Genomic DNA, 42659 nt, shown 5'->3' with positions numbered 1-42659 from the left:
TATCCAAACGCGTCAGCTTCGCCGACAACTGGATCAAAACATTCCTCCCGGATATTCAAAAGTTATGCTGACCACTCAAGCGTTCTGGTGTGCGAACGAGACGCTATGGGTCTCGTCAACGCCGCGGGACTGACCCCGCGGCGTTCACGAGAACGGAGTTCTCGTGCAGCCCATCAGAAATCTCTGATTTCTGAGGACGGCGTTCTTACACCGACTCACCGAGAAACACGATCTCGACGACTCATACGGTTTACTGTCAGTCATCACCGGCGAAACCGCAGACTGGTCGCGGTTTCGCCGGTAAATCGTTACAGCAATCCGTATCAGAGTTTCTCGTCGATGCTGGCGGCTATCTGACTGCCCTCGCGCGTCACGAATTGAGCGGTCAGCTCAACGACACCGACCGAAACTACGTCGAAAAGTGGTTTCAAACTGTCTCAATGCCGATCGACTGCTTTCACTCCTTCTGGCGGGGCAGTCCTGCCAGTGCAAGACGCTGGCTCAGACGCTTCAGACACCACTATAACCACGATCGACCGAACCAAGCGCTCAATGGCCGAACACCAGCTGAGGAGGTGCTGAACTACTTGACTTCGCACGTTAGACGAACATGCCTTCGATCTGGTGCATTAGCTCGTCGGTACTACGGTTTGGGCTGTTGAGTGCCCAGGACAGGAGGTTTTCAACACTTTCGCGGAAGGATCGCTTGATATCGTTACGCAGCGAGGTTGCTCGTTCGAGAATCGTTCCAAGGGCGCTGTGTGCAGTACCGAGCTTGAGGAGGCTGTAGGCCAGCATCAGCAGGTGCCAGTGGCGACTGGCACCTGCGGCATGCCGGAGCTCGCAGTCTCCAAAACCGAGATCCTGCTTGGTGTCCCTGAAGAACGTCTCCACACGCCATCGCATCGCGTACAACGCGATGAGATGGCTCGCTGGCGCGTCGATTTTGTTCGAGACGATGTACTTCACGCTCAGTTCGTCATCCTCGTCGCTAGCTTTTTTCGTCGTAATCAGGAGTTTCACCTCACCAAGACGGCTCACGTCGCGTTTTTGCGTCCAGATGTGGTAGGTTTCGCCGTCGATCGTCCGTGGAACGGTGTCGATGCGCTCGGCCAGCGCATCGACCCGGATTCGTTCACCACCGTACAAGACACGTGCGTCGCTTTTGACGGCTGAAAACCACTCTTTGCCGTAGGTTTCGAGGTGAGTGACGAACTCCTGGGAACAGTAGCTCATGTCGAAGAGATAGGTGTCCCGGCGGACACCTATCTCGATGAGTTCGTCGACGAGTTCAATAGCCAACTCAACCCGCCGCTGTGCGTCCTTTTCGTAGAGACGAAAGCCGAGTGGATAGGTGGTTTTCTCGTCGGCGTAGAGTGCATAAACCAGATTCTGGCCCCAGATATAGCCACGAATCGTGTGGTCGTAGAATTTTCCGGCGTTCGGGATATTCTCGCCGGTTTTGTGCGTGAAGGTGTCGTCAATGATGACGACACCGTCACTGCTCCACTTCGTGTCGTTCATCTGTTGGAGAAGCGCGAGACGTTCTTTGTTGAGCTGGTCTTCGTCCCAGTTATACTCGGTGAGGAACTTGTTCAGGGCGCGCTCACTTTTGGCCGGTAGAACGTAGTTCGAAATCCCTTGGACGGTCTTGTTGCTGGCCGCAACAAGACCTGTGACGTAGGTCTTAGCGTGGTGTTTCTGCCTCGTCGAGAAACACTCCAACTGGTCGATTGGCTCAGTACATGACAGGAACGACGTAACGGGGAACATCAGCGTTCAACGCTGTCTCTACGCGCTCTATCAGCATAAGGTGCGAAGTCAAGGAACTAGACAGTGCCCGATTGGATCGCTCTTCAACAGAGCAAAAAAGGTGGGCGTGACTACCTGCCGGGGTTCGATGAGGGTCTCCCGACACGCTAAATCCAGCGTAGTCAACTAAATGGTCCTTCACTTCCGAACCCCATCACGTGCGATGCGAACCCACGAAACGGCACTATCCGAACGTGTGCGGGACGACTCTCAAGGCCGTCCCGACTCGAGGAAGTTGTATGGGAAACGTCAACGATAGCGTGGTGGAACTCGAGGGAACGGTCGTCGACCTCGCCGACGTGATCGAGTACCAGTCGGACTCGATCGTGAGCAAAACGCTGGTGGACGAGTCGTCCACGACGGTAACCGCGTTCGCCCTCGACGAGGGACAACGGATCAGCGAACACGCCGCCCCCCACACCGCACTGGTCCAGGTTCTCGAGGGGACCGGTTCGATCACGATCGACGGAGACGAACACGAACTACAGCGCGGCGAATCCATATTCATGCCCGCGAACGTTCCGCACGCGGTCGATGCACCGGCACAGTTTACGATGCTGTTGACGATGATCCGGTGAGCCGTACGGACTGTTCCCTCGAGAGGGCGGTGCAATCTTCCATCCCCGATTGCACCGGCGACCGCGAGATATCCCGATCGGCGGCGACAAAGCCCCGCGGCGCTTTCGATTCGGATCGCGTTCGGACTCGCTCGAGAAACTATTTACGACCCGACGGAAACGTGACGGACATGTACGATTTCGTCGTCGTCGGCGTCGGTCCTGCCGGGGCACGGTTCTCCAGGCGGGCCGCCGAGAACGGCTACGACGTGCTGGCACTCGAGAAGGGAGAGATCGGCACGCCGCTTGCCTGTTCGGGCCACGTCAGCACCGATATCTGGAACTTCACCGGCCCAGGAGCACGTTCGGAGCTGTTCCAGAACGAGGTCTACGGCGCACGATTTCACGTCGGTGGCCCCCACAGCGATGCCTACCCCTTCTACAAACGCGAGGTCGCCTCGAACGTCATCGACCGCGTCGGGCTGGATCGTCACCTCGCGGACCTGGCTCGCGAGGCAGGTGCGGACGTCCTCGAGGGCCACACCGTTACCGACGTCACGGAGCGACCCGACCGCGTCGAGGTCGTCGCGAACGGCCCCGACGGCACCGAAACGTTCGAAGCGAAAATGTTGGCCGGCTGTGACGGCCCTCGATCGCGGGTCCGAAACGAACTCGGGCTCTCACAGCCGGAGGAGTTGCTCCACGGCGTGCTCGCCTTTTCGAAAGAGGACGATCACGACGACTTCGTCGACGTCCACCTCACCGCGCCGACGTTCTTCGCGTGGCGCATCCCACGGGGCGAGGAAGGCGTCGAGTACGGACTCGCCGCGCCGCCGGGCGTCCAGGTCACCAAACATTTCGAGGAACTGATCGACGGCTACGAGATCGACGTCTCCCACCGGTGTTCGGGTGCGATTCCCATCGGCGCACCCGACCGGGTGACGAGTAGACGGGCGTTCCTGATCGGCGACGCGGCCGCCCAGACCAAACCGTTCACCGGCGGCGGCATCCTCTACGGCATGACCAGCGCGGACCACGCCGCTCGCGAAATCGATCCTGATCGACCCGCGACGCTCGCGGCGTACGAAGACGCCTGGCGCGATGACCTGGCCCGAGAGATGAAACTCGGACATCTGATCCGTCGGGCGTACTCGTTGCCGGAACCGCTCCAGCACGTCGGTCTCTCCGCTGCCGCCGGCGAAATCGGCGTACACATGGATCGACCGACCTCGCTCGTCTCGGTCGACCACGTCAAGGCGTTGCTCTCGCGGCTCTGATCGCTGGCTGTGGCCGAATCGGCCTCGAGATCGGCGGTCGTGCTCGCGACGACGGCCGAGACTCGATCGATACCGCGACTCGAGGGAGAATAACCGGCAAGCGACAGAGAGAAGGGAGCGGTGACGGAACGGTCCGACGATGGACCGTCGGAATCCGGCCGTGATCGACGTCGTCGGGAGGTTCCTCGAGCGACTGGGAGTCATCGACGCCGAGCGCTTTCGCCGGACGGCGGACCTCGCCTGGCCCCGGATCGTCACCGGATTCGCGATCATGTCCAAGCAGACGGCGGACCTGGCGATGGTCGGAATCGCCGTCGGGACGGCGGGAACTGCGGGGATGGCGTTTGCGCTCGCCTACTGGGAGATCGTCGCGATGATCGGGCTGGGGCTTGCAGGCGGGACGGTCAGTCTCGTCTCGCAGAACTACGGCGGTGAGGAGAGCGAGCGCGCGTCGCTGGTGGTCGGGCAGAGCGTTCTCCTGGTGTTCGTGTTGGCGACGCCGATGATGGCCGCGTTCGTCGTTCTCGCCGGACCGATGATCGGCCTGTTCGACCCGAGTTCCGAGCCACTCGCTCACGGTCGTACCTACCTCGTCTTCGTCGCGCCAGCGATCGGCTTCGAGATGCTCAATCTGATCGCCAGTCGCACCTACACCGCCGTCGGCGACACGTTCACCGAGATGGTCGCTCGAGCCAGCGGCGCCGTCCTCAACATCGTCTTGAGCGCCGTCCTCATCTTCGGATTCGAGATGGGCGTCGCAGGGGCGGCGATCGGTACCACCGTCTCGACCGGCGTCGTAACGGTGGTCCTCGGCTGGGGAATGGTCGGCCGATCGTACGGCAGCCTCGGCATGGAACCGAGTCCCGTCCCGATCACGCGCGCCGCAGTCGGGTTCGAACCGGCTATCGTCCGCCAGATCGTCGAGATTTCGGCCCCGGAGATCGGCCGCCGTCTCGCTCAGGGGATCATCGTCTTCCCGCTTCTGTGGATCGCAGCCACGTTCGGTCCGGTGATCGTCACGGCGATCGAGGTCGGCCGCCGGATCAGGAGCCTGCTCAACAGCGTCAACTGGGGGCTCGGACTCGCCTCGAGTTCGCTCGTCGGTCAGCGACTCGGTGCCGGCGAGGAAGACGAGGCCGGCGCCTACGGCCGGGCGATCATCCGGCTCTCGATCGTGATCTACGTCGGGCTCGCCCTCCTGGTCGTCGCCTTCGCGGAGCCGATCGCGAGCCTGTTCGTCGAAACGCCGGCGGAGGCCGCTCAGGCCGGCACCTTCGTGGCTGTCGGCGCGATCAGTGCGATCGGATTGGGTATCGACGGCGCCGCGGCGGGGGCTCTCCTCGGCGCGGGCGACACCCGGTTGCCGTTCGTCGCCTCGCTTATCGGCCGCTACCTGTTCGCGTTGCCGGTCGCGGCGCTCGGGCTCGTGACGCCGCTCGGGATCGTCGCACTCTATCTGGCGCTCTTGCTCGAGACGTACGTGCCCGGTGGGATCAACTACTGGCTGTTCCGGCGCGGGCGCTGGAAGGAAGTGAGTCGACGATATCGACCCTCCGGCGAACCGAGCTGAACGTTGGGGACGGTTCTGTACGACGAGCGGGTCGATGTTGGGGATGCTCGAACCGACGCCCCGGCAGTTGCGAGACAGTATCGTCGACAGAGCTCACGGATTCGCCCCCAGTATCCCGCAGGCGATCGCCTCGGGGTCGTCGATCTCGGACGCGCGCTCGGTGAGGTGGTCGACGTTCGTCCGCGAGAGGACGAAGACGAGGTCACTCGGCGCGGCTCCGTCGTTCTCGGCGACCTCGAGCAGCGTCGACAGCGAGTCGGGATCGACCGACTCGAGCGAGCGGATCGTCACGCGCTCGGTGTCGGAGCCGGCGGCGTCGCACGACTGCGTGTGAATCCGCGAGGCGAGTTCCACGAAGTCGGTACTCGAGTCCATACCGCCGCTGGGTCAGCAGCGTCCTTCAGCGTGTTGACGGCCAGTTCCGGGAGCCCAGGCCGGACGCGATACTGGATGGGAGGCGGGCGCTTACAGGAATAGCCGGAAGTAGTAGGGGCTGACGAACGCTTCCACGACCGCCGCGATGGCGAGTAGGATACCGATCCCGACGAGCACCCAGAACGCCCGCTCTAAGGCGTCGGCGAACGTCGGCCGGTCGATCCGCCCGCGGGAGGCGCGCCAGGTGACGAGGCCGATCCAGACGCCGAGCGCGCTCGCGACGAAGATCGCCGGAATCTCGACGACGCCGTGTGGAATCACGAACGCGAGCAACGTGAGGGGGTCGGCCTCGAGCTGGCCGACGATCCCCATGTAGACGCCGTTGAACAGCAACGAGGCGATCGCCGGGATCGCGAAGACGACACCGCTGAAGGCCGTCGTGATCGCGACGAACCAGTTGTTGCCGAACAGCTCGAGTGCGAACGCCGGCGGGATGATCCCCTCGAGTCGGGCGAGGATCGACGCCTCGACGGCACCCTCGTATGGCGCGGCGGCGATCCAGCCGACCGCGAACGAGGCGAGACCGAGGACGACGACGGCCGCGTGGATGCCCGGCGTCTCCCGGACGAACGTCGTCATCTCGCGCCAGCCCCGCCGGAGGCCGTCACGGAACTGCCGGCGGACCGACCGCTCCGGCATCGCCGGCGGCGCGAGTCGATCGCGGTACCGGGCGTAGAGGGCGGTCTTCAGCAGGCCGAGTGCTGGGAGTAGTGCCACCGTGATGACGACCGTGGTCAACACGAAAATTTCGACGAGGACGAGGATACTCGAGACGGTCGATACCGCGAGCAACGAGCCGACGGAGATGACGTAGTAGAAGGCGGCACCGATCGGCCGCGAGCGGACGAACCCGACGGTGTTCGAGAGCGACTCGAAGACGCCGGCGTCGTCGACGACGACGGCGACCGGTGCGAACGCGAACACCGCCCGGATCGCCGCGAGGACAACCACCAGGACGAGCGCCACGAGGAACCCGACGAGGACGCCGATTATCGGCGACAGGACCCCAACTGCGAGGGCGGCGAGGGCGGCGACGCTGCCGACCACGGCCGCCGCCACCATCCACAGCAGGAACTCGAGGACGAACAACGCGAGAAACCGGAGCCAGTACCGGCGGACGCCGGCGATCCCTGCGACGATCCCCCGCTCGTCCCGGAGTCGGGCGTGACAGGTCGCCAGCTGGCCCGCCGAGGCGATCGCGTACAGGATCACCCCGACGAGTAGGCTCACGAGCGCCGTCACGACGACGAGCGCACCCACCACGAGGACGGCTTCCGGTGTCACGAACGGTTCGAGCGCAGAGACGAGTTCCTCGGCCCACGCCTCGAGTTCCTCCTCGCTCGCGTCGGGGTCCGGCGGAGCGGCGTCGACCTCCGCCAGCGCCTCGGGAAGCCCCTCGAGGTGGCCGGCCATCTCGAGGTAGAGATAACCGACGACGACGGCGACGAAGGGAACGACGCGAACGATGGCGGGGACGGCGGCCCCGAGGAAGTAGAACGGAAGGAGATCCCCGGGTCGGTTACGGAAGACGGAAACGACGGCGGAGACGGAATCTGACAGCGACATAGATCGTCGTACGACACACTGTCAGATAAACGAACCTGTCCGGGAGTCGAACACGGCCCTCGATACGGGTCTCGTGATCTCGTTCATCCGCCGCCGGCCACCAGCCCTACCGACGCGGAGAGCGCTCGGTGGTCGGCCGACCGTCGCACGGTGGGTCCTCCCGTTTTCGACCGCCTCGAGGAATAAATCGAGACGCCGTGATACGGTTTACTGTCCGTCAGGTCCGGCACATCCGCCACCCGTGCGCCGGTCCGTCCGGGACGGCAATCCGTATGAGGGCAGCGGTAGGCGATCCGTTGTCGGCAACGGTCTGGTTGTGGGATACGGCGTCCGGAGGTAGTACTAACGCGTACTGAAATAGAGAGAGAGGGCACAGACTGCGAGAACGCCTTCGGCAGCTTTCGTAATCACTGCGATCGGATTTAGACTTCCCTGCATATAGAAGGCCTCCACGCCCCATCCTTGCACAGGGAAAAGCGCCAGAATCGTCACGACAGCGTAGATGGCGGCAACAATGAACAACCACGGTTGCCAATATCGCGTGACGTATAGGATCGTTCCGCCAATGAATCCAACTCCGTTCAAAACGAAGAGGATAGCTAATACCACACTCATTTCGATAGCGTTCGTTGATGCAATCAGGTGGAGAACCCCTGTTATGAGTGCCATGAGGATGGCAACGTACCCGATCGGGTTTGATGGACGTTCGAAGAGTGTTCCGGACGCTGTTGTACGCTGGGCACACATACCCACAATATTGTATAATGGCCTGAAAAAGTATTCTGGTGTGAACGTTGAAACAGGGTAGCTCGGGGTTCGACCGCTGGTTGGCTGATCCGTGTGGGTCGGATCTGATACGGATCGCAATGAGTCGGCACTAGTGCTTTGGCAAGCCTGCACTGATAGGCGAAATCATGCGGTTGGTGTCGATTTCGCTCATCAGTCGATGCTTGGGAGGGGGTTAGCCGATCACAAAGCGGCGGGCGATCTCGAGGTGGCGGCGACAGTATACCTTAGTCGCTCGCGCCCGTACCGACGGTTATGGTTACTACCCTCTCCGCGGACCGACTCGCGCAACTCCAGGACGAGGACGCCGAGTTTACCCTCGTCGACACCCGCCCGGCGGACAGCTTCGAGTCCTGGCACATCTCGGGAGCGATCCACTTTCCGTTCGGTCCCGAAGAGGATATCGACAGTCGACTCGAGGAGTTCGAGGAGACGATCGGTGGCACGGAACGCGTCATCACGACCTGTGCGAAAGGCATCTCCTCGGGCAACCTCGCGACGCAACTCGAGTCGGCGACGAGGAGCTACGACGTTCAGGCTCTCGACGGCGGGATGAAAGAGTGGAGCGGCGTCTACGACCGGGTCGAACTCGACGTCGGGACGGACCTGACCGTCGTCCAGGTCCAGCGTCGAGCGAAAGGGTGTCTCGGGTACGTCATCGGCTGCGAGAAAACGGGCGATGCCGTCGTCGTCGATCCGACCGCCGACGTCGACGAGTACGTGATCGCCGCCGAGGAGGCGGGGATCTCGGTCGTGGGCGTGATCGACACCCACGTCCACGCCGACCACGTTTCCGGCGGTCGCGAGCTTGCCGACCGGCTCGAGGTGCCCTACTACTTAGGCGAACGTGCGACCGAACGCGGCGTCGACGTCGAGTATATGCCGCTCGAGCGCAACGAGGTGCTTTCGGTCGGCACTCGCGAACTCAAGGCGTTGCCCGCTCCGGGACACACGAGCGAGATGATCAACCTGCTGGTGGACGACCGGGCGCTGTTGACCGCTGACACCTTACACGCCGATTCGACCGGCCGGACGGAACTCGAGTTCAGCGAAGACGACGGGGAACGCGGTGCACGGATGCTCTACGAGACCCTCCACCGAACCGTGCTGACACAGCCTGAGGGGATCATCGTCCTCCCGGGCCACGTCACGGTCACCTCCGACGGCGAGTTCGGACACGGCGCCCCTGGCAAGCCCATCACGACGACCGTCGGCGCGGCGCGAATGGGGATCGATCTCCTGGCTCTCGAGGAAGAGGCGTTCGTCGACCGGATGGCCGACGCCGGAGAGAAGCCGTCGAACTACGAGACGATCATCGACCACAACCGTGGGACGCTCGAGTTACCCCCCGAGGATCGGGTCGAACTCGAACTGGGGCCGAACAACTGCTCGGCCTGAACGGACCGATACCAGCGGGATCCCAGTGACGCGGTGACGGGTTCGAAGGTCGGAGACCGATCCGACCGACCGTAAACTCGGCGTCGTCGCACGAAAACGTCGAAAACCCCAGAAGTGGGTTCGCGATCGCAGCCGTTATTCGACCTGAAGGTCGCCGACCATGGTCGTCTCGTGTGGCTCACACACGTACTGGGCCATCTCGGCGCTGGCTTCGAACTCGAGGATCTGGTCGTCGGGCTCGTCGTCGTCGGTTTCGTCGGTCTGGAGGTCGTCGACGACGTCGTCGCCGTCGTCGCGAATCTCGATGTTGTGGAACGCGCCGTCGCCTTCGGTCCAACCGATGGTGTACTCGCCGCCTTCCTCTAAGACGAGCGTCGGGTTCTGTTCGCTCTCGATCGACGAGGGCTCGAGACCCTCCCAGCCGGCGGTCTGACCGTCGAATCGGATGTCGGTGCCGGGATCGATCGCGATGCCGTCGACTCCGTCGTCGCCGTTGCCGTTACCGTTGCCGTTGCCGTCGTCGCTACACCCTGCGACGAGGGCGGTCGCTGCTGCCGCACCGGTGAGCTTCAACGTGGTCCGCCGTGAAATTGGGTTCTCTCGTGTCATCAGACAGTCGTTGGAGATGAGCACATAAAAATTGACACCCTCTCTCCGTCCGTAGTCATGCGATTACATACCAAGAATTTTCGACGTATCTGTCGGGATAAACACGTACCCCAGTACGGTTACATTACTCGGAGTGACCGACCCTGTCGCTGTCGGTGATCGATCCACTCGTGCCGATCGAAAGACGGAGGAAGACGGGTGCCGCGACGATCGCGATCGCGATTTCGAGGCCCCCGACGACCAGGAAGGCGAGATCGTAGCCGAACGATCCGGCGACGGTCGCGCCGACGAGGAAGCCGCCGAGAAAGCCGAGGCTGCCGGCGAGGTTGAAGCCAGCCATCGCCAGGCCGCGTTCGTCCTCGGCGGCGAGGTCGGTGACGAGCGCCATCGTCGTCGGCGAGACCAGCGCGCCGAGGACGCCGATGGAGACCATCGCGACGGCTGCGACGGCGACGGACGGAGCCGCGCCGACAGCGAGGATTCCGAGGCCGTAACAGAGCGAACCGACGACGATCGGAACCGCGCGGCCGATCCGATCCGAGAGCGCGCCCATCGGATACTGCAACAGCGCGAACGGCGCGAAAAAACACGCGAGCAGGAGTCCCGTCGCGCCCGCGGTGAGGCCGAACGTCTCCTGGAAGTAGAGCGTGCCGACGAGCGCGAAGAAGCCGGCGGTCATCCGATCGACGAACCCGAACGCGTAGGGAACCGAGAGCGTCGGCCGCCGTCGAACGCCCTCGAGGAGCGCGCGGGCGGTCCGTCGTGTGGTGGGCGCTCGGTCCTCGACGAGCGAAACCGCGGCGCCGACGCCGACCAGCAGAGTCGCCGCGACGACCAGCGGGGCAACCGGATCGAGTTCGGTTAGCTGGCCGCCGATCGGCGCGCCGAGGGCTGCACCGAGACCGATCGCGATTCCCGCAGCGCCCATGTTCCGTCCGTGTCCTCCCTCGAGGTCCATCAGCATGGTCATCGTCAGCGAGAGCGCACCGATCGTGGTCGCGCCCTGAAAGACCCGCACGATGAGTACGCCCTCGAACGGGATCGACCCTAGGGCCGGAACGACGGCGAGAGCCGCGTACCCCGCCGCACCGGCGATCGCGCCCACGACGATCAGCGGGGTTCGACGGCCGGTGACGTCGCTGACCACGCCCCAGACGCCGACGAACGCGACGTAGGCGGCGAACTCGGCCACCAGAAACCACATGCTGGCGTCGAGTGGCGTCGCGGCGAAAGGCGAACTCGTCGCGTCCGCACCCAGGGTTTCGACGAGCGTCGCGATGCCGGGATAAAGCAACAGCTGTGAGAACATCACCGCGAAGACGACGGCGGCGAGGACGATTCGGTCGCGATCGCTCGATCGCACGGTCGCGGATAGGAACCGACCGACTATGAAAGCGTCCGTCTCGCTTCGTGGTGTGTCGACGGGCACTCGAGGCTGCGTCGGCGGTGACAGGGGGAGACGCGAGGATGTCGACACGGTCGGTGATCGGTGCCGTGCACCGTCGAGGTCGCCATTAGAGTGTGAACTGGTGACACGGCCAGCGGATTTTGCCGTTACTGAGACGCATATGAACGTGGGGCAGTATGCATACTAAACATGAGCGACGACGGGAGCGACGGCGATCCGGACTGTCCCGGGCACGGACTCGGGACACGAAGCGTACACGCAGGACAGCGGCCCGATCCGGAGACGGGGGCGATGGCACCGGCGATCCACCAGACCACCTCCTACGTGTTCGAAGACGCAGACACCGCCGCGTCCCGCTACGCGTTAGAGGACGACGGCTACATCTACTCGCGGATCGCGAACCCGACCGTGACGACGCTTGAGGATCGCCTCGCCGCCCTCGAGGGCGGTGCGGGCGCGGTCGCGACGGGTAGCGGGATGGCCGCCCTCGACTCCGCGACGCTCGTCCTCGCCGAGGCCGGCGACACCGTGGTCTGTTCGACGGACACCTACGGCGGGACGAGCACCTACTTCTCGAAGACGGCCTCCCGGCGGAACATCGAGACGACGTTCGTCCCGACGCTCGAGTACGACGCCTACGAGGACGCGATCGACGAGGATACCGCGTTCGTCCACGTCGAGACGATCGGTAACCCCTCGCTCGTCACGCCGGATTTCGAACGCCTCTCCGAGATCGCCCACGAGAACGGCGTTCCGCTCGTCGTCGACAACACGTTCGCGACGCCCGCACTCTGTCGACCGCTGGAACACGGCGCCGACGTCGTCTGGGAGTCGACGACGAAGTGGCTCCACGGCTCCGGGACCACCGTTGGCGGCGTCCTCGTCGACGGCGGGACGTTCCCCTGGGGCGAGCACGGCTACGACGAAGTCGCCGGACAGAACCACGCCTATCACGACGTCGACTTCTCGCGTGACTTTCCCGACGCGCCCTTCGCCGCGACCGTCCGCTACCGCTCGCTCCGGAGTCTGGGCAACCAGCAGTCACCCTTCGACGCCTGGCAGACCCTGCAGGGGCTCGAGTCGCTTCCGTTGCGGGTCGAGAAACACTGCGAGAACGCCGCCATCGTCGCCGACTACCTCGCCGACCACGACGACGTCGCCTGGGTCACCTACCCAGGTCTCGACTCCCATACGACCCACGACAACGCCTCGCAGTATCTCGCCGATTACGGCGGCATGGTCGCGTTCGGCCTCGACGGAGGGTACGAAGCCGGCAAGCGCTTCTGTGAGAACGTCGACCTCGCCCAGTTCCTCGCGAACATCGGCGACGCGAAGACGCTCGTCATCCACCCGGCGAGTACGACCCACGGCCAACTCTCCCCCGAAGAACAGGAGGAGGCGGGCGTGACGCGCGATCTGGTCCGGATGTCCGTCGGCATCGAAGACCCCGCAGACATCCTCGCGGACCTCGAGTACGCGATCGAAACCGCAACACGGGAGACCACGGAGGGCCAGGTCGACACATGACGACGAAAGACACGATCGACCTCGGCGAGTTTCGGTTCGAGTCCGGGGAGTCGATCCCCTCGCTCGAGGTGGCCTACGAGACCTACGGCGAGTTCGACGGGACGAACGCCGTTCTGGTCTGTCACGCCCTGACCGGCAGCGCCCACGTGGCGCGCCGACCCGACGCGGGCGACGAGACCGCCGGTCAGGCACGGGCCTGGTGGGGTGACGTCGTCGGGCCCGGGAAGGCCATCGACACTACCGAGTACTACGTCGTCTGTGCGAACGTTCCGGGTTCGTGTTACGGTACGACTGGCCCGGCGAGTACGAACCCGGAAACAGGCGACCCGTACGGGACCGATTTCCCGCCTGTGACGGTCGGAGACTGGACCCAGGCACAGCGCGAACTGCTCGATGCGCTCGGCGTCGGTCGGCTCCACGCAGTCGTCGGCGGGAGCGTCGGCGGGATGAACGTCTTAGACTGGTTGCGCCGCTATCCCGACGACGTCGACCGCGCCGCGGCGGTCGCGGCGGCCGCACGCCTCGATGCGCAGTGTCTCGCGCTGGATACGGTCGCGCGCCGTGCCATCACCGCGGATCCGAACTGGAACGAGGGCCACTACTACGACGGACCGAAGCCCGAGGAGGGACTCGCACGCGCGAGACAGATCGGCCACATCATGTACCTCTCGAAGGCGTCGATGGCACGGAAGTTCGGCCGCCGCTCGGCAGGTCGTGAGACGGTCCGCGAGAGCCCGCCCGATCCCGCCGCCGCCTTTTTCCCGTACCGCGAGGTCGAGTCGTACCTCGACTACCAGGCCGACAAGTTCACCGACCGCTTCGACGCGAACAGCTACCTCTACCTGACCCGCGCGATGGACGATTTCGACCTCGCTGCTGGTTACGAATCCGATGCCGACGCCCTCGCGGCCTTCGAGGGCGAACTGCTCGCCGTCTCCTTTACCGGCGACTGGCACTTCACCGTCGAGCAGTCCGAGGCGCTCGCCGACGCCTGTCGCACCGCTGGCGTCGACGTCGCCCACCACGTCGTCGAATCCGACCACGGCCACGACGCCTTCCTCGTCGAACCCGAGAAGGTCGGCCCGCCGCTTTCGGACCTCCTCGAGACCGGTCTCGAGGGCCGATCGATCACCGACACCGACGACGAATCCGACGACGAAGACGAGTTCGCTCCGGTTCACTCGAGTCTCTTCTCCGATTGAGTTTAGGCGTACACGAGTCCGATTCCGATACCGTTCGCGAAGAAAACGTGACGGCGAAACCGTGCGTTCGCGCCCACCTCCCGCTTGCGCCTACTGATCGTCCGGCTTGCGAGCCACGAGCGTGACTCGGGGTTCGCCGTCGACGCGGTACTCGGCGTAGTACAGCACCCTCAGATCGGTAGACACCGACAGGAGCTCGTTCGACGCGAACCGGTGGCGATCGCCCGGTCCAGTTCTGTCGGTCGACTCGAGGTAGTGTTCGTAAAAGAGGAACCCGCCCGGAGCGAGCGCCGACAGTATCGAAGAAAGACGCTCGCGGGCGTCGTAGAAGCTGATCGTCACGACGTCGTATACTGCCTCGGGAAAGGCGTAGCTGTCGACGTCGGCCAGAATCCACTCGACGGCGGCGGGCCGCGAGACGGCGTGCTCGCGTGCACGCTCGAGTTGCGACCTCGAGACGTCGATTGCGTCGACGCGCCAACCGGCGTCGGCGAGGGCGATCGCGTTCCGGCCCAGACCGGTCGCGACGTCGAGTGCACGGCCATCCGAGCGCCCCTCGAGAACCGTCCGCAAAAGCGGCGAGGGCTCGTGGTCCGTCCCCGCGACGGGAACGGGGCCGTCAGCACCGTCTACGCCCGGAGTGAGGTCACTCGAGTTGGACTCGTCCCGGATCGAGTTTGGAGGGGACCCAGCATCGGGGGAATTCGACTCGGAGCCCGTTTTGGCTGACTCGCGGTCTGCTCGAGGGTGATCCTCGGTCACGGTTCGTTCCGACGTGAACCGAGTACAAAGAGAGACACCCCGAGAGATTCGGTATCGGGGCGACGGCACGACGGGAGTGGATCAGCGGTTCGTTACCGGGTCAGCGGCTGGTTGAACCCACGCTCGCGTTCGCGGACGGTCTCCCAGGTCAGTTCACACTCACAGGAGACCTGCTCGAACACCGACGGATCCTGCCGGAGATCGAAGTCCTTGATTGCCTTCTGGACGAGGTCGTCGCACTCGCCGCAGTTGTGTGGCCCGCGGTCGGAGCCGTGGCCGACGGGATCGGAGACGACGATGGCGTCGACGTCGGCCGTTTTTTCGAGGACGTGGGCGACCGACCAAAGCCACGGCGGCCGGTAGCCGCTCGAAAAGTAGAGTTCGTCGACCATCGTGTAGCGCTGGACGTTACAGGGGTTCATCGAGACGGTGTGACAGCCGGAGACGTCCGCACAGCGTTCGATCGAGTCGATCATGTCCTCGATGGCTTCCGACTCCGTGAGGAAGGGCGGTTTCATCAGGAGATAAGCCTTGACGCCAGCGTCAGCCCCCTCTGCCGCCGCGTCGTCGGCGGCCGCCGCCTCGGCGCAGGCGTCCTCGAAGTCGGCGAAGTCGAAGTACTTGTTCACGCAGTCGTGACGCACCCGATCCGTGGCCGTCTCGAGGCCGATGGCGACGTCGGTGTCGATCCCGTACTGGGTGAACTCGCCGATCTTCTCGCGGTCGACGAAATCGGGCAGTGACTCGAGGACGATACGCTCGCGGTCGGCGAACGTCTCGGCGATCGCTTTGCGGGTTTCGGCGCCAACCTCGCGTTCGTCGAAGAAGGAGCCGGAGGTGTAGATCTTGATCAACTCGGCGGGTTCGTCCCCATTCTCGGCCTCGTGTGCGAGACAGACGTCGATCTGGTCCATCAGGGCGTCGTGGGAGACGGAACCGCCGTCGACGCTTTCCGCGACGTAGCCACACATCGTACAGCCGCCGGCGCGGGCCCACCGACAGCCGCCCGTGTTCAATATGATCGTCAGGCTCTGTTTGACGCCGTCGGGCGTGTTGTCCTCGTCGAGCCAGACGCGAGTCGGTTCGTGTGGATCGTAGCTCGCCTCCTTGCGCGATCGAATCTCGCGCATCACCTGGTTGTGGGCGTCCATGCCCTTGCCCTGCTCGTAGACGTCGGGCGTGGGTTTACTCATTGGCGGGAAAAGCGGGCCGACGCGTAAAGCGGCTTCGTCTGTCGCCGTCCTCCCGCGGTCGATCCGGGCGTGACCACCACCATAGGCGACCTCGAGACACGCCGGGATCGACTCCGCTGGTGGGAACGGAGACGCGGACCGAGAGAACGGTGCCGGTTACAGTCGCATCTCTCGGGTCTCGACGGCCGAGCACGACGGACAGACGAACTGGTACCGAACCCGACTCCCCGTCGTCGTAACGCGCCATCCGCCGTCGGTGTCCCGGAATCCACACTGACGACACTCGAGTTCGGAATCTTCGAGCTTCTGTCGGAGGCGTTCGAACGGTGTGTGACTCAGTGACATATATAACGATATACCATGAACGATTATAAGCGTCGTGGGTACCGGTTCGAGAGCCGAACTGTCGGCCGGATCACCATGGTTCTTTGCGGATCGCCGCGTATCTGTAGGCATGGACGACGTCGAGTCAGCGAACGGTAGCAGGGGTGACGGTGGACCGACGAGAGCCGTACTCGAGCGGATCGTCGATCCGGTCGTCGCCATCGTCGACGGGACGGTCACGTACGCCAATCGGGCAGCGCGTGAGGCGTTCGAAATTTCCGACGACAACCCCGGGGCGACGGCGCTCGAGGGCTGGGATCGACTCGCGGAGGCGGTCGAGGAGACGGCAGCCGGAACGGCGAGACACGTCGATCTCGAGGGGAGGTGGACCGGGGCGCGGATACACCGGGGTACTGACGGGGTAACGATCACGTTCGAATCAGACGGGGAGCGCGAACAGGAGGACGACGATCGGGCCCTCAAGGAGCGTGCGATCGCTGAGGCCCCGGTCGGAGCCGTCATCTCGGATCCAGACCGAGCAGACAACCCACTGATTTACGTCAACGAGACCTTCGAGCGTGTCACCGGCTACAACTTCGACGACATCGTCGGCCAGAACTGCCGGTTCCTGCAAGGGGAAGAGACCGACGAAGATGCAATCGACGAGTTGCGCGCCGGAATCGAGGAACGACGCCCCGTCACCGTCGAGTTGAAAAATTATCGCGCAGACGGCACCGAGTTCTGGAACGAGGTGACGGTCGCTCCCCTTCGGAACGATCGTGGAGAACTCACGCACTTCGTCGGCTTCCAGAACGACGTGACGGCGCGCAAGCAGGCCGAACTCGAACTCGAGCGCCGAACCGAGGAACTGGAGTACGTCCTCGACCGGATCGAGGGACTCGTCCAGGACGTCACCGCAGCCGTGACCGGTTCGACCACCCGGTCCGAACTCGAGGCGGAGGTCTGTGAGCGAATCGTCGCGGAAGCCGCCTACGACGGTGCCTGGATCGGCGAACGGAACCCGACGATGGGCGGCGTCGACGTCCGTGCGAGTGCGGGCGAGACGTCCACTCACGATCGAGTGACCGCCGACCGCTCGGCACCGGAAGCGATGGCGACCGAGAGCGTCTCCGTCGAGACGGTCGACGGGCACACCCACGCGACGTTCTCGCTGTCGTACAACGAGATCGAGTACGGCGTCATAACCGTTCGGATGGCCGAGGACCGACCCGTCGACGACCGCGAGACGGTAATTCTCTCCGCGCTCGCCCGCACGCTGGCGAGCGGGATCAACGCCCGCGAGACCAGCCGGATCCTCGAGACCGACGCCATCGTCGCGGTCGAACTCGAACTCGTCGACGACGCGATCGCACCGATCGCGGTCTCCACCGAAGCCGACTGTCGCCTCGAGTATCGTCGGTCCACCCACCGGGGGGACGGGACGGCTTCCCTGTTTACCGTCACCGGTGCCGACGCCGACGACATCCGACGTGCCGCCGAGAGCCTCGACGACGTCGACTGTCGAATCGTCGTCGACCGGGACGACGAGTGTCTCGTCGAATTCGTCGGCGAGGACGACCCCGTCACTCGACTGTCGGACCGTGGTGCCCGCGTCCGGTCGATCGAATGTCGGGACGGTCGCGCCGGGTTCGAACTCGAGGTTCCCCAATCGGGGAACGTCCGGTCGGTCGTCGAGGCGCTCGAGGATCGCTACGATGGAACGAGCGTTCTCTCGGTTCGCCAGCGCGAGATCGGCGATACCCGCCAGGAGTTCGTCGAACGACTCGAGGACAACCTCACCGACCGCCAGTTCGCGGTCTTACGCCGAGCCTACCTCGGTGGATACTTCGAGTGGCCTCGCCCCGTCACCGGCGAGGAACTCGCCCAATCGATGGACGTCTCGCGGCCAACGTTTCACGAGCACCTTCGAACGGCCGAGCAGAAGCTCTGCCAGGCGGTGTTCGACGAGCAGTCGGGACAGTACTGACTGTTGTCGTTTCGCACTGATGATCGCTCGAGGAGGTTCAACGATCTCCGGAACAACGCGACAACGATCCGCATGACTCTCCTCGAGTCTGACCTGTAGTCCGAGGTTAGAACCGCAAACTGGCCCAGACGGTCGCCGGCGTTTATGTACACCGTCGTGATAGCCGGAGGTATGCTCGAGTTCGCAACGCCACTCCAGATCGGAGAGGGTGGATTTCTGTACTGGGCGATCGTCTTCTTCGTGCTCGCGATCATCGCCGCGGCCGTCGGTGCTCGAGGTGTCGCCGGGATTTCGATGGAGATTGCTCGCATCTTCGTGTTGATCTTCATCATCCTGGCAATCGTTGCTCTGTTGCTCTAACCGAGTCCACGATCGAAATCGAGGACGCAATTTTTGCGACGGCGGGATTTCGGGACTATCGCCTTCGAGAGAACGTCAAACGGGCTTCTCGGAAAATCCGCTCGGCAGACCCGTAACCACGAGTGGTTACGAGTGGTTGGGAACGGTTAACAGGCTGGCCGCCTAATCTAAAGACTAGCGGTTTACCATGACAGAACTCGGCGGATTCCAAGACAGGGTCGCCCGCATCGACCTCTCGACGGAGTCGATCAGCTACGAGCCGATCGACGACGAGGACGCGAAGAAATATATTGGTGCGCGCGGCCTGGGAGTAAAGTACGTCTTCGAGCAGGGCCCGGACGTCGATCCGCTCGAGCCGGAGAACCTGCTCGCGTTCATGAACGGCCCCCTTTCGGGGACACAGGTGACGATGAGCGGGCGGATCGCCGTCTGTACGAAGTCTCCACTGACGGGAACGGTCACCGACAGCCACCACGGCGGCTGGTCCGGTGCCCGGTTGAAGTGGGCCGGCTTCGACGGCCTGCTGTTCGAGGGTGAGGCCGACGAGCCCGTCTACGCCTACATCGAGGACGGCGAGGTCGAACTCCGGGACGCCTCCCATCTCTGGGGCGAGGGTGTCCACGAGACCCGCGAACGACTCGAGGAGGAAGTCGACGGCTCCTACGGCAAGAACCTCTCGCTGATGGCGATCGGACCGGGCGGCGAGAACGAGGTCCGATACGCGTGTATCATCAACGAGGACGACCGGGCCTCCGGCCGCGGCGGCACGGGCTGTGTGATGGGGTCGAAAAACCTCAAGGCCGTCGTCGTCAAGTCGAACACGAAGATGCCCCAGCCGGCGGATTCGGAGACGTTCCGCGAGGGCCACCAGCAGGCGATGCAGGCGATCCAGGAATCAGACGTCACCGCGCCCAACGAGGGCGGCCTCTCCCAGTTCGGCACGAACGTCCTGATGAACATCGGCGAGGAGATGTCCGGCCTCCCGACCCGCAACGGAAAGTACACCTCGACGCGGGATGCCCGCGAGGACGGATTCGCAGACGAGGAGTTCGACGCCGAGAAGGTAAGCGGCGAGAACGTTCGCGAGAACATCCTCGTCGACGAGCCGACCTGTCACTCCTGTCCGGTCGCCTGCAAGAAAGAAGTCGAGGTCCAGGCGATGCACAAAGGCGAGGAGATGAACGTCCGGATGGAGTCCTACGAGTACGAGTCGGCGTACGCGCTCGGACCGAACTCCGGTAACACCGAGCGCGACGACGTCGCCATCATGATCGACCGCTGTAACGACATGGGCGTCGACACGATCGAGACGGGGAACATGATGGCGATGGCGATGGAGATGACCGAGGAGGGCAAACTCGACGACATCGGTGGGCTCGACTGGGGCGATACCGAAACCATGATCGACATGATCGAGCGGATCGCCCACCGCGAGAACGACCTCGCGGACTTGCTAGCCGAGGGGCCACGCCGCGTGTCCGAAGCGCGCGACGCACACGACAACTCCCTGGCCGTCAAGGGTCAGACGATTGCGGCGTACGACCCGCGTTGCATGAAGGGGATGGGAATCGGCTACGCCACGTCAAATCGCGGGGCCTGCCACCTGCGCGGGTACACGCCTGCCGCCGAAATTCTCGGCATCCCCGAGAAGGTCGATCCCTACGAGTGGGAGGGGAAAGGCGAACTGACTGCGGCGTTCCAGGATCTCCACGCCATCTCCGACAGCTTCGACATCTGCAAGTTCAACGCCTTCGCCGAGGGCATCGAGGAGTACGTCCTCCAGTACAACGGGATGACCGGACTCGACGTCACCGAAGAGGAACTCCTCGAGGCCGGCGAACGCGTCTACAACCTCGAACGCTACTACAACAACCTCGCCGGCTTCGACGGCTCCGACGACTCCCTACCCGCACGCTTCCTCGAGGACGGCATCCGTGGACAGGGTGCGAGCGAGGGCGAGTACTGCGAACTCGAGGAGATGAAAGAAGAGTACTACGACCACCGCGGCTGGGTCGACGGCGTCGTCCCCGACGAGAAACTCGAGGAACTCGAGATCGAGATCGGACCGGGAACGGGCGTCAGCGGCGACGGCGGCGGAGCGGCCGCAGCGAGCGACGACTGATCCACACGCACTCGAGTCGCGTCGGATCGAACGTGGGTCGTCCGCGTTCGACCGGTCCGTACCTCGAGACCGGCCGAGTTCACTAGTACCCTCGTTTTTGTTCGTCGATACGGATTCAGTGGCGTTCGTGGGACGACGCTTTACGACAGCCGCCAACTCCCTCCGTACGACAATCGGCCAGCCGTTCCGCCCTTCGATATATTAATATAACAATGACCATATCTGATCATATGGGGTTGGCAAAACAGTGGAAAGGCGTCAACGGCTATATGATCAAGAAGCCGAGCACGTTCTTCTCGGCGTACGACGAGAACCACGGGATCGGCTACCCGCTGCAGTTCCTGCTCGTCACGTTCGCGGTCGCGATGGCACCCGTTTTGCTTATCGGGGTTTTGCTCAACATCACGTCGCCGACGGATGCGGCCCTGGTCGGTGCGATCGTCGTCGTTCTGGGGCTGGTGATGTGGATCGGCGTCGTCCTCGAGGCAGTCCTCGCACACGCGGTCGCCTCGCTGTTCGGCGCGAGCGGACTCACGTATACGCTCGAGGCGTACGCGTTTCCATCGCTCGTCCGATACGGGTTCTGGTGGTTCCCGCTCGTCAACATCGTCCTCGCGTTTTACGGCCTCTACCTGCAGATCAAGGCCCTCTCTGCGTTTCACGACATATCGACGGGGAAAGCCACGATCGCCGCGTTGGTCGTCCCCGTCATTGTGTTTCCGATCCTCGCTGTCGGCCTCCTTTTGATTCTCCCGATACTCCTCGCGTTCGTGATGGACATCGGTGGAACAGCCCCTTGAGCGCTCGGTGGAACGGCTCCCCGAGGTTGGATCGGCCGGTGAATCGATCGCCCTGGACGCCCCTGCCCTCGATTTTCCGCCACTCGCTTCGTCGAAGACGCCCGTCGGAACGTCCAAGGCGACGGACATATGCTGCCGTCCTGCGTACCGCCGCCTATGATGGCCACGACCCACGTCTTCGTGGGCCTTCTCGTCGCCGCGGCCGTCGCAGTCGTCGAACCCGCATTCGCACTCGAGGCGGGAGTCGCCGCGATTCTCGGGGGGCTCTTTCCGGACCTCGACGTGGCCGCGTCCCACCGGAAGACGCTCCACTTTCCGGTCTACTATGCGGCACTCGTCGTTCCCGCGGTGGCGCTGGCGCTCGCTGCTCCGTCCGGGGTGACGGTCGCGGTCGCCGTCTTCCTCCTCGCAGCGGCCGCCCACTCCGTCTCGGACGCCCTCGGCGGCGGCCACGAGTTACGCCCCTGGGAGGGTGAGTCCCCTCGAGCCGTCTACAGCCACTACCACGATCGGTGGCTCGAGCCCCGCCGGTGGATCGGCTACGACGGCTCGCCGGGCGATCTCGCACTGGCGTCGGTGCTCGCGCTCCCGGCGCTTTTCGTCTTCGACGGGTTCGTCCGAACGGTCGTCGTCGGAATGCTCGTCGTCTCGATCGGCTACGCACTTGCGCGAAAGGCCGTCGCCGCGAATGCCGAGCGGCTGGTCGAGTGATACGAATTGCTGTCACGATCTACCGGCGAACCCGCAGACTGGTCGCGGGTTCGGCGGTACCGACTGACAGTAAACCGTATGAAAAGGGTTGTACCGGCCTCCGGCGGACGATCTATTTGTACTTTCGAAATCCCATATCGCGGGCCATCTCCCTGAACGACTGCCGACTCAGCCAGATGTCGTACTTTCCGACCAGTCCGTCCTCCCGACCAGTCACGCGGCAGACGTGGGTGTGACCAGTCCGTTCGGCGTCCGCGCCGGATTCCTCGTCGGTCGTCGCCTCGTCGTCCCCGCCAGTCGGCTCGTCCGGCGGGCTCACCGCCGATCACCGCCCGACTCGAGACCGCGTTCGTTCCGTACTTGAGTGGTGCACATCGACTCCGACGACGACCTCCGGACGGAAATGTGTTACTAAACCCTCGGCGAGTATTATTAAAACGGGTTTTCGTCGCCGGCGTTACTGCTCAGACCGTTTGGTTGCATTTCCCACTCGACACCTAACTCTTCGGCACGGTCGAGGATCGGCCCTGCAGATCCTCGAAACTCCACCTGTCGTATGCACTCATCGATGTCTTCTCGTGGCCCCTCCAATCGGATGAGAGTGTCTGTGTTCAGCCATTCAACAGCCATACGATATGTTCGAATTGATAGGACTTAATCTACTCGGTTACGCCGGCCGTGGCTATCACTGTCGTCTCCCGATGGAGCGACCGCTCCGAGACTCGCCGTGTGGTCGACCGCGGGTGAACCGTCTCGAGCGAACCGATCGGTCGCACTGTCCGAGGCGACTTCGGTACTCGTGGCGACCCGAGCGAATCGCGTGTTCGACGAGGATCTCCGCATCCATCTCTGGTAAAGTTTATTATTATGCGTATCTGAATTAATAACACCGAATGTCATCCAACGATCCACGCGAACGCTGGAACGAGCGGTATCGCGACGCCGACCCACCGACCGAACCAACGCCGCTGGTCGAGCAGTATCGGGACCGACTCGAGGGGGAAACCGCCCTCGACGTGGCGACGGGCGGCGGGCGAAACGCCATCGCGCTGGCCGAAGACGGGTTCGCAGTCGAGGCGATCGACATCGCCGAGGCGGGCCTCGAGGTCGCTCGTGAACGGGCCGCCGAGCGAGGTGTCGACGTCACGTTCGTTCGCGCGGACGCCGAGACGCGCTCGTTCGGCGTCGACCGGTACGACGTGATCTCGGTGTCTCACTACTACAGCCTCGAGACGCTCGCGAAGCTGACGCGGGCGCTTTCCCCCGGCGGGACGTTACTGTACGAACACGACCTCAGGGTGCCCGGCGACGAGACGGACCGGTTCGGATTCTACCCGAACGATCTCCTGCGATCGTGTCTCGACCTCCGTATCGTCCACTACGAGGAACCGTTTCGGGTGACCGACGAGGAAAGCGGGGTGCGATTAGTCGCTCGAGCTCCGACGGCCGTCGATGGCGGGCCGACCGACTCGAGGACGTGATTCATACGAATTGTTGTCCCGCCGTCCCGACGCACCCGTCCCGAGGTTGGGTCTGTACCGACGCTGATGGATAGTACCCCGTCTACCCGTCCGGTGTTCGAACCCGCTCACGGCGCTGTCGAGAGTCGACTGAAGCTGATTCGTCGTCCGGTGTTCTAACCCGGACTCGAGTACGCCCTTGTCATATTATCTCCTTCTACTTCTTTAGCAATATTTATTAATAGTTGGGCCGATTTTCATATTGTGAACGGAGAACGACTCTCGAGACGACAGTCCCTGTCAGCTATCACTACGGCGGGAATCGGTGCCGTCGCAGGATGTGTGGGTGGAACCGAAGAATCGGACGAAACGGACGACGCGGACGGAAGCCACGGAGGCGACGAACACAGCGACGAACCGGTTGCCGAGACCGAGTCCGCCGTCGACACGCCCTACGAAGTCTGCATGGACCCGATGGGGTGTCAGGAGTTCGACGCCGTGCCCGAGACGTGGGTCACGAACGACGGCACCTACGCCGACATCGGCGTCGCCCTGGATGTCACCGACGGCCTCGAGGGGCTGGGCGAGCCCCACCGGTACTACACCGGCTACTACGACGAGTTGCCGGGCGTCTCCCTCGAGAAGGAGGACCTGCCGGAGCTTGCACCGGATCGGAGCGCGGACAGGGAGCTGTTCTACGAACTCGACGTCGACTTACACGTCATCGACCCGAAACGGATGGAACACACCTTCGGGCTCGACGAGGACGATGTCGAGGAGCTCGAAGAGAACGTCGCCCCGTTTTTCGCGAGCTACATGCGCCATCGCAACGACGAGTGGCAACAGGACTACGAGTACTACGACCTCTTCGAGGGGTTCGAGCGAATGGCCGCGGTGTTCAGGCGCCAGGAGCGTTTCGAGCAGTTTCGGGCGTTCTACGACGAGTTCCTCGCGGACATCCAATCTCGGATCCCCGAGGAGGGACCGGAAGTATTGATCGTCAGAGCGCTGGGCGACGAACCGGAGGAGTTCTTCCCGCGGTATATCGACGACGAGGCGAACTTCGTCAAACGCTGGCGTGACCTGAACGTCCGGGACAACCTCGAGGGGTCGGGAATTCCGGAGTGGGGAACCCGCCTGGATTACGAGACGCTTGCCGACCTCGATCCCGAGATCATCGTCGCCGAAGGCCAACACGACGACGACATCACGCTCGACGAGGAACGCTTCGAGAACGTTCTCGTCTCGTACATGCAGTCTCACCCGCTTGCGGACTCGATCACGGCCGTCCGCGAGGGACGTGTCTACCCCGGCGGGATCAACTACGAGGGGCCGATCACGCTCCTCTTCCAGACCGAGATAGCGGCGAAACAGGTGTATCCCGAGGAGTTCACCGAGGACGACCTTTTCGACCGCGAGGAGCTCGCCGCAATCATCACTGGCGACGCGTAGATGAGCGACAGCGTACACCCGAGTACAGAGCCAACCCCAGAGACCCCCGACGAGCGAACCAGCTGGATCGATCTCCCGCTCGTGAAACTCGTCGTCTCGAGTCTGCTCGTGACGATCGTCGCGGGGTTGATCCAGGTCTCGCTTGGCTCTTACAGCATGACAGTCGGCGAGGCCTGGTTCGCGCTGGTCGAGCCAGCAACGGGACAGGCCAAGCGGGTGCTCGCCGGCGAGATTACGCCGTGGACCGCCGTCACCGACTTCACGGAGAGTCTCGAGGCGACCGAGCAGATCGTCGTCTGGGACGTCAGGCTCCCGCGCGTACTCGTCGCGATCTTCGTCGGGATGAACCTCGCAATCTCGGGAGCGATCTTCCAGGCAGTCACGCGCAACGAACTCGCGAGTCCGTTCATCCTGGGAGTGTCCTCCGGGGCCGGCCTGGCAATCTTGCTGACGCTCGTGGCTTTCGCGAGTCTGGCCGTCTACTTGCCGCTGTTTGCCGCGGTCGGTGGGATGATTGCATTCCTACTCGTCTACGCCATCGCTTGGAAAGGCGGAACTTCGCCGGTTCGACTGGTGCTGGCTGGCGTCATCGTCGGCACGGTCTTCAGTTCGATCCAGACCGCGCTGTTTCTGTTCGCGCCCGATGTCGGCGTCGTCCAGAGCGCGATCCAGTGGACCACAGGATCGCTCGTCGGCGCAGACTGGGGGCAGGTACGGCTCGTCCTCCCGTGGACGGTCCTCGCGGTTGGCCTCTCGCTGGTCGCCTCGAGACAGTTGAACGTCCTCCTGCTGGGAGAACAGACGGCGAGCGCGCTCGGGATGAGCGTCGAGCGCGTCCGCTTCGCGCTCGCGAGCGTGGCTGTCCTCGCGGCCGCGGCGAGCGTCGCGGTCGCCGGCATCGTCAGCTTCGTCGGGCTGATCGTCCCGCACGTGGTCCGAAGCGTCGTCGGCAGCGACTACAAGCGGGTGATCGTCGGCTGTCTGTTCGTCGGCCCCGCGTTGATGGTCGTCGCCGACGTCGGCGCTCGACTCGCCCTGAGCCCCACACAGCTTCCGGTCGGCATCATCACGGGGCTCGTCGGCGGCCCGTACTTCCTCTATCTGATGCGCAAAAAACGGAATCTCGGTGATATCTGAGCATGAACGGTCACGAATACGACACGAACGAGACGAACCGCGAGACGACCCAACCGGAGACGAACCGCGAGACGAACGAAATGGAATACGACACGAACCGACTGGAGATGGAACGCAATACAACCCTACCGGAATGTGACTCGAGCGAAGCGGATTCGAACTACCGCACGGACGGCGGACCGACCCGTTACGACGTCGCGGTCGTCGGCGGCGGCGCGGCCGGCCTCTCCGCCGGCATCTTCACCGCCCGCGCGGGCCTCGAGACGGTCGTCCTCGCTCGCGGTCGGTCCGCAATCGATCAGTGTGGCCTCCTCGAGAACTACCTCGGCTTTCCGGGCGGGATCGATCCGGCCACGTTCCTCGAACTCGGCCGGGAACACGCCCGCTACGAGGGCTGTCGCGTCGAGTCTGAACTCGTCGAGGACGTCACGTCGCTCGAGGATGGGTTTCGCGTCGAGACCGCCGAGGGGCAGGTCGTCGACGCGACGCGCGTCGTCGCCGCCTCCGTGTACGATTCGGAATACCTGCCCGAACTCGATGCCGGCACGATCTTCGACGAACACGAGCGGTTCATCGAAACGGACCACGGCGGCCGAACCGCGATCGACGGCCTCTATGCCGCCGGCAGGCTCACCGACGTCGCCCACCAGGCGATCGTCGCCGCCGGAAACGGCGCCCGCGTCGGCCTCGCGGTCGTCCGCGACGTCCACCGCGACCGCGGCTACTGGGACGAGATCGCCGACTACCGCGACTGGATCGTCCCCGACGGCCGCTACGGCGGCGAGGAGTGGGAAGCCCACGTCGACGAGTGGGTCGACGAAACGATCCCCGAGGGCGCCTCGTTCGATGCCGAACGGGTCGAGCGGGTGCGCGCCGACGTCAAGGAACGTCGGCTCGACCGACAGATCTCCGAGGAGGAACGTCGGCGGCGGATCGCCGACGGACGCGACCTCCTCGCCGAACACGTCGGGACGCCCGACGACGCGAGCAATGACTGAACTCACACATCCCGACCGCCAGGAGCGTGAATCCAACGCGCCCGACGGCAACGAGCCGTCGCTCGAGGGTCGACCCGCACTCCGCGGGGAGAACCTCGTCCTCGGCTACGGCGACGAGCCGATCGTCGACGGGGAATCCCTCGAGATTCCGGCCGGAGAGATCACTGCCATCGTCGGCCCGAACGGCAGCGCCAAGAGTACGCTCCTTCGCGCGCTCGCACGCCAACTCGAGCCCGACGCCGGGACGGTCGTTCTCGACGGACGAGACGTAACGGAGTTCGGAGACAAGGCGTTCGCCCGGACGCTCGGATTGCTCTCACAGGAGAGCGTCTCACCCGACAGCGTCACCGTCGAGGAACTGATCTATCACGGTCGGTACCCACACCGCGGCTTCTTCGAGCCGGTCGGCGACGACGACCGGGCGGCCGTCGAACGGGCGATCGAGTTAGCGGGCGTCGAGGATCTCAGGGATCGCGAGGTGGGGGCACTCAGCGGCGGCCAGCGACAGCTCGCCTGGATCGCGATGGCGCTGGCCCAGGAGACGGACGTGCTCTTGCTCGACGAGCCGACGACGTTTCTCGATCTTCGCCATCAGCTGATGGTGATGGACGTCGTCGAACGGCTCAACGAGGAGTCGAAGACGACGATCGTACTCGTGGTACACGACATCGGACAGGCCGCACGACACGCCAAGCACGTGATCGCACTCCAGGAGGGGACGGTCTACGCCCGCGGACCGCCTGCGGAGGTGCTGACCGAAGAGCTGCTGGCGGACGTGTTCGGAGTCGAGGCGACCGTCGAGACCGTCGACGGCCAACTTCGCGTACTGGCCGATCGACCGCTGTGACGGCCGGTGAGACCGGGATAGAGTGGAACCGTCGGCGAAATCGATCAATCGCCAGCGACGGCGTGTGGGGACTCGGATTCGGCCGCCGGCTTCGTCAGTTCGATCTCGACCGAGCCGCTCTCGGCGACTGAGACGATCACGTCGTCGAAACAGGGGCGATACTCCGTGGCGTGCTTGCCGGAGGTGTTGATCCGAACCCGTTCCTCGACGAGATCGGCGTCGGTTAACATCTCCACTTTGCGGTAGGTCGTCGACATCGGAATCTCACAGCGCTCGGAGAGTTCCGTCGCGGTCAACGGCTCGTTACTCGTCGCCTCGAGGATGGCCCGGCAGGCGTTGTCCTCGAGTGCGGCGAGCACTGCCTGGACGTCGGTATCCTCGGATCCGGTCGGCCATCCTCGAACTGCATTAGCGTCGGAAGTGGGCATCGTACTTCCTCGTAGCGGGTGGGGACCCACCAAACGAGCCCCACTAAATACAGGGTATTTTATATCGGGGTAGATGCTTCAGTCGATCCGGAGTCGATGGGGCGATCTAGCGAATCCGACCCATCCGTTGGACGGAGGGTTTACTTGAACGGAGCAACCATCGAACGGTAGATGTCCTCGGGGATTCGTGCAGAAGTGAGAATTGACGATCCGCCGGAGTGTGTCGTCACCCACGCCTCCAGGTCGGTCGGCGGACGGGCCCACTCGGTGTCGAAAAGTGCGAATCCAGCCAATCCCGAGCGAGTCACCGAGGAGTTCGTCCTCGAGGGTGCGGACGATCTCGACGACGCTGTCGAACTGGTCGACGACGTCGACCTTTCGGCGATCTTCGAGTACGGCACTGGCTCCGTCTACCGCTTCGATCGCGACCTCACCAGGGGATGTCCCTGCGAGACAGTCGAACGGTTCGACTCCCCCGTGGTCGACGTCCGTAGCCGCGGCTCGTCGCTGTACCTGACGTTTCACGCGCCGGATATGGCGTCACTCCAGTCGATTATCGGCGAACTCCAGAGCCAGTGTTCGAACCTCGATGTCCAACGACTCCTCCGGTCTCAACAGGACGGCGGCGATCGGAACCTCGTCTTCGTCGATCGGAGCGCGTTGACCGACCGCCAGCGCGAGGTTCTCGAGACCGCCCACCGGATGGGGTACTTCGATCATCCGAAACAAGCCAACGCCGGAGAGGTCGCCGAGGAACTCGAGATTACGGGAACGACGTTCGCCGAGCATATCGCCGCGGCCCAGACGAAACTCCTCGATGCGATCCTCGAGGGAAACACACGGTAAGAACGCTTCGGGAACTACTGGGCCGTGGAACTGAACCGCAATCCTATATATACTGACGCGAAGGTAGTACCTACCAGACGCCACCCGACCAACCCTCATGAGCAGATATGAATTCACCTGCCCCGACTGCGGACAAACGATCGAGGTCAACGAGGAGATGCGCGAGGCGACTCTCGCACACGGCTGTCCTGTCTGTGGAGCTGACGTCACGGGGGCCGCGTTCGCGCCAAACCAATCGACGAACTAGTCGTCAGGTAGTCTCGCCTCGGTGAACCTCGGTTCGACGACCGTTGACCGACTCCGGGGTCAACCGATACAGTTCGATGTCGAGTTCTCGCTTCCCGTCCGCCCAGATTTCGAACAGTGGTCGCTTCGTGTCGCCGTACTGGGCGATCTGGTCGGGCGTCAGTTCCGATGGAGGAATGTCCTCGAGAATACCGGTTACGATGACGCTTCGGTACGTCGACTCCTGTTCGTCGTAGACGACCAACCGCGCGCCGGGATCGGACTCGAGGAAGGCGCGTTTCTCGCTGTCGGGTGTCGACACCATCCGCATGTAGAAGAGACGGTCGTCGGCGTCGTAGCCGTAGGAGATGGGGATCGCGTACGGCTCGTCGGCTCGAGCGAGCGAGAGTACCCCCGTCTCGTGGCGAGCGAGGAACGCGTCCACCTCCGCGTCGGTCATTTCGGTCTCGTGGTCGATAGCCATCGTCTCGATGTCCGGATAGAGGGAGAACACGCTCTTTATAGTTGCTATTGACCGTGCTGAGCCGATTCTTCGGCTGGTTCTCTCTCGCCGACGCCGACGAGTACTGGTTCACGGATCTCGAGTGATGATTCGAACTCCGCTTTGCGGTCGGTGTGTCGCCCGATTCGCCGAAACTGCTCCTCGTGGGCCCGCTGAATCGCCGAGCGCTCGCGGTCGTCGACGCCCATGCGCTCGCCGAGTCGCTCCCAGTGGCCCTCGTCGACCAGAAACGCCTCGCGGTCGGCGGCGGCATAGACGCGCTCGTGGGACCGACGGTAGCGCTCCAGATCACCCTCGAGTAACGCCTGTGCACGTTCGACGAGCGCCGGTAGCCGCGACGGTGGGACGCTCGCCTTCGCGGCGGTAAGCAAGAGCACCTGCCCGTCGATCGGATTGTCGGCCATCTATCCACCCGCACGCATCGCCTTTCGGGCGAACTCCTCGACGAGTGACTCGAGATGATCGTCCTCACCTTCGAAGACGACCGTCACCTCGGTCAGCGACAGCGTCGGCCCGACGTCGACCTGCTCGGCGGAGAGCGTCGCCGTCCACCCCTCACCGACGACGGTGTCCTCGTCGATTCGCTCGCCCTCGAGGTTCGTCAGGTACCGGATCGCGAGTCGCTCGGAGATCCCACGAAAGGAGCGTTCGACACGCGTTTGCTCTGGCATACCTCACGTTCGATCGTCGAACGGATATAGTATCGCCTCGGACGGACGAGACACGCATCGCATTATAAAAGCGCACGGAGGAAGACGACGCCGGCAACCCCCGCACACAGCGCCAGCAGTATGCTGTCGGTTCGCCACATCACGAGTAACACGAGCCCGGCACTACCCCACTCGGCCGGCCCGCCGGCCGCGAGTTCCGGTGCCAGAATGGCGATCACGATCGCGCCGGGTAACACCGAGAGTCCGGCCTCGAGGCGCTCGCTCAGTTCGACGTGGCGGACGAGCCACATGCCGCCGACTTTCGTGAGGTAGGTCACGACGGCCATCGCCAGGACGACGCCGACCACGACCGGCTCGAGGGAGAGCATTCCGTCGGCGGGAAACACCTCACCCGTCATAGCGGATCACCTCGACGACGGCGGCGGCGAGGCCGCCGAGCAGGATGTACCACCGGCCGGGGACGAGTTCGGCGGCGGCGAGGCCGCCGAGCAGGATGTACCACCGGCCGGGGACGAGTTCGGCGGCGGCGACCGCGACCCCGAGTGCGACGAGCCAGGGGAGAAGCGACGAGCGCCCCTCCCAGAGTTCGGCGGCGAGCGCGACGAAGACGGCTGCGAGGATGAAGTCGAAGCCGTAGCGGGTGGGATCGCCGACGACGCCACCGGCGACCGCCCCGACGACCGTCGAGCCGACCCAGAAGACCCACATCGCGATGCCGCTTCCGAGCAAGAACGCGCCGCGCCCGCTCCCGGCAGTGAGATCGCGCATCGTCAGCGCCCAGTTCTCGTCGGCCATGAAGTAGAGGCTGCCGTAGATCTGTTTCGGCGAGAGCTGTCGAAACCACGGCTCCAGCGCGGCCCCCATCAGCGAGTACCGCATGTTGATCGCGAAGACCGTAAACAGCACCGCCGCGACGGGGATCGGATCTGCCCAGAGTTCGACGGCGACGATCTGTGAGGCTCCAGCCAGGACGGTGGCGCTCATCAGCGCCGCCTCGGCCACGCTCAGTCCCGCCTGGTTCGCCAGCACGCCGAAGGCGATCCCGTAGCCCCCGACGCCGAGAGCGACTGGAACCGTCGTGACGAATCCGGTTCGGATCCCCTCGCGAGTGAACGTCACGCTCGCTGGGGTAGACTCCGGTCTGCCCTCTGTCGAACCGTCGCCTCGAGAGGGCGCGACGCGACTCGAGCCGGATTCGTCTGTACTACCCATACCCGGTGGCAGGCAGAGGACGCCTAAATGCCTCTCGTAAACGATCGACGGCAGCGGGGTGATTCGGTTAACGGGTCGGCCGTCAGCCAGTTTCGACGGGCCCGCGACCCCTTCGGTCGCACCGTTCGATCGGTACAGTATCCGCATCGTTCACTGGATGGATCGACCACTCCGACGACGGCGAATTCGATCTCGCCGATCGCTTCGGTCGAGGAACTCTGACCAGTAGCGCTTCGATCGACTGGAGAGGAGTTACTTGCCACGGGTTTCAAATAGAACGAAAGCGTCCGAGTCCGGGAATCCCCGTCAGCCGCCCGCAACCGGCGGGAATACGGACACCGTGTCGCCGTCCTCGAGTGCCGTTCCGGCGTCGTCCATGTGCACGACGTCGCGGCCGTTTTTCAACACGCTCAGCTGATCGCGGATCGTCCCGTCCTCGAGCAACTGTCCCTCGAGGCCATCGTACTCGGCTTCGAGGGTGGCCAGGACGTCACCGACCGTCGCGTCGTCGTCGAACGTCTGCGTTCGCTCTTTCTCGCCGACCGCATCGCGAAACGTCGCGAAAAAACGAAGATCGATCTCCATACGTGGTGGTTGTCCCGTGAGGACATAAGTCCGGGCGGTCGATCGCGACTCACAACAGACCGTATCATCCCGCAGACGCCGTCGGCGCGGACGTATACGAGATCGTTCCGACGGCGACGGCCGCGAGTGCCTCGTCGATCGTAGTCGCCCCGACGTTCGCCGCGCGGTCGGCACTGTCGGCCTCGACGACGACCGTGGCCACGAACGCGAGTTCGACGGTGTAGGGTTCGAACGGTGCAGTTGGGAGTTCGTGGATTTCGACGTGCGTGATCTCCCACTCGACGATCGGCCCGTCGGCCTCGAGCGCCTCGAGGGCGTCGACGAACGTCGCCCTCGCTTCGTCGCGGGCGGTCGTATCGCTTCCCTCGTGGAGGGTCACCAACACTCGTCCGTCGCGCGATACTGCGAATTCCATACCCCGTCCTGGGAAGCCGAGCATAAGTCAGTACGGGTTTCGAACACGTCAGGTCGCCGGCGCGAATCGCTCCGGCCGACCACGCAGATGTCGGCTGGTCTCTTACCCCGCTGGCCGCGGAAGGAGGGGTATGGATCCGAACACCCGCGGGACGCGTCGCAGACTGCTCGCAACGGCGGCCGCCGCGGTATCGACGATGGCACTCGCCGGCTGCGGTGGCCCCGGTGAGGAAGAAGACGAGGCTGACCCGGACGACCCTGCCGGCGAGGAAGGGCCCGACGAAAACGGTCCGGACGCGGAGGAGGGGACCGGAAACGGACAGGAGATGGACGACGAAGACGAACCGGACGGCGGTTGATCGGTATCGCGCTCCCGAACGCTTCTCACCACGACAACGCAACCGTTACCCGCCCCTGTCCCCTCGGAGACGACGATGACGGACGACCTCGGAGACGACGGTAACGGGCTTGGCGACGTCGCAACACGCCGGGACGAACTCGCGACACGCGTCCGGACTCACGCCGGCGAAATCGCTCGAGAACTCGCGCTCTTCCAGGGCGGCGATTACGGGAGCGAGACGTTCGAGACGGACGCCGGTAGCTGGACGCTCAAGTACGAGGCAGGCGATGTCCAGTATCTCCGGTTCGATCCGAAATCGGGGTCGGAGATCTACGTCGTCTCGAGCAAACAGCCACCCGACCCCGACGACCTCGAGACGGCGATGGCCGACTACGACGCGTTCGTGGCCGCCTACGACGAGTACGTCGCATCCTTCGAAGGACTGTTCGACGACATCTCGACCGACTTTCCAGCCGTCACCTCGACGGCCGAGCTGACGGCCGAGCGGGATCGGATCGTCGACCGAATCCGCGAGGTCGCTACCGCCATGGCGGGCGAACTCCACCGCTACGACGGCGAGTACGGCACGTACGCGACGACGGTCGACGGCACGCGCTGGGAGCTCAAGTGGGACGGCGACGCCGTCTCCTACCTACGCGTCGGCGGCTCGGACGGCGTCTATCTCCTCTCGCAGTACGGCCCGCCGCCGGCGACGGAGCTTCGGCGGCTCGTCGACGACGTCGAGGCGTTCGTCAGGTCGTTCAACGAGCACGTCGACGAGCTCGAGGCCGATCTCTCGACCGTGGCGTTCGAGTAGGGTCGGGCCGACGCCACGTGAGCGGTCGCGAAACGACGTGACCGAACGCGTGACTCCGCCGTAGACACCCTTTCTGTGGTATCGGTCAACGGCGCACGCGTTCGGCGTCGAGTCACTCCCGACGAGACGTCGGACGAACACACCAGACGTCGGTCGTGAATTCGCTGGCGGCGAGCCACGGTCCGATCCCTGCGTTAGTGGTTTCCGTCGACGGCCGCCTCGAAGACGTACTGCTCCGTTCGGACGCCCGTCGAGCCGACGCCGTGCAGCCAGTTTTGGAGGTCACATGCGAGCAACTCGAGATCGGTGTTCCGGATTACTGTGGGGGTCGCGGGCGAGCGAACGAGAGCGATCAGCGCCCACATCGTGCCCGCTGCGAACGAGCCAGCAGCGGAGAAGGTCATCCCGAGCGTGGCGAACGTCATCGCGTAGACGAATCCGATCCCCATCGACGGAAGGCTCGTCCCGAGGGGAACGCGTGCGGTCGCGTCGCGCAGCGTTGGCGCGAGAAAGACGATCGAGAGGCTGCTGCCGATCATGAACACGAGGTCTTGCCACATCATCGTGACCAGGTACTCGGTCTCGAGTAAATAACTCCCGCGGTGTGGGAATCGATGATTTCAAACGACAGTCGTCTCGGGACGACGGTTTCGCCGGACGACGCTCGAGCGGATTCGACGCCCACCGGTCCAACGCGACGCCGATCCGCGCGAGACGCCCGGCTGGGGATACCGAGCGGCGACTTCGTCCTCGGCGCGATGTGGTCGGATTCGTCCGCAGGTCAGGCGGACCCGAGGATCGTTTCCTCGAGCAAGATGTCCCGGGTACCGGCCATCGAGGTAACGACGACGTCACAGTGTGGTTCGACTGCCGGCTTCGGGTCGAACCCGATCGCGAGTCCGGCGACCTGCAACATCGGGAGATCGTTCGCGCCGTCGCCGACGGCGACGGTCGCCTCGAGGGCGGTGCCGACGTCGTCGGCCAGATCCTCGAGGGCGTCGTCTTTCGTCCCCTCGATCAGCGGACCCTCGACGTCGCCGGTCAGTTCGCCCTCCGCCATCGGCAGGCGGTTCGAGACGATGTGATCGACGGTGACCCCCTCACGCTCGAGTGCGGTCGCGACGCCGCGTTCGAACCCGCCGGTCAGGATGGCCGTCGTGACGCCCGCGTCGTTCAGTTCCCCGATCAGGTCCGCCGCGCCCGGTCGAAGTTCGACCTCCTCGAACGCCCCACGGGCGTCGGCCTCGGAGAGTCCCTCGAGCAGAGCCGCCCGTTCGCGGAGGCTCTCGGCGTAGCCGATCTCGTCGTTCATCGCGCGTTCGGTGATCTCTGCCATCTCGTCGGCGACGTCGATGCGCTCGCCGAGCAACACGGTCATTTCGGAGTCCGATAGCGTCCCGTCGAAGTCGAAGGCGACGACTGTCATCGCTCCCCGTTTGTGGTCGATCCAATAAACCAGTTCAGGTTTCGGCAGGCTACTTGGGAGTCCCCTTCGAACGATCGATCGTGTACCGCGATCTCTCCCATCGGATCGAGACGGGAATGCAAACGTATCCGGGCGATCCCGAGGTGACGATCTCACAGGCGGCGACGGTCTCCGACGACGGCGCAGCCGTCCTCGACGTTCACTGCGGGAGCCACACCGGGACGCACGTCGACGCGCCGAGTCACACTGAACCCGACGGCGACGACCTCGAGGACCGGGACGTCGGCGAGTTCGTCCTCGAGGCGCGGTTCGTCGACGTCGCGCCGTGTTCGCCCCGCGAACGGATCGGACCGGACGCACTCCCCGACGACCTCGGAACGGGCACCGACCCGGCCGACATCCTCGTGATACGGACGGGGTACGACGAACACTGGTCGACCGACAACTACCTGGATCACCCCCACTTGACGCCGGACGCCGGCCGGATTCTCCACGAGGCCGACTGCGGCGTCGGCACCGATACGCTCAATCCCGATCCGACCCCGACTACGAACGCCGGCGACGACGAACCCGAGGGGTTTCCCGTCCATCGACAGCTACTGGGTGCCGGCCTCCCCATCGTCGAGAACCTGACCAACCTCGAGGGGCTCCCCGAGCGGTTTCTCCTGTACGCGTTCCCGCTTTCGCTCGCCGACGCCGACGGCGCCCCGGTCAGAGCGGTCGCCGAACTCGAGTGAACCCATCAGTGTCGACCGGTCGCCGGCTGACAGTTTCGTATCAAATGTTAATCACCATGCTGGAAATATTCCGGCATTCACCATCTGGAGACGATAACGGCCGTCTCGAGACACCCTGGACAGCAGAGGTGTAGTCGGCACCTATATATGTCGTGAGCCGAGGGTATGTTCGCGTACTATCCACAATGAGTCGAGGGAGCGAGTCGACCGATGCCGACGACGATCGATCCCTCGAGTCGCCAGGTCTCCCGTTCGACGAAAACGAGTTTTTCAGACAGTTGGTCGCGAACACCTCCGAGGGGCTTCTGACGATCGACGCAGAGAGCACGATCGTGTTCGCGAACCCGGCGATCGAGGAAATTCTCGGCTACAGTCCGGACGAACTCATCGGCCACTCGAAGATGACGCTCATTCCGCCACGCCTCAGGGACGCACACCAGGCGGGACTGGAGAAGTACCTTCGGACCGACGAGAAACACATCGACTGGGACGGAATCGAACTGCCGGCGTTACACAAGGACGGTCACGAGGTGCCGGTGTTGATTAGCCTCCGCGAACACCGCTTCGACGGGGAACGTCTGTTCACCGGACTGTTTCGCGACCTCACCGAACAGAAGTACCGGGAACACCGTTTCGAGGCGGTGTTCAACAACACCCACCAGTTCACTGGGCTACTCGAACTCGACGGCACGCTGATCGAGGTGAACGAAACGGCGCTCTCGTTTGCGGATGTCGACCGAGAAGAGGTCGTCGGAGAGCCGATCTGGGAGACGTTCTGGTTTCAGTCGAGCGAAGACGCTCGCGAGACCGCTCGTCGAGCCGTCGAGTGCGCTCGGAGTGGCGAGTTCTTCCGTGAGGAGGTCCGTATCCGCGGTGCCGAACGAACGGCGGTCATCGACTTCTCCGTTCGTCCGGTGACGGACCACCAGAACGATATCCAACTACTGATTCCCGAGGGGCGCGACATCACCGACCTCAAGATGCGCGAACAACACCTCAAGATCCTCCACCGGGTCCTCCGTCACAACCTCCGGAACGATCTCAACGTCATCGGTGGGTTCGCCGAAACCCTCGAGAAGTCACTCGAGGACGACCGGCGTGGGGCGTACGCGGCCGATATCGTCTCGACAACACAGAAGCTCATCGAAACTAGCGAAACTGCGAAGAAACTCGCCGAGACGACCCTGGGTGACGACCACTCACAGCGACCGGTCGATCTCCGACGTCTCCTTGCGGACGTCACGACCGAACTCCGGAAGGAGTACCCCGCGAGTACGATTACGGTGGTGGATCCGAAAGAGGAATCGCCGATACCGATCGCTGACTGTCGTCTCCGGACGGTTCTCTACGAACTCGTCGAGAACGCGATCGTGCACACGAACGGGAGAGAGTCCGTCGTCGAGATCGTCGTCGGCAGTACGGACGAGAGCGTCGAAGTCGATATCGTCGACGACGGGCCCGGTATCCCGGAAACCGAGCGAACCGGGATCTTCAACGAGGAGCCGGTGACACAGATCGACCACGGCAGCGGCCTCGGTCTCTGGTTGGCCGGGCTGATCGTCGACGACTACGGCGGGTCACTCACGTACGAATCCCGTTCACCTGGGGGGTGTGTCACGGTCTCTCTCCCGCGGGGTCTCGAGGAAGAAGACGCCGATCCGTGAGAGACAGTTCTGATGATATCTTACGGTCATCTCGAGCGTGATCCACGACAGTTTTCGAGAGACGCCCGGCGACGTCGATCGAACGGCTGTCAGCGTTCGTCGGGAACGTCTCGATCGTCTCGCTCGGCCGAACGCTCGACCGTCAGATCGGACTCTTCGAACCCGTACTCGGTGTCGCCATCCTCGAGGAAACTCAGCTCCCGCTGTGGGAACGGGATCGTGATTCCCGCCTCGTCGAAGGCGTCGTACACTCCTCTGTTTACCTGATCGATCGCACGCCGTTCGACCAGCGGGTGGTTGATGTACGCCCGGAGTTCGAACACCAGCGCGGAGTCGCCGAACTCGACGAACAGGAGCCTCGGTGTCGGCGTCTCTCGAATCAACGAACACTCCTCGCAGACCTCGAGGACGAGTCGTTCGACCGTCTCGTAGTCGGTTCCGTAGGCAGCCGTAATCGGAATTCGAAGCCGCATGTGACGCTGTGGCGCACTCTCGTTGACCACCTGTGTCGAGTTCAACATCGCGTTCGGGACCGTCACGAGCAGGTTGTCCTCGGTCAGCACCGTCGTAGACCGGATGCCGACGTCGGTGACCGTCCCGCGCATCTCGTCTTCGATCCGGATGACGTCGCCGATCTTGTACGTGTTGTCGACGTAGAGCGCGAGACCGCCGATCAGGTTGCCGATCGCGTCCTGTGCAGCGAATCCGAGAACGATTCCGAGGATTCCCGCCGAAGCGAGAAACGGCGTGACCGTCAGATTCCAGACCGAAACCAGAAGCAACACGGCGCCGACGACGACCGTCACCGTCCAGAGGTTGCCGAACATCGGCGCGAACTCGTAGCTGTACTCCCCTTCCTGGAGAACGTCGATCCAGCGCCGGCCGATCCTGATCGACGCACGAGCCCATAGAACGATCAGCGCGGTCGAAATGAGTGCCACGACGGTCGGCGTCGAATCGAGGAGATCCAGGACGAGCAGGCTGAGATAGACGCCGAGCAGCCCGATCGTGATCGCAAACGGCGTGTGGACCTCGGAAAACGCCGCGCGGCCGAGCGTCGTCTCCGCGTCTACGTTCGCCAGATATCGGTAGCTCGCCCACTGAACGAATCGCGCCAGCAAGATCGAACAGAGCAGGATCACGACGACGAGAACCCAGTTAGAGCCGACGGGGTCGAGATCACCGTCGGCGATCGGCGTCTCCGTCGACGCCGCGACCATCAGCCACACCCAGGACTCGACGGTGGCGACGAACGACCCCAGCCCGGCGACGAACGCCTCCGGGTCAGCGGCGTCCGCGATCGCCGTCGCGACGCTCGAGTCGTCTCGTGCCGGCCCACGGGAGAGAAATATCGTCATAACCGTCGCTAACGCATAGTTAACCGAGTACCAAATACTGTCTGGTCGACGGCCGTGAGCCGGTCGGCAGCCGACGGTCCCAAGTACCGCTATCGTACCAACTGCACCGATGTACACACTGATCGCGGAACTGTCTGCCGATCAGGTGTACAATGACGTGCAGTACTATACCCCAACGTTGACCCCCGTTCGGCCGCCAGTATCGACGATGGGAGCGGGAACGAACGCGAGTGAGCGACGATGACCGGCGCGACCCTCGAGGTGCTCGCGCTCGCACTGATTCCGGCGATCCTGTGGGGGTTCACGCCGATATTCGACAAACGTGGCATGGCCGCCGGCGGCGGCTCCGTTCAGGCGTCGATGGTCGTCGTCCTCGTCGACTCGACGCTCTACTGGATCGCCGTCGTCGCGCTCTACGGCCGGTCGGCGTTTGCGGGGCTCACCCTCGAGGTCCTGATCGTCTTCGCGCTCGCAGGCGTCGTCGGCACCGCCGTCGGCCGGATCACGATCTTCGTCGGGGTCGACAAGGTGGGCGCGAGCCTCAACAGCGCGATCCTGAGCACTCGGCCGCTGTTCGCGACGCTGATCGCCCTCGCCGTGCTCGATGAACCGCTCGGACCGATAACCGGTGTAGGCATCGTCGTCCTCGTCGCGGGCCTCTCGATTCTGACCGTCTCACGGGGCGGCGACCTCAGTGGGTGGCAGCCGCGAGATCTGCTGTGGCCGATCGCGGCGGCGGCCACCTTCGCCGTCGCGAACGTGGCCCGCCGCTACGGGATGCTCGAGACCCCGATCTCGGCACTCGAGGCGGTGACGATCAACGAGACCGCCGGGCTGGTCGCGCTCGGTGCGTACGTCCTCGCCGTCGGCGGTCGGGACGTCCTCGAGAAACCGGCCGCGTCCTACCGGTACTTCGTCGGCAGCGGCGTGCTCACGACGGCCGCGATGCTCGCGCTCATGGCCGCACTCGGCCTGGAGGAGGGTCGGATCGCGATCGTCGATCCGCTCGTGGCGACAGCCCCGCTGTTTACGCTCGTCTTCGCCGCCGTCCTGTTGCGCGACGTAGAGCGGGTGACTCGAGGCGTCGTCGCGGGCGCGGCGCTGGTCGTCGTCGGCGCGGCGTTGATCACGATCTAATGCGGGCCGTGATACCGTGCCCAGAACAACCGGCGACGGCTCGTGGGTGTTCGACGCTCCCGCGAGCGAGAAAGGGAACTCCATTCTGAAACTGCGTATGCGACGGCGTCCGCGGTGTTCGCACCATTGTAGGCAAATTTTTCCTGTTCCGGGCACAACGGAAGGGTTTACCCGCTCCGCACGAGTCTCTCGCGCATGAAGGTACTGGTCACGGACCCGATCGCGGACGCGGGTCTGGACGTACTCAGAGACGCCGGCCACGACGTCGAAACGGGCTACGAACTCGAGGGCGAGAATCTCCTCGAGGCGGTATCGGACGCGAGCGGACTGATCGTTCGCTCCGGAACCGAGGTTACCGAGGAGGTGCTCGAGGCGGCCGAGGACCTCGTCATCGTCGGGCGCGCCGGGATCGGCGTCGACAACATCGACATCGACGCGGCGACGGACAACGGCGTTATCGTCGCCAACGCCCCCGAGGGCAACGTCCGCGCCGCGGCCGAACACACCGTCGCGATGACGTTCGCGACCGCGCGGTCGATCCCGCAGGCACACGTTCGACTGACTGACGGCGAGTGGGCCAAAAGCGACTACCTCGGTGCGGAACTCGACGGCAAGACCCTGGGCGTCGTCGGCCTCGGCCGCGTCGGCCAGGAGGTCGCGAAGAAACTCGACTCGCTCGGGATGGATATCGTCGCCTTCGACCCGTACATCTCCGAGGAACGCGCCGACCGTCTCGGCGCCGAACTCGTCGAGCTAGAGGACTGTCTCTCGGCCGCCGACTTCCTCACCATCCACACGCCGCTGACCCCCGAGACCGAGGGCATGATCGGCGAGGAGGAACTCGACCTGCTCGAGGACGGCTACGTCGTCAACGTCGGCCGGGGCGGCATCATCGACGAGGACGCCCTCGCGGCGAAGGCCGCCGACGGTACGATCGCCGGTGCGGCCCTCGACGTCTTCGCCGAGGAACCACTTTCGACGGATTCGCCGCTTCTCGAGCACGACGATATCATCGTCACCCCTCACCTCGGCGCTTCGACGGAGGCCGCCCAGGAGAACGTCGCGACCTCGACCGCCGAGCAGGTCGTCGCCGCGATCGCCGGCGAACCCGTCGCGAACGCGCTCAACGCACCCTCGATCGACGAGAGCGCGTTCCCACGCCTCGAGCCCTACATCGAGATCGCCGAGACCGCCGGCAAGGTCGCCGCGCAGTTGCTCTCGGGTCGCACCGAGGATATCGAGGTCACCTACGAGGGCGACATCGCCGACGAGGACGTCGAGTTCGTCACCGCCTCGGCGCTGAAAGGCGTCTTCGAGCCCCTCGAGTGGCAGGTCAACGCCGTCAACGCGCCCCAGATCGCGGAGGACCGCGGCGTCGACGTCACCGAATCGAAGACCCGCCAGGCCGAGGACTTCCAGAGTCTCATCTCGGTGACGGTGAGCAACGACGACGATTCCGTCACCGTGGACGGGACGCTCTTCGAGGGCGTCGATCCGCGAATCGTCCGCGTCGACGGCTACCGCGTCGACGCCATCCCGCACGGAAAGATGGTCGTCACGCGCAACACGGACGAACCCGGCGTCATCGGACTCATCGGTTCCGTGATGGGCAAACACGGCGTCAACATCGCCGGCATGTTCAACGCCCGCGAAGCCCACGGCGGCGAGGCGCTGACCGTCTACAACGTCGACAGCCAGGTTCCCGAGGCGGCCAAGGACGAACTCAACGACGACGATCGCATCATCGGCATCGACTACATCACCCTCGACGGGCAGAACTAGTACCGTTCCAAACGTCGACTGATGGGTGAAACGAGACGACCGCCATCGGTTCCACCCATCAGTTCAGGTTTGGAACGCCACTAGCAGTACTTCCGAAGTATAACCACACGTTCCGTAGTCTACGGCTGGGTCTGACGGATAATCACTCGATTGAGAGAGGAGAACCGTTTGGCCAAGTGGAATTTGTAGAGAGG

45 protein-coding genes and 1 pseudogene are annotated in these 42659 nt (G+C 63.9%); 25 read left to right on the top strand and 21 right to left on the bottom strand.

Going from position 1 to position 42659, the window contains the following annotated elements; translation table 11 throughout:
• Nucleotides 1-329 precede the first annotated feature (329 nt).
• Nucleotides 330-584, top strand: a pseudogene (locus FYC77_RS17185) (integrase core domain-containing protein); the annotation flags it as partial.
• A 16-nt stretch (nucleotides 585-600) separates the two neighbouring features.
• Here FYC77_RS17185 and FYC77_RS17180 read toward each other — a convergent pair.
• Nucleotides 601-1773 (bottom strand): IS701 family transposase, encoded by a 1173-nt coding sequence (locus FYC77_RS17180; RefSeq protein WP_149082724.1) that lies wholly within the window; start codon nucleotides 1771-1773, stop codon nucleotides 601-603.
• A gap of 278 nt (nucleotides 1774-2051) precedes the next feature.
• Between FYC77_RS17180 and FYC77_RS17175 the strand changes: the two genes are divergently transcribed.
• The 3 genes from FYC77_RS17175 to FYC77_RS17165 all read left to right on the top strand — a co-directional run bounded on the left by FYC77_RS17175 (nucleotide 2052) and on the right by FYC77_RS17165 (nucleotide 5216).
• Nucleotides 2052-2390, top strand: coding sequence for a cupin domain-containing protein (locus FYC77_RS17175; protein WP_149082723.1), 339 nt, complete (start codon nucleotides 2052-2054; stop codon nucleotides 2388-2390).
• A gap of 170 nt (nucleotides 2391-2560) precedes the next feature.
• Entirely contained in the window at nucleotides 2561-3646 is a 1086-nt protein-coding gene (locus FYC77_RS17170; protein WP_149082722.1) for a geranylgeranyl reductase family protein, read from the top strand.
• A 139-nt stretch (nucleotides 3647-3785) separates the two neighbouring features.
• Nucleotides 3786-5216, top strand: coding sequence for an MATE family efflux transporter (locus tag FYC77_RS17165; RefSeq protein ID WP_149082721.1), 1431 nt, complete (start codon nucleotides 3786-3788; stop codon nucleotides 5214-5216).
• A 93-nt stretch (nucleotides 5217-5309) separates the two neighbouring features.
• Here the strand turns inward: FYC77_RS17165 and FYC77_RS17160 are convergent, their stop codons facing one another.
• The 3 genes from FYC77_RS17160 to FYC77_RS17150 form a co-directional block, all read right to left on the bottom strand.
• Nucleotides 5310-5591, bottom strand: coding sequence for a hypothetical protein (locus FYC77_RS17160; protein ID WP_149082720.1), 282 nt, complete (start codon nucleotides 5589-5591; stop codon nucleotides 5310-5312).
• 90 nt (nucleotides 5592-5681) lie between these two features.
• On the bottom strand, nucleotides 5682-7217 hold the full coding sequence (locus tag FYC77_RS17155) for a stage II sporulation protein M (protein ID WP_149082719.1): 1536 nt from the start codon (nucleotides 7215-7217) through the stop codon (nucleotides 5682-5684).
• 342 nt (nucleotides 7218-7559) lie between these two features.
• A complete protein-coding gene (locus FYC77_RS17150) occupies nucleotides 7560-7964 on the bottom strand; it encodes a DUF7475 family protein (protein WP_149082718.1) in 405 nt (134 codons plus the stop codon).
• A 294-nt stretch (nucleotides 7965-8258) separates the two neighbouring features.
• On the opposite strand from FYC77_RS17150, the gene FYC77_RS17145 reads away from it, so the two are divergent.
• Entirely contained in the window at nucleotides 8259-9401 is a 1143-nt protein-coding gene (locus FYC77_RS17145; protein ID WP_149082717.1) for an MBL fold metallo-hydrolase, read from the top strand.
• A gap of 135 nt (nucleotides 9402-9536) precedes the next feature.
• Here the strand turns inward: FYC77_RS17145 and FYC77_RS17140 are convergent, their stop codons facing one another.
• Nucleotides 9537-10010: a plastocyanin/azurin family copper-binding protein gene (locus FYC77_RS17140; protein WP_149082716.1), complete on the bottom strand. Its 474-nt coding sequence runs from the start codon at nucleotides 10008-10010 to the stop codon at nucleotides 9537-9539.
• 124 nt (nucleotides 10011-10134) lie between these two features.
• A complete protein-coding gene (locus FYC77_RS17135; protein ID WP_149082715.1) occupies nucleotides 10135-11373 on the bottom strand; it encodes an MFS transporter in 1239 nt (412 codons plus the stop codon).
• Between the two features lie 234 nt (nucleotides 11374-11607).
• Here FYC77_RS17135 and FYC77_RS17130 point away from each other — a divergent pair, with 234 nt between their 5' ends.
• Both FYC77_RS17130 and metX read left to right on the top strand, forming a co-directional pair.
• Entirely contained in the window at nucleotides 11608-12945 is a 1338-nt protein-coding gene (locus FYC77_RS17130; protein ID WP_149082714.1) for an O-acetylhomoserine aminocarboxypropyltransferase/cysteine synthase family protein, read from the top strand.
• On the top strand, nucleotides 12942-14147 hold the full coding sequence (metX, locus tag FYC77_RS17125; protein ID WP_149082713.1) for a homoserine O-acetyltransferase MetX: 1206 nt from the start codon (nucleotides 12942-12944) through the stop codon (nucleotides 14145-14147). Before FYC77_RS17130 ends, metX begins: the two co-directional genes overlap by 4 nt.
• Nucleotides 14148-14237: 90 nt before the next feature.
• Here metX and FYC77_RS17120 read toward each other — a convergent pair whose 3' ends face one another.
• The 3 genes from FYC77_RS17120 to FYC77_RS17110 form a co-directional block, all read right to left on the bottom strand.
• Nucleotides 14238-14909 carry a class I SAM-dependent methyltransferase gene (locus FYC77_RS17120; RefSeq protein WP_238387019.1) on the bottom strand — a complete coding sequence of 224 codons (672 nt, stop codon included), beginning with the start codon at nucleotides 14907-14909 and terminating at the stop codon, nucleotides 14238-14240.
• A 92-nt stretch (nucleotides 14910-15001) separates the two neighbouring features.
• Nucleotides 15002-16102 carry an archaeosine biosynthesis radical SAM protein RaSEA gene (locus FYC77_RS17115; protein WP_149082712.1) on the bottom strand — a complete coding sequence of 367 codons (1101 nt, stop codon included), beginning with the start codon at nucleotides 16100-16102 and terminating at the stop codon, nucleotides 15002-15004.
• Between the two features lie 156 nt (nucleotides 16103-16258).
• Nucleotides 16259-16447 carry an HVO_0649 family zinc finger protein gene (locus tag FYC77_RS17110; protein WP_149082711.1) on the bottom strand — a complete coding sequence of 63 codons (189 nt, stop codon included), beginning with the start codon at nucleotides 16445-16447 and terminating at the stop codon, nucleotides 16259-16261.
• Between the two features lie 109 nt (nucleotides 16448-16556).
• Here FYC77_RS17110 and FYC77_RS17105 point away from each other — a divergent pair, with 109 nt between their 5' ends.
• The 5 genes from FYC77_RS17105 (at nucleotide 16557) to FYC77_RS17085 (ending at nucleotide 22406) form a co-directional block, all read left to right on the top strand.
• Complete coding sequence (locus FYC77_RS17105) at nucleotides 16557-18413, top strand: bacterio-opsin activator domain-containing protein (RefSeq protein WP_149082710.1); 1857 nt, start codon at nucleotides 16557-16559, stop codon at nucleotides 18411-18413.
• 171 nt (nucleotides 18414-18584) lie between these two features.
• Nucleotides 18585-18773 (top strand): DUF1328 family protein, encoded by a 189-nt coding sequence (locus FYC77_RS17100; protein WP_149082709.1) that lies wholly within the window; start codon nucleotides 18585-18587, stop codon nucleotides 18771-18773.
• Between the two features lie 187 nt (nucleotides 18774-18960).
• Nucleotides 18961-20895, top strand: coding sequence for an aldehyde ferredoxin oxidoreductase family protein (locus FYC77_RS17095; RefSeq protein WP_149082708.1), 1935 nt, complete (start codon nucleotides 18961-18963; stop codon nucleotides 20893-20895).
• Nucleotides 20896-21125: 230 nt separating this feature from the next.
• Nucleotides 21126-21695 (top strand): YIP1 family protein, encoded by a 570-nt coding sequence (locus FYC77_RS17090; protein WP_149082707.1) that lies wholly within the window; start codon nucleotides 21126-21128, stop codon nucleotides 21693-21695.
• 156 nt (nucleotides 21696-21851) lie between these two features.
• Nucleotides 21852-22406 (top strand): metal-dependent hydrolase, encoded by a 555-nt coding sequence (locus tag FYC77_RS17085; protein WP_149082706.1) that lies wholly within the window; start codon nucleotides 21852-21854, stop codon nucleotides 22404-22406.
• Between the two features lie 112 nt (nucleotides 22407-22518).
• Here FYC77_RS17085 and FYC77_RS17080 read toward each other — a convergent pair whose 3' ends face one another.
• Nucleotides 22519-22725 (bottom strand): 30S ribosomal protein S14, encoded by a 207-nt coding sequence (locus FYC77_RS17080; RefSeq protein WP_149082705.1) that lies wholly within the window; start codon nucleotides 22723-22725, stop codon nucleotides 22519-22521.
• A gap of 574 nt (nucleotides 22726-23299) precedes the next feature.
• Between FYC77_RS17080 and FYC77_RS17075 the strand changes: the two genes are divergently transcribed.
• From FYC77_RS17075 to FYC77_RS17055, 5 genes are all read left to right on the top strand, one after another.
• Nucleotides 23300-23887, top strand: a complete 588-nt coding sequence (locus FYC77_RS17075; RefSeq protein WP_149082704.1) for a class I SAM-dependent methyltransferase — start codon at nucleotides 23300-23302, stop codon at nucleotides 23885-23887.
• A 243-nt stretch (nucleotides 23888-24130) separates the two neighbouring features.
• Entirely contained in the window at nucleotides 24131-25318 is a 1188-nt protein-coding gene (locus FYC77_RS17070) for an ABC transporter substrate-binding protein (protein WP_149082703.1), read from the top strand.
• A complete protein-coding gene (locus FYC77_RS17065) occupies nucleotides 25319-26455 on the top strand; it encodes a FecCD family ABC transporter permease (RefSeq protein ID WP_149082702.1) in 1137 nt (378 codons plus the stop codon). It abuts the gene before it with no gap.
• Between the two features lie 2 nt (nucleotides 26456-26457).
• On the top strand, nucleotides 26458-27453 hold the full coding sequence (locus tag FYC77_RS17060; protein ID WP_238387018.1) for an FAD-dependent oxidoreductase: 996 nt from the start codon (nucleotides 26458-26460) through the stop codon (nucleotides 27451-27453).
• Nucleotides 27446-28300: an ABC transporter ATP-binding protein gene (locus tag FYC77_RS17055; protein ID WP_149082701.1), complete on the top strand. Its 855-nt coding sequence runs from the start codon at nucleotides 27446-27448 to the stop codon at nucleotides 28298-28300. Before FYC77_RS17060 ends, FYC77_RS17055 begins: the two co-directional genes overlap by 8 nt.
• Before the next feature lie 44 nt (nucleotides 28301-28344).
• On the opposite strand, the gene FYC77_RS17050 is transcribed toward FYC77_RS17055, so the two are convergent.
• Entirely contained in the window at nucleotides 28345-28728 is a 384-nt protein-coding gene (locus tag FYC77_RS17050; RefSeq protein ID WP_149082700.1) for an ArsR/SmtB family transcription factor, read from the bottom strand.
• Between the two features lie 171 nt (nucleotides 28729-28899).
• On the opposite strand from FYC77_RS17050, the gene FYC77_RS17045 reads away from it, so the two are divergent.
• Nucleotides 28900-29574 carry a helix-turn-helix domain-containing protein gene (locus tag FYC77_RS17045; RefSeq protein WP_149082699.1) on the top strand — a complete coding sequence of 225 codons (675 nt, stop codon included), beginning with the start codon at nucleotides 28900-28902 and terminating at the stop codon, nucleotides 29572-29574.
• Nucleotides 29575-29671: 97 nt separating this feature from the next.
• On the top strand, nucleotides 29672-29821 hold the full coding sequence (locus FYC77_RS17040; RefSeq protein WP_149082698.1) for a DUF7560 family zinc ribbon protein: 150 nt from the start codon (nucleotides 29672-29674) through the stop codon (nucleotides 29819-29821).
• 3 nt (nucleotides 29822-29824) lie between these two features.
• On the opposite strand, the gene FYC77_RS17035 is transcribed toward FYC77_RS17040, so the two are convergent.
• From FYC77_RS17035 to FYC77_RS17005, 7 genes are all read right to left on the bottom strand, one after another.
• The gene (locus FYC77_RS17035) at nucleotides 29825-30283 is read right to left on the bottom strand and encodes a pyridoxamine 5'-phosphate oxidase family protein (RefSeq protein WP_149082697.1); all 459 of its coding nucleotides are present in this window, start codon (nucleotides 30281-30283) and stop codon (nucleotides 29825-29827) included.
• Nucleotides 30284-30327: 44 nt separating this feature from the next.
• The gene (locus FYC77_RS17030; protein ID WP_149082696.1) at nucleotides 30328-30726 is read right to left on the bottom strand and encodes a hypothetical protein; all 399 of its coding nucleotides are present in this window, start codon (nucleotides 30724-30726) and stop codon (nucleotides 30328-30330) included.
• Nucleotides 30727-30993 carry a hypothetical protein gene (locus FYC77_RS17025; protein ID WP_149082695.1) on the bottom strand — a complete coding sequence of 89 codons (267 nt, stop codon included), beginning with the start codon at nucleotides 30991-30993 and terminating at the stop codon, nucleotides 30727-30729.
• A gap of 62 nt (nucleotides 30994-31055) precedes the next feature.
• A complete protein-coding gene (locus tag FYC77_RS17020; protein WP_149082694.1) occupies nucleotides 31056-31391 on the bottom strand; it encodes an AzlD family protein in 336 nt (111 codons plus the stop codon).
• A complete protein-coding gene (locus tag FYC77_RS17015; RefSeq protein ID WP_149082693.1) occupies nucleotides 31381-32205 on the bottom strand; it encodes an AzlC family ABC transporter permease in 825 nt (274 codons plus the stop codon). Before FYC77_RS17015 ends, FYC77_RS17020 begins: the two co-directional genes overlap by 11 nt.
• 306 nt (nucleotides 32206-32511) lie before the next feature.
• Complete coding sequence (locus FYC77_RS17010) at nucleotides 32512-32790, bottom strand: ubiquitin-like small modifier protein 1 (protein ID WP_149082692.1); 279 nt, start codon at nucleotides 32788-32790, stop codon at nucleotides 32512-32514.
• A gap of 64 nt (nucleotides 32791-32854) precedes the next feature.
• Nucleotides 32855-33205 (bottom strand): hypothetical protein, encoded by a 351-nt coding sequence (locus FYC77_RS17005; RefSeq protein WP_149082691.1) that lies wholly within the window; start codon nucleotides 33203-33205, stop codon nucleotides 32855-32857.
• A gap of 130 nt (nucleotides 33206-33335) precedes the next feature.
• Here FYC77_RS17005 and FYC77_RS17000 point away from each other — a divergent pair, with 130 nt between their 5' ends.
• Nucleotides 33336-33563: a hypothetical protein gene (locus tag FYC77_RS17000; RefSeq protein ID WP_149082690.1), complete on the top strand. Its 228-nt coding sequence runs from the start codon at nucleotides 33336-33338 to the stop codon at nucleotides 33561-33563.
• A 75-nt stretch (nucleotides 33564-33638) separates the two neighbouring features.
• Complete coding sequence (locus tag FYC77_RS16995) at nucleotides 33639-34361, top strand: hypothetical protein (RefSeq protein WP_149082689.1); 723 nt, start codon at nucleotides 33639-33641, stop codon at nucleotides 34359-34361.
• 194 nt (nucleotides 34362-34555) lie between these two features.
• Here FYC77_RS16995 and FYC77_RS16990 read toward each other — a convergent pair whose 3' ends face one another.
• Nucleotides 34556-34924, bottom strand: a complete 369-nt coding sequence (locus tag FYC77_RS16990; RefSeq protein WP_149082688.1) for a hypothetical protein — start codon at nucleotides 34922-34924, stop codon at nucleotides 34556-34558.
• 218 nt (nucleotides 34925-35142) lie between these two features.
• Complete coding sequence (serB, locus tag FYC77_RS16985; protein WP_149082687.1) at nucleotides 35143-35787, bottom strand: phosphoserine phosphatase SerB; 645 nt, start codon at nucleotides 35785-35787, stop codon at nucleotides 35143-35145.
• Between the two features lie 80 nt (nucleotides 35788-35867).
• Here serB and FYC77_RS16980 point away from each other — a divergent pair, with 80 nt between their 5' ends.
• Together FYC77_RS16980 and FYC77_RS16975 are read left to right on the top strand one after the other, a co-directional pair.
• Complete coding sequence (locus FYC77_RS16980) at nucleotides 35868-36524, top strand: cyclase family protein (protein ID WP_149082686.1); 657 nt, start codon at nucleotides 35868-35870, stop codon at nucleotides 36522-36524.
• A 185-nt stretch (nucleotides 36525-36709) separates the two neighbouring features.
• Complete coding sequence (locus FYC77_RS16975; protein WP_149082685.1) at nucleotides 36710-38188, top strand: PAS domain S-box protein; 1479 nt, start codon at nucleotides 36710-36712, stop codon at nucleotides 38186-38188.
• Nucleotides 38189-38277: 89 nt separating this feature from the next.
• Here the strand turns inward: FYC77_RS16975 and FYC77_RS16970 are convergent, their stop codons facing one another.
• On the bottom strand, nucleotides 38278-39546 hold the full coding sequence (locus FYC77_RS16970; RefSeq protein ID WP_238387017.1) for a mechanosensitive ion channel family protein: 1269 nt from the start codon (nucleotides 39544-39546) through the stop codon (nucleotides 38278-38280).
• A gap of 240 nt (nucleotides 39547-39786) precedes the next feature.
• Between FYC77_RS16970 and FYC77_RS16965 the strand changes: the two genes are divergently transcribed.
• Both FYC77_RS16965 and serA read left to right on the top strand, forming a co-directional pair.
• Entirely contained in the window at nucleotides 39787-40683 is an 897-nt protein-coding gene (locus tag FYC77_RS16965) for an EamA family transporter (protein WP_149082684.1), read from the top strand.
• A 195-nt stretch (nucleotides 40684-40878) separates the two neighbouring features.
• On the top strand, nucleotides 40879-42465 hold the full coding sequence (serA, locus tag FYC77_RS16960) for a phosphoglycerate dehydrogenase (RefSeq protein WP_149082683.1): 1587 nt from the start codon (nucleotides 40879-40881) through the stop codon (nucleotides 42463-42465).
• Nucleotides 42466-42659: the final 194 nt, after the last annotated feature.

Origin of the sequence: Natrialba swarupiae (assembly GCF_008245225.1) — an archaeon.
Classification (GTDB): Archaea; Halobacteriota; Halobacteria; order Halobacteriales; family Natrialbaceae; genus Natrarchaeobius; species Natrarchaeobius swarupiae.
Note: the sequence above shows the minus strand (reverse complement) of the source record. Positions and strands in the feature narration are given on the sequence as shown.

Excerpts from the sequence above, each read along its gene's own strand:
- FYC77_RS17180 (WP_149082724.1), bottom strand. The coding sequence starts at position 1,773 with ATGTTCCCCGTTACGTCGTTCCTGTCATGTACTGAGCCAATCGACCAG.
- FYC77_RS17175 (WP_149082723.1), top strand. The coding sequence starts at position 2,052 with ATGGGAAACGTCAACGATAGCGTGGTGGAACTCGAGGGAACGGTCGTC.
- FYC77_RS17170 (WP_149082722.1), top strand. The coding sequence starts at position 2,561 with ATGTACGATTTCGTCGTCGTCGGCGTCGGTCCTGCCGGGGCACGGTTC.
- FYC77_RS17165 (WP_149082721.1), top strand. The coding sequence starts at position 3,786 with ATGGACCGTCGGAATCCGGCCGTGATCGACGTCGTCGGGAGGTTCCTC.
- FYC77_RS17160 (WP_149082720.1), bottom strand. The coding sequence starts at position 5,591 with ATGGACTCGAGTACCGACTTCGTGGAACTCGCCTCGCGGATTCACACG.
- FYC77_RS17155 (WP_149082719.1), bottom strand. The coding sequence starts at position 7,217 with ATGTCGCTGTCAGATTCCGTCTCCGCCGTCGTTTCCGTCTTCCGTAAC.
- FYC77_RS17150 (WP_149082718.1), bottom strand. The coding sequence starts at position 7,964 with ATGTGTGCCCAGCGTACAACAGCGTCCGGAACACTCTTCGAACGTCCA.
- FYC77_RS17145 (WP_149082717.1), top strand. The coding sequence starts at position 8,259 with ATGGTTACTACCCTCTCCGCGGACCGACTCGCGCAACTCCAGGACGAG.
- FYC77_RS17140 (WP_149082716.1), bottom strand. The coding sequence starts at position 10,010 with ATGACACGAGAGAACCCAATTTCACGGCGGACCACGTTGAAGCTCACC.
- FYC77_RS17130 (WP_149082714.1), top strand. The coding sequence starts at position 11,608 with ATGAGCGACGACGGGAGCGACGGCGATCCGGACTGTCCCGGGCACGGA.
- metX (WP_149082713.1), top strand. The coding sequence starts at position 12,942 with ATGACGACGAAAGACACGATCGACCTCGGCGAGTTTCGGTTCGAGTCC.
- FYC77_RS17115 (WP_149082712.1), bottom strand. The coding sequence starts at position 16,102 with ATGAGTAAACCCACGCCCGACGTCTACGAGCAGGGCAAGGGCATGGAC.
- FYC77_RS17110 (WP_149082711.1), bottom strand. The coding sequence starts at position 16,447 with ATGTCACTGAGTCACACACCGTTCGAACGCCTCCGACAGAAGCTCGAA.
- FYC77_RS17105 (WP_149082710.1), top strand. The coding sequence starts at position 16,557 with ATGGACGACGTCGAGTCAGCGAACGGTAGCAGGGGTGACGGTGGACCG.
- FYC77_RS17100 (WP_149082709.1), top strand. The coding sequence starts at position 18,585 with ATGCTCGAGTTCGCAACGCCACTCCAGATCGGAGAGGGTGGATTTCTG.
- FYC77_RS17095 (WP_149082708.1), top strand. The coding sequence starts at position 18,961 with ATGACAGAACTCGGCGGATTCCAAGACAGGGTCGCCCGCATCGACCTC.
- FYC77_RS17090 (WP_149082707.1), top strand. The coding sequence starts at position 21,126 with ATGGGGTTGGCAAAACAGTGGAAAGGCGTCAACGGCTATATGATCAAG.
- FYC77_RS17085 (WP_149082706.1), top strand. The coding sequence starts at position 21,852 with ATGATGGCCACGACCCACGTCTTCGTGGGCCTTCTCGTCGCCGCGGCC.
- FYC77_RS17075 (WP_149082704.1), top strand. The coding sequence starts at position 23,300 with ATGTCATCCAACGATCCACGCGAACGCTGGAACGAGCGGTATCGCGAC.
- FYC77_RS17065 (WP_149082702.1), top strand. The coding sequence starts at position 25,319 with ATGAGCGACAGCGTACACCCGAGTACAGAGCCAACCCCAGAGACCCCC.
- FYC77_RS17060 (WP_238387018.1), top strand. The coding sequence starts at position 26,458 with ATGAACGGTCACGAATACGACACGAACGAGACGAACCGCGAGACGACC.
- FYC77_RS17055 (WP_149082701.1), top strand. The coding sequence starts at position 27,446 with ATGACTGAACTCACACATCCCGACCGCCAGGAGCGTGAATCCAACGCG.
- FYC77_RS17050 (WP_149082700.1), bottom strand. The coding sequence starts at position 28,728 with ATGCCCACTTCCGACGCTAATGCAGTTCGAGGATGGCCGACCGGATCC.
- FYC77_RS17045 (WP_149082699.1), top strand. The coding sequence starts at position 28,900 with ATGTCCTCGGGGATTCGTGCAGAAGTGAGAATTGACGATCCGCCGGAG.
- FYC77_RS17040 (WP_149082698.1), top strand. The coding sequence starts at position 29,672 with ATGAGCAGATATGAATTCACCTGCCCCGACTGCGGACAAACGATCGAG.
- FYC77_RS17035 (WP_149082697.1), bottom strand. The coding sequence starts at position 30,283 with ATGGCTATCGACCACGAGACCGAAATGACCGACGCGGAGGTGGACGCG.
- FYC77_RS17030 (WP_149082696.1), bottom strand. The coding sequence starts at position 30,726 with ATGGCCGACAATCCGATCGACGGGCAGGTGCTCTTGCTTACCGCCGCG.
- FYC77_RS17025 (WP_149082695.1), bottom strand. The coding sequence starts at position 30,993 with ATGCCAGAGCAAACGCGTGTCGAACGCTCCTTTCGTGGGATCTCCGAG.
- FYC77_RS17020 (WP_149082694.1), bottom strand. The coding sequence starts at position 31,391 with ATGACGGGTGAGGTGTTTCCCGCCGACGGAATGCTCTCCCTCGAGCCG.
- FYC77_RS17015 (WP_149082693.1), bottom strand. The coding sequence starts at position 32,205 with ATGGGTAGTACAGACGAATCCGGCTCGAGTCGCGTCGCGCCCTCTCGA.
- FYC77_RS17010 (WP_149082692.1), bottom strand. The coding sequence starts at position 32,790 with ATGGAGATCGATCTTCGTTTTTTCGCGACGTTTCGCGATGCGGTCGGC.
- FYC77_RS17005 (WP_149082691.1), bottom strand. The coding sequence starts at position 33,205 with ATGGAATTCGCAGTATCGCGCGACGGACGAGTGTTGGTGACCCTCCAC.
- FYC77_RS17000 (WP_149082690.1), top strand. The coding sequence starts at position 33,336 with ATGGATCCGAACACCCGCGGGACGCGTCGCAGACTGCTCGCAACGGCG.
- FYC77_RS16995 (WP_149082689.1), top strand. The coding sequence starts at position 33,639 with ATGACGGACGACCTCGGAGACGACGGTAACGGGCTTGGCGACGTCGCA.
- FYC77_RS16990 (WP_149082688.1), bottom strand. The coding sequence starts at position 34,924 with ATGATGTGGCAAGACCTCGTGTTCATGATCGGCAGCAGCCTCTCGATC.
- serB (WP_149082687.1), bottom strand. The coding sequence starts at position 35,787 with ATGACAGTCGTCGCCTTCGACTTCGACGGGACGCTATCGGACTCCGAA.
- FYC77_RS16975 (WP_149082685.1), top strand. The coding sequence starts at position 36,710 with ATGAGTCGAGGGAGCGAGTCGACCGATGCCGACGACGATCGATCCCTC.
- FYC77_RS16970 (WP_238387017.1), bottom strand. The coding sequence starts at position 39,546 with ATGACGATATTTCTCTCCCGTGGGCCGGCACGAGACGACTCGAGCGTC.
- FYC77_RS16965 (WP_149082684.1), top strand. The coding sequence starts at position 39,787 with ATGACCGGCGCGACCCTCGAGGTGCTCGCGCTCGCACTGATTCCGGCG.
- serA (WP_149082683.1), top strand. The coding sequence starts at position 40,879 with ATGAAGGTACTGGTCACGGACCCGATCGCGGACGCGGGTCTGGACGTA.